Origin of the sequence: Amycolatopsis dendrobii (genome assembly GCF_014145675.1) — a bacterium.
GTDB classification, from domain to species: Bacteria; Actinomycetota; Actinomycetes; order Mycobacteriales; family Pseudonocardiaceae; genus Amycolatopsis; species Amycolatopsis dendrobii.
The window spans coordinates 1-55,816 of the sequence record NZ_JACGZW010000007.1 but is presented as its reverse complement, the minus strand read 5'-3'; the positions used below and the strand labels follow the sequence as shown (position 1 = coordinate 55,816).

Genomic DNA, 55,816 nt, shown 5'->3' with positions numbered 1-55,816 from the left:
GCCCAACGGCGGCCGGTTCGAGGCTCGCCGGGCCGGGATGGCGAAGGCCTCCGGCGACTGGCTGCTGCTGCTCGACAGCCGGGTCATCGTCGACCCGGGCAGCCTCGCGTTCCTGCGCGAGCAACTCGTCGAACACCCGGAGCGCGCGGTCTGGAACGGCCACATCCACGTCGCCTCCGAGCACAACCCCTACGCGGGCTTCATGTCCGGCCTCGTCGCCATCGGCTGGCGGCGGTACTTCGCGGACCCGAAGCTGACGTCGTTCGGCATCGAGGAGTTCGACGGCTACCCCAAGGGCACCACGTTCTTCTGCGCGCGCCGCGACCTGCTGGAGGGCTCGGCGGCCGCGTTCGCCTCGCTGTTCGACGACGTCCGGCTCGCCAGCGACGACACCCGGATGCTGCGCTGGATCGCCGAACGATCGCGGATTTTTCTGGCCCCGCAGTTCTCCGCGATCTACCACGGGCGTGATTCCTTCACAAAGTTCTACGCTCAGTCATTCTTTCGGGGGACAACCTATGTTGATTCCTACCTAAATTCACCCGGTCCAGCGAGAAACGCGTTATTTTGTTCGCTCGCTGTAGGCGCGATGGGTGCCGGACTGGCGGTGAAAAAGCCGAAGACAACGGCCGCGCTCGGCGTGGCTGGAAGCGTCGCGGCCGCCGCTGTGGTGAAGAAGTGCGGGGCCACCAACGCCGAGGCGCGCGCGGTCGGCACCCTGCTGCCGGTCTTCGCGGTCGGCTTCGGCTCGGGGGTGTTTCGCGGGCTCTACCTCGCGTTACGCGCACGGCTGCGGCGTCGATGAGCGTGACCGGAGTCGTCCGCGACACCCACCGCACCGCAGGAAAACTCGGCGGTTCGCTGATCGCGTCGATCGTCCTCGGCTACGTCCTCACCGTCGCTTGTGCGCGGCTTCTCCCACCCGACCAGTACGCCACGTTCGTCACTTTCTGGGGCCTGCTGATGGGCCTCGGCAGCGCTCTTTCCCCGCTTGAGCAGGAACTTTCCCGGCAGTCCGCGGTCGCGGCGCTCACCGGCGGCCTCGCCGGCCGGGGTGCGCTCCGGGCCGTGGCCACCGCCGCCGCGGTGGCCGCCGTGTTCGGGTTAGCGCTGTTCGTCCCGCCGGTCAACGACCGGCTTTTCCCTGGATCCGGGGAACTCGCCCTGGTCGTGCTGGCCGGCGGCGTCGCGTTCGCCTGCCAGTTCGGCATCCGCGGATTGCTGATCGGACAGCACCAGGTGAAGCATTTCGCCTGGCTGGTGGTGGCCGAACCGGCGGTTCGTGCCCTGGTCCTGGGCCTGCTGGTCATCGCGACGGCCTACCAGCTGGTGCCGTTGGCGCTGGCAGTCGCGGCGGGTTCGTTCGCCTGGCTGCTGTTCGTCCGCCAGGGCTGGCGGCTGCTCGACGTCCGCGCCGAGGGCGACGGCTGGCCGGTGACTGTCCGCCGGATGCTGATGCTGCTGCTCGGCGCCGCGCTCACCGCGAGCGTCATCACCGGATATCCCGCGCTGGTCGGCCTGCTCGCCCCGGGCGGCGACCGCGACCGGCTCGGTGCGGTCTTCGCCGCGCTGGTCATCGCGCGGTTGCCGTTGACGCTGGTAGGGCCGGTGCAATCGCTTGCGGTGCCGTTCGTCGTACGGCTTTCCGCGAGCGAGGCCGGACGGCACCGGCTGCGGCGCGTGCTGCTGCTCGGCACCTCCGCCTCGCTCGCGCTGGCCGCGTTCGGCGCGCTGGTCGGCCTGCTGCTCGGCCCGTGGGCAGTGGGGTTCGTCTACGGCGCCGGCTACCAGGTGGACGGCTGGGCGGTAGCCGGGCTCGTCTGGTCCTCGGTGCTGCTGGTGCCCATGCAGTTGCTCACCGCCGTGCTCGTCGCGCGCGCCCAGGCCAGGCGCGTGTTGATCACCTGGACGGTGGTCGCGGCCACGGCTTCGGTGCTGCTGTTGGCCGTGCCCGGAGACACCGTGTTTCGTGCAGTCGTCGCACTCGCCGCCGCGCCAATGACCGGCCTCGCGGTTGTGCTCGCATTCGTTCTCGTCAATTCGTCGGCGAGGGCAATGCGCGACTCCGATGAAACGGCGGAATAGCGCCGCAGTAGTGTGACTTGGCAGCCTCCGGCATCGGTGTGCGGCGAAGGCAAAATGGTGCTCACGGTTGGAACGCGAATCCGATGAACGTTCTTCTGGTGCTGCTCGCATTCTGGGTGCCCGGGCTCGTCTTCGGGGCTGCCGTCCGGCTGCGCGGATGGACGCTCGCCGCCACCGCGCCTCTGCTCACCTTCGGAGTCGTCGCGCTCGGCGTCCCGGTGCTCGGCGGGCTCGGCATCCGCTGGACGATGCTCGCCGTCGCGCTCTGGACGCTGGTGCTCGCGATCGCCGGCTTCGGGCTGGCGTTCGCCGTGCGCCGCCTTCGCGCACGCCGCCATCCGGACTGGACGGTCGAGGAGCTTCCGAAGCTCCCGCTGCGCGACCACGTCGTGATGGCGGCGGGCGTCGCCGCGGGCCTCGCCGTGGGCGCGGTCGCTTTCCTGCGTGGCACCAACGGGATCAACTCCGTCCAGCAGGGCTGGGACGCGCCATTCCACGGCAACCTCATCCGCTGGATCGCCGAACACGGCGACGCCCGGCCGTCCACCGTGGGCACGATCGCGAACCTGCCCAACCAGACCGACTACTTCTACCCGGACACCTACCACGCGCTGCTCTCGCTGGTGTTCGGCAAGGCCGGGCTCACCATGATGCCCACGCTGAATCTGGCCGCGCTGGCGGTGATCTTCACCGTGCCGGTCGGCGTCGCGGCACTGTGCCGGGTGTGGGGGATGCCCGCGCTGGGCGCCGCCGCGGCCGCCGCGGTCACCACGTGGTTCAGCGCGTTCCCGTACGACTCGCTGTGGCGTGGTCCGCTGTGGCCGTACGTCGCGGGCGCCGCGCTGATCCCGGCGATGCTCGTGCTCGCGCGGTACCTGCTGAAGCCGGACGGCGTGGCGGGCCCGGTCGCGCTCGGAGTCGGCGTCGCCGGACTGTGCGGCCTGCACACCAGTCTCGTATTCGTGCTCGGCGTGTACTTCCTGCTCATCCTGCTCGCGGTGCTGCTGCGCTACGAGAAGATCGAATGGCGGCGCAGCGCGCCTTCGCTGATCGCGACCGTCGGGCTGGCGATCGTGCTCGGCGTGCCTCTCGTGCTGCCGTCGCTGTACAACGCCAGTGGCGTGACGAGCGCACACTGGCCGTCGGAGGCGACCGTCGCCGGGGGCCTCGGCGAGACGCTGACCTTCTCCCCGATGTCGGAGTTCCCGCAGTGGTGGGTCGGCGTTCCCGCGTTCATCGGCATCGTGTTGATGGTGCGGCACCGGCGGATGCTGTGGCTGGTCGGCGCGTACGTCGTGTTCGGCGGCCTGTTCATGGTCACCGTGTCGCTCGATTCGAACCTCGTGCGGGCGGTCACGAGCGTCTTCTACAACGACCACTGGCGGATCGCCGCGCTCGTGCCGCTCGCCGGCGCGGTGGCCTTCGGCGAGTTCACGAACACTTTCGTCGCCTGGCTGGTGCGCAAGGCGCAGCCGCGGGTGAAGCTCAAGCCGGTCGTGCTCACCGGCGTTGCCGTGCTGCTGCTGGCTGTGGTGCTCGGTGGGCTGAGCGGAGGCGGCTACATCGGACGCAACGCGGTGCGGTTGGCAGCCAGGTACCAGGACGGGCCCACGGTGTCCACAGCGGAGGAAGCCGCGTACGACTGGCTCGCGCAGCACACAGTGCCCGGCGAACGCGTGATGAACAACAAGGCCGACGGTTCGGCGTGGATGTACGCGCTGTCCGGCGTGACGCCGGTCGAGTGGAGCTTCTACGGAGCCGGTCCGGGCACGACGGCCGCGTACCTCAGCGACCAAGTAGACCAGGTCGGCACGTCGCCGCGAGTCCGCAGGGACCTCACCGACCTGCACGTGCGCTATGTCATCCAGGGCAAGGGACTGGCCACCGTCACCGCGATCCAGTCGGCGGGCGTCGCCCGGATCGCCGAGGGCCCGATGTTCCACGTCGTCTTCCGCAATTCCGACGCGACGATTTACGAGATCGCGGGACAGTCCGGCGTCGCCGCCGCACCCGCGCCGAGCACTTCGCACGGGGAGTGAGCGCTCATGGCTGACTTGTCCGGCACGCTCGTGAACACCCGCCGCGTGCTCATCGTGATCCCGGCCTTCAACGAGCAGGACAGCGTCTCGGCAGTGCTCGCCCAGATCAAGCGGTCGCTGCCGGGCATGGACGTGCTGGTCGTCGACGACGGTTCGCTCGACCGCACCGCCGAACTCGCCCGCGAGGCGGGAGCCAGGGTGGTCCGGCTGTCGGTGAACCTCGGCGTGGGCGGCGCGATGCGCACCGGGTTCCGTTACGCCGTCTCGCGCGGCTACGACGCGGTGGTCCAGGTCGACGCCGACGGACAGCACGATCCGGCTGAGGTCGGCGCGCTGCTGCGACTGCTCGACGAGGGGGCCGACCTCGCGATCGGCTCCCGGTTCGCGGGCAAGGGCTCGTACCGGGCGGTCGGTCCGCGCAAGTGCGCGATGGCCGTCCTGTCGCTGGTGTTCAGCAAGCTGGCCGGGACCAGGCTCAGCGACGTCACGTCCGGGTTCAAGGCGATGGGGCCGCGCGCGATCCGGCTGTTCGCCGCCAGCTATCCGGCCGAATACCTCGGCGACACGATCGAGGCGCTCGTGCTGGCGATCCGGGCGAAGCTCACGATCGCGGAAACCCCGGTCCTGATGCGGGAGCGGGCGGGCGGCACACCGAGCCAATCGCCGGTGAAATCCGCCGTGTACCTGGGTCGCGCGGGGCTGGCGCTGCTGCTGGCGCTGGTCCGCCGCCGTCCGTCCGTCGATTCTTCCGACGCCGCGTAAGGAGGCCACCATGGCAGGCTGGCGCGTACTGAGCATCGTCATCGCTTGTCTCGTGCTGTTCGTCGTCATCGAGATGATGCGGCGGCGCAAGCTGCGCGAGAAGTACGCTGGCATCTGGCTCGTGGTGGCCATCGGCGTCGTGATCCTCGCGGTGGTGCCGGCGGTGGCGAACTTCGTGGCGCACCTGACGGGCGTGGAGACCCCGTCGAACTTCGTCTTCTTCCTGTCCGGAGTGGTCCTCGCGATGGTTTCGCTGCAGCTTTCGACCGAGGTCGGGCACCTGGAGGAAGAGGTGCGGACCTCGGTCGAGGAGACCGCGTTGCTGCGCTGCGAACTGGAAGACACCCAGCGCGCCCTCGAAGCACGCATCGCCGAACTGGAGAAGCGCACGACCGCGCCGGACACTGTGGACGGCCTGCCCGAAGCGAGGCCGGCACGCGTTCCCTGATCTCCGCACTGCTCGCCGCTCCGCCCCGGCTCGGCGGCGTCCGGGTGCTCGCCGTCGACGGTCCGTCCGGAGCCGGGAAATCCACTCTCGCCGCCGAGACGGTCGAAGCTCTCGGTTCGCGTGCCGCGCTGGTCAGCACGGATGCCTTCGCTACCTGGGACGATCCTGTCGCGTGGTGGCCGCAGTTGGAGGACGGCGTGCTGACGCCGCTGGCACAGGGCCTGCCCGGCGAGTATCGGCGGATGGACTGGACCTCCGGCGCTCCGCGTCCCGGCGAGCTGGTGCGCGTCGAAGTTCCCGAGGTGCTGGTGCTGGAAGGCGTGTCGAGCGGACGCCGCGCACTGCGGTCCCGGCTATCGTGGCTGTGCTGGATCGAGGGCGGCACCGAGACTGAACGGTTGTCCAGGGCAGTCGCCCGGGACGGCGAGACGGCTCGGGCCGAACTCCGCCGCTGGCAGTTGTTCGAGCGCGGCTGGTTCGCGGTGGACGGCACCCGGGAGGCCGCCGACCAGCTGGTCTGAACAACCGGAATCTCGGCTCGACATCGGTTTGCGGCAGGCGAAACGGCTATTGCGCGGAATGCGCGAGCACTGGCGACTCGAGTACATTCGGGCGCTTTCCGGGTCCTTCGCGGGCAACGCCAAAGGCCCTCCGGCGGGGTTCCGGAACATCCACGGCACCCGGAACGGACAACCCGGACCGCTAGGCCAACCGGGTGAGCAAACCGCCACTCAACGTACCAAACCGGCGGTTTTCGCTACGCTGCGCGCATAATTGCCGACACATTGCACTCAATTTGGGCCTTACGTAGCGCGATCGTAACCTCACGTGCTTAAGCGGCGGCCGAGTTCCCGCTAGTGTCACCGAACACACCGATCGCACTGGTCTTCCCGAACTGACCGCCGACGGTGCATTTCGATACACCGAACATTCCCAAGGGGTGCCAGATGCAGCAATTGCGGCTGACCCGAACATGCCGGGCAGCTCTGATCGGGCTCGCGGGCGTGCTCGCGGTCTCGCTGTCCGCGTGCGCGGAATCGAAGCGGGACGAGGCCGGAGGCGGTGGGTCCGGGGGCACCATGGTCTTCGGCAACACCGGCAACCCGAAGGTGTTCGACCCGATCTTCGCCGACGAGGGCGAGACGCTCCGGATCACCCGGCAGATGCTGGACACACTGATCCAGAACAAGCCGGGCACCGCGGACCTGGCCCCGTCGCTCGCCGAGAAGTGGACGTCGAGCAACGAAGGCAAGACCTGGACCTTCGACCTCAAGCAGGGCGTCAAGTTCAGCGACGGCACCCCGTTCGACGCCAAGGCGGTCTGCTTCAACTTCGACCGCTGGTACAACATGAAGGGCGCCACCGCCCAGAGCCAGATGATCTACTACGGCGACGTCTGGGGCGGCTTCGCGCACAACGAAGGCATCACCAAGGGCGATCCGCTCTACAAGAGCTGCGAAGCGAAGGACGACCACACCGCGGTTCTGAACCTGACCCGCGCGAAGGGCGCCTTCCCGGCCGCGTTCACCCTGCCGTCGTTCGCGATCCAGAGCCCGACCGCGCTGAAGAAGTACAACGCGGACAAGGTCACCGGCTCCGGCACCTCGATCACGTACTCCGAGTACGCCTACAAGCACCCGACCGGCACCGGCCCGTTCAAGTTCGAGAGCTGGGACCAGGGCAACGGCCAGATCACCTTGGTGCGCAACGAAACCAGCACGATGCCCGCACCGGCGAAGCTGGACAAGCTCGTGTTCAAGGTGATCCCGGACGAGAACGCCCGCAAGCAGGCGCTCAAGGCGGGCGACATCAACGGGTACGACTTCCCGGCCCCCGCCGACTACGGCCTGCTGCGCAACGACGGCGAGCAGGTGCTGATCCGCCCGTCGTTCAACGTGCTCTACCTCGGCATCAACCAAAAGGGCAACCCGCTGCTCAAGAAGCCCGAGGTCCGCAAGGCGCTGGCCTACGGCATCAACCGCGAGCAGTTCGTGCGCTCCAAGCTGGCCGAGGGTTCCGAGGTCGCGACCGAGTTCGTGCCGAAGGCGATCTCCGGCTACACCGACGACGTCACCAAGTACCCGTACGACCCGGCCAAGGCCAAGCAGCTGCTGAAGGACGCCGGCGCCGAGGGCATGACGCTGAAGTTCTACTACCCGACCGAGGTCACCCGGCCCTACATGCCGAACCCGGCCGACACCTACACCGCGATCTCCGAGGACCTGAAGGCCATCGGCATCAACGTGCAGCCGGTCGCCGAGTCCTGGAACGGCGGGTACAAGGACGACGTGCAGCAGAACGGCAAGCAGGACATCCACCTGCTCGGCTGGACCGGTGACTACAACGACGCGGGCAACTTCGTCGGCACCTTCTTCGGCCGCCCGAAGCCGGAATTCGGCCTCGAGGACACCGACATCTTCAACACGCTCGCCGCCGCGGACGCCTCGCCGGCAGGCGACGCGCACACCAAGGCCTACCAGGACGCCAACAAGAAGATCATGGACGCCCTGCCCGCCATTCCGATCGCCTACCCGACGCCGGCGATCGTGGTCGGCCCGAAGATCAAGGGCGTGGTGGCCAGCCCGCTCACTGACGAACGCTTCAACAACGTCACGATCGGCTGACGTGCTCCACTGAGCAGCCAGGCCAAGGGCAGGTGCTACCGCGCCTGCCCTTGGCCTCGTTCCCGGGCTGTACACAAAGGACTACTCGTGCTCCGTTTTCTCGTGCGTCGGCTGCTACAAGCGATCCCGACGCTGCTCATCCTGTCCATCCTGGTGTTCGCCTGGTTGCGCTCACTCCCCGGCGGGCCCGCGTCCGCTCTGCTCGGGGACAAGGCGACTCCGGAAAAACTCGCGAACCTGAACCACGTGCTCGGCCTCGACCAGCCGATTTTCGTGCAGTACTTCAAATTCCTCGGCCGCGCGGTCACCGGCGATTTCGGCAATTCGCTCGTGTCGTCGCGGCCGGTGATGTCGGAGATCGGCACGTTCCTTCCGGCCACCATTGAACTGGGCATCACCGCGATGATCATCGCCGTGGCGCTCGGGATCTCGTTCGGCTATCTCGCCGCGCGGTTCCGCGGGCAGATCGTCGACAACGTCATCATCGTGCTGACCCTGGTCGGCGTCGCGGTGCCGATCTTCTTCCTCGGCTACATGATGCAGGACCTGCTTTCCACGCCGCTCGGCTTGCCGTCGCAGGGCAGGCAGGCTCCGGGTATCGACGCCACCGTCGTCACGCATTTCGCCATTCTCGACGGAATGATGACCGGCGAATGGGACGCGGTGTGGGACGCGATCAAGCACCTCATTCTTCCCGCGCTCGCGCTCGCCACCATTCCGCTCGCGGTGATCACCCGGATCACCCGCGCTTCGGTGCTCGACGTGTTCAACGAGGACTTCATCCGCACCGCGAACTCGAAGGGCCTCACGCAGCCCGTGGTCCGCCAGCGGCACGTGCTGCGCAACGCCTTGCTGCCGGTGATCACCACGATCGGCCTGCAGACCGGCGCGCTGCTCGGCGGCGCCGTGCTGACCGAGCGAGTGTTCAACTTCCGCGGCCTCGGATTCCTTCTCGCCGAAGGGATCGACAAGCGGGACTACCCGCGGCTGCAGGCGCTGCTGCTTCTCGGGGCACTGGTCTACGTGCTCGTGAACATGCTCGTGGATATTTCCTACGGGCTCATCGACCCGAGGGTGCGTGTGCGGTGAACACTCTGCTGAACAAGAAGAAAGAGCCGATCGACAAGCTCGCCGCGGCGTCGGCGGGCGGGCGCAGCCTCGGCGCCGAGGCATTGCGCCGGATGCTGCGCAGTCCGGTGGCCATCGTCGGCGGCGTGATCATCCTGCTGTTCCTGCTGCTGGCGATTTTCGCGCCGCTGCTCGCGCCGAAGGATCCACAGGTCCGGTATTTGCAGGACAAGGTCATCCTCGGCCGCGGCATCATTCCCGGCGCACAGCCCGGTTTCCCGCTCGGCGTCGACGATTTCGGCCGCGACTTCCTGTCCCGGCTGCTGATCGGCGCACAGCAGACCCTGCTGGTCGGCGTGCTCGCCACGGTGATCGGCGTGCTCATCGGTGCGCTTATCGGCGGTCTCGCGGGTGCCTTCGGCGGTTGGGTCGACACGGTCCTCATGCGAGTGGTCGACGTGCTGCTGGCGTTTCCCTCGCTGCTGCTGGCGATATCGATCGCCTCGCTGTTCGCGAAGCCGAGCCAGTGGACGGTGATCATTGCGGTGTCGATCATCGGCGTGCCGATTTTCGCCCGGCTGCTGCGCGGTTCGATGCTCGCCCAGCGCGAGGCGGACCACGTGCTCGCGGCGACGTCGCTCGGCGTGAAGCGGACGACGGTCGTGTTCCGGCACATGCTGCCGAACTCGCTCGGCCCGGTGATCGTGCAGGCGACGCTGACCCTGGCGACCGCGATCCTGGAGGCCGCGGCGCTGTCGTTCCTCGGTCTCGGCGACCCGGACCCGACCCGCGCGGAGTGGGGTTTGATGCTGGGCAACGCTTCCCAGCACTTCCTCGACATCCGGCCCGAGCTGGCCTACTACCCGGCGATCGCGATCATCATCGTGGCGCTCGGGTTCACGCTGCTCGGCGAGTCCCTCCGCGAAGCCCTCGACCCGAAGAACCGGCGGTGACCCCGTGGCACTTCTCGAAGTCCGCGACCTGAAGGTCGTGTTCCAGCGCCGCGGCGAGCGTCCGTTCACCGCGGTCGACGGCGTGAGTTTCGACGTCGAACCCGGCCAGACGGTCGGTCTGGTCGGCGAGTCCGGCTGCGGCAAGTCGGTGACGTCGCTCGCGATCATGCGGCTGCTCGCCAAGCGCGGCAACACCGTCAGCGGTTCGGTGCGCTTCGAGGGCACCGACCTGCTGACCCTGTCCGACCGCGAAATGCGCGACCGGCGCGGCCGCGATCTCGGCATGGTGTTCCAGGATCCGCTGTCCTCGCTGAACCCGGTCATCCCGATCGGGCTGCAGATCACCGAGGTGCTGGAGCGCCACCGCGACATGCCGCGCAAGAAGGCGCGGATCGAAGCGGCGGAACTGCTCGACAAGGTCGGCATCCCCGACCCGACGCGGCGGCTTTCCGAGTACCCGCACCAGCTTTCCGGCGGGATGCGCCAGCGTGCGCTGATCGCGATCGCGCTGGCCTGCCGTCCGCGGCTGCTCATCGCCGACGAGCCGACCACCGCGCTCGACGTGACGATCCAGGCGCAGATCCTCGCGCTGCTGCGGGAACTGGTGCAGGACACCGGGACCGCGCTGGTGATGATCACGCACGATCTCGGCGTCGTCGCCGGGCTCTGCGACGAGGTCAACGTGCTCTACGGCGGCCGGATCGTGGAGCGCCAGGAACGGCATTCGCTGTTCGCGCAGCCGCGCCATCCGTATACGCACGGCCTGCTGTCCTCGATCCCGCGGCTCGACGAGGGCCGCGGCGAGAAGCTCGTGCCGATCCGCGGTTCGGTGGCCGACAACATCCCGTGGGACGGCGGCTGCGCGTTCGCGCCGCGCTGCCCGAACGCGATCCAGGCCTGCCTGGAGCATTCGCCGGAGCTCGTTCCCGACCGGAACGGCTTGCTGCGCTGCCACAACCCGGTGCAACCCGCCGTGGCGGCAGGAGGAGGAACCCGATGACGGTGGCGAACACCGACGAGGTGCTGCTCGAGGTCACCGACCTCAAGGTGCACTTCCCGATCAAGCGCGGCATCATCGTGGACCGCACGGTGGGGCACGTGTTCGCGGTCGACGGGGTCGACCTGTCGATCCGCCGCGGCGAAACCTACGGCCTGGTCGGCGAATCCGGCTGCGGCAAGTCGACGCTCGGCCGCGCGATCCTGCGGCTCAACGAGCCGACCGGCGGCAAGGTCGTGTTCGACGGCACCGATGTCGCACAGCTCAAGGGCGAGCAGTTGCGCAAGGCGCGCCGGCGGATGCAGATGGTGTTCCAGGACCCGATGTCGAGCCTGGACCCGCGTCAGTCGGTCGAGTCGATCCTCGTCGAGGGCATGCGCGCGCACGGGCTGGACAAGGACAAGGAGTCCACCGCGAAACGGCTGCGCGAACTGCTGAGCGCGGTCGGCCTTCCGGAGACCGCGCTGCGGAAGTACCCGCACGAGTTCTCCGGCGGCCAGCGCCAGCGCATCGGCATCGCGCGGGCGCTCGCGGTGGAGCCGGACCTGATCGTCGCCGACGAACCGGTGTCCGCGCTCGACGTTTCGGTGCAGGCGCAGGTGGTGAACCTGCTGGAGGATCTGCAGGACAAGCTCGGTCTCACCTACGTGGTGATCGCGCACGACCTCGCGGTGGTCCGGCACATCTCCGACCGGATCGGCGTGATGTACCTCGGCGCGCTGGTCGAGGAAACGACGTCGGAGGAGCTGTATCAGAATCCGCTGCACCCCTACACGCGCGCGCTGCTCTCGGCGATCCCGGTGCCGGACCCGGTGGTGGAGGACAGCCGCGAGCAGATCCTGCTGGCCGGCGACCTGCCTTCGCCCGCCAATCCGCCGTCGGGCTGCCGGTTTCACACGCGGTGCCCGTGGAAGCAGGAAAGCCTGTGCGGCACCGATCGCCCGCAGCTGCGCGAGATCGGCGACGGGCACCGGGTGGCCTGCCACTACGCGGAGGACATCCGCGACGGCCGGATCCAGCCGCACAAGGTCGAGGTGGAACTGGTCGACGCCGGGGCGCTGAACCCGGACCTCGGCCCGCCGGACGTCGGTTCGGCCGCCGAAATCCTCTGACCGCCGGTGAAGGGCTCCCCGAAGCAATTCGAGGAGCCCTTCACCGCGTTTTCAGGGCTGAAGGTCGACAGCGGCGCGGAACGAACCGTCCATGTGGAACGGCGTCGAGTTGTGCTCGTGCGCGATCAGCCAGTCGTTTCCGGTGCGCCGCAAGGCAAGCGTGGCGCGGAACCAGAGCGTGAACGATTCGCTCTGGCCCTGCGGCGTCGCGGTCAGTTTCGCCAGCGCCGCCACCACCGCGAGATCGCCGGACACGGTGATCTCCTCGTCGTGGTACGTATAGGAAATCGGCCCGTCGAAGGTGCTCATCCACTGCGCGACGTGCTCCGCGGAAGCGCCGGTCGTGCGCAGCGGCGGGGCGAGATCGAATTTGACCGCCTTCTCGGTGTAGCTCGCGACGACCCGCTGCGGGTCCTTCGCGTGCATCGCGGCGGTGCGCTCGGCCAGCAGGTCGCGGATCTCGTTTTCGGACATTCTGTGGTCTCCTTTTCCCGGACTCGGTGTTCGTCCGGGACGTCGAAGCCGTCCGCCCTGCTTCGACATCTGGGGTGGAAAAACTTTTCGAGGAGGCTCCCGATGAAGTATCTGGTCCTGATCTACGGCAACCCGGCGTCGCGCGCGGCGTGGGCGGGGATGACCGACGAGCAGAAGGCCGAGGGTCTGCGGGCTTACCAGCGGTTCCACGAGGAGCTGGCGGGCACCGGCGAGCGGATCGTGTCCGAGCGGCTGGCCGCGCCGGAGCTGACGAAGCAGGTCCGGGTGAGCGCGGACGGCGTGAGCACCACCGACGGGCCATTCGCCGAGATCAAGGAACAGCTCGCCGGGTTCTACCTGCTGGAATGCGATTCGGAGGCCCGCGCGCTGGAGATCGCCGCGCGGATCCCGGAGGCCCCGTACGCGACGATCGAGGTGCGGCCCGTGATGGGGCTGACCGGCGACGTGGACTTCGAGCTGTGATCGACGGCCTCCTGCGCGACCTCATCCCGCAGGTGCTGACCGCGCTCGTGCGCCGCTACGGCGATTTCGGCAAATGCGAGGACGCCGTGCAGGAGGCCCTGCTCGCCGCCGCCGTGCAGTGGCCGAAGGACGGGGTCCCGGACAATCCGAAGGCCTGGCTCATCACGACCGCTTCGCGGCGGCGGATCGAGATGTGGCGCAACGAGGCCGCGCGGATCCGCCGCGAGGAGACGGTGGCCGCACTGAAACCGCCGTCCTTCGAACTCGTGCCGCAGCAAGACGACACCCTCACCCTGCTGTTGCTCTGCTGCCATCCCGCGTTGACCCGCCCGTCGCAGGTGGCTCTCACGTTGCGTGCCGTCGGCGGCCTGACCACCGCCGAGATCGCGCGGGCGTACCTGGTCCCGGAGCCGACGATCGGCCAGCGAATCAGCCGCGCGAAGCAGAAGCTGCGCGGTGCGGATTTCGCCCTGCCGCCCCAGGACGAGCTGCCGGAACGCGTCGCCGCGGTATTGCAGGTGCTGTATCTGGTGTTCACCGAAGGCCACACCGCCAGCTCCGGCAGCGAGGTGAACCGCGTCGAACTGACCGCGGAGGCCATCCGGCTCGCCCGGCAACTGCACGCCTTGCTCCCTGACGACGGCGAGGTCGCCGGGCTGCTCGCTCTCATGCTGCTCACCGACGCCCGCCGCCCCGCCCGCACCGGCCAGGACGGCATCCCCGTGCCGCTGGTCGACCAAGACCGTTCGCTCTGGGACGCGGCCGCGATCGCCGAAGGCAGCGCCCTCATCGAACACGCGCTGGCGAACACCCCGGTCGGCCCGTACCAGCTGCAAGCCGCGATCGCCGCCGTGCACGACGAAGCCCCGACCGCTGACGACACCGACTGGCCGCAGATCCTGCTGCTGTACGACCTCCTGCGGCAGATCGCGCCCGGTCCGATGGTCACCCTCAACCGCTTGGTCGCGCTTGCCCGCGTCGAAGGCCCGGCGGTCGCGCTGGCCGAATTGGACGCGACCGAGCACCTGGACCACTACCGGGCCGACGTGGTCCGCGCCCATCTCCTCGAACTGTCCGGTGATCCGCGAGGTGCCCACGACTGCTACGTCCGCGCCGCCCAGCGCACCTTGAGCCTCCCGGAACGGGAGTACTTCGAATCGCGCGCTTTGCGTGTTATGTCGGAAAAACCCTGAAAAAACCCTGCCGGAAGGCGGACCCCACCCCCGACTCCAGGTGGACGCGGGAAAGCTTTCGACCTGGGTACCCTGCGGAGACCAGGCACGAATCACAAGGGGGTTGGCAGTGAACATCGACCACGTGCTGGAGGCGATCCCTCCGCTGTCGGTCTACCTGTTGGTGGGCTTGGTGGTGATGGTCGAAAGCCTGGGCATTCCGTTGCCGGGGGAGATCGTGCTGGTGAGCGCGGCGCTGCTGGCGTCGTCGCACAGCGGCCTGAACCCGCTGTGGATCGGCGTGCTGGCTTCGGCGGGCGCGATCATCGGCGACAGCATCGGGTACCTGATCGGCAAGAAGGGCGGCAAACGGCTGTTCGCCTGGGCCGGCCGGAAGTTTCCCAAGCATTTCGGCCCCGACCACATCGCGAGCGCCGAAAAGATGTTCCACAAACGCGGTATGTGGGCTGTGTTCTTCGGCCGGTTCGTCGCGGTGCTGCGCATCCTGGCCGGCCCGCTCGCCGGGTCGCTGAACATGCACTACCCGCGCTTCCTTGTCGCGAACGCCCTGGGCGGCATCGTCTGGGCAGGCGGGACGACGGCGCTCATCTACTACCTCGGCGTGGTCGCCGACAAGTGGCTGAAGGGCTTCCAGTGGGCAGGCCTCGGAGCGGCGCTGGTGATCGGCGTGGTGGTGACGCTGGTGCTGAAGAAGCGCATGGCCCGGCACGCGGAGGCGTCCTCGCAGGCGGAGGAGAAGAACGACGCGGTCGCCTGAACTAGCTGACGGGATTCCCCCGGCGGGTCTTCGGACGTGCCGGGGGTTTTCTGTTCCTGGGCCCGGAAATAAGCGATGCCCCGGGCGGCATGCGAAAGCAGAGGCGACCCGGGGCGTACTGCGCCATACTAGCACATCCCCTCCAGCCCGGAGGGGGCAAAAAAAGGGGGAGGGACGGCTGATGCCGGAGGAGCCGGGGTGGATCGAGGAAGGTCTGTCGACCCCGAGGTTCGCTCCGTATCTCGCGAAGGCGGAAGGCGATCTCGCCAGGGCAAGTGCGCTCTATTGGTGGAACGTGGAGGTTTCCGCGGCGTTCTACCCGGCGCTGCATTGCCTGGAGCTGGCGCTGCGGAACGGCCTGCACCGCACGCTGGCGACGGCGTTCGGCCGGGAAGACTGGTGGCGGGTCGCCCCGCTGCGCCCCGACGGCGTCGGCAAGCTGGCCGAGGCCCGGCGCAAGCTGACTGTGCGCGGACGGCCGCGGACCCCGGACGACCTCGTGGCCAACCTGTCGCTCGGGTTCTGGGTGTCCACGCTCAGCAGTGCCTACGACCGGACGCTGTGGGTCCCGCACCTGCATCGCACGTTCGCCTTCTACCGCGGCAAACGGCGTGATCTGCACACGGATTTGCGCACCGTGCTGCTGTTCCGCAACCGGATCATGCATCACGAGCCGATTCATCACCGGCATCTGTGGAAGGACCACGAGACGATTCTGCGGGTGCTCGGCTACCTGGTCCCGGAGCTGGCAGGCGAGCTGAAGGCATACGACCGGGTGCCGGAGCTGCTGCGGCAGCGTCCCGGCCGGTGACCCTCACACCGGCAGCAGCTCCTCCGGCGTGACCGCGGGCTTCCTCCGCAGCGAGCCCAGCAGCACCCCGCCGATCACCACCGCCGCCGCGACCAGGGTCAGGACCGTCGGCTCCTCGCCGAGGATGAAGAACGACGCCGTCAATCCCACCACCGGCACGAGCAGCGAGAACGGCGCGACCACGCCCGCCGGGTTGCGGCGCATCAGCGTGGTCCAGATGCCGGAGCCCACGACCGTCCCGAAGACGACGACGTACGCCAGGCCCGCGATGCCGATCAGGCCGGTCTTGGTGCCGAGCGTCGCCAGCGAATGCCAAGCCGCGCCGGGGCCTTCGAAGATGCTCGACAGCGCCAGCATCGGCAGCGGCGGCACCACCGACATCCACAGCGTCAGGTGCAACGGGTTGTCCGGCTCCGCGCGGCGCATGCTCAGGTTGCCGATCGCCCAGCTCAGCGCGGCCAGCAAGGTCAGCAGCACCGGCACCAGCGCGGCGTGGGCGGACTGCTGCCAGGCGATCGCGGTCATGCCCGCCACCGCGAGCAGGATCCCGGCCAGCTGCCGTCCGGAGACGCGTTCCCGCAGCAGCACCGCGCCCAGCAGCACGGTGAACGGCGCGGACGCCTGCAACACCAGCGATGCGAGCCCGGTCGGCATGCCCAGGTGCATCGCGACGAACAGGAACGCGAACTGCCCGGTGCCGAACCCGAGCCCGTAGCCGAGGAGGTACCGCAGCTTCACGCGCGGCCGCGGCACGAGGAAGACCGTCGGAATCGCGATCAGCAGAAACCGCAGCGCACCCGCGAACATCGGCGGGAATTGGCCGAGTGTGGCGTGGATCGCAATGAAATTGAGGCCCCACAAGACGGCGACGAACACAGCGAGCAGACGGTCCCGGATGGCCATGCCCGCCACTCTGCCTAGGCAAACCTTGAAGCACCAGCGAGAAAAACTGCACCGACTGTGTAGCTGTGCTTCACATACACTGCGCGGATGGACTTGGGCAGGCTCCGCACGCTGCGCGAATTCGCCGATCGGGGCAGCGTCACCGCCGCCGCTCGGGCGCTGCACTGCACGCCGTCGGCGATCTCCCAGCAGTTGCGCGCGTTGCAGGCGGAGGTCGGCATCGCACTCACCGAACCAGCAGGCCGCGGCCTGCGCCTCACCGACGCGGGCCGCGCACTGGTCGCCCGCGCCGACGACGTCCTGGCCGCACTGGACCGGGCCGAAGCGGAACTGGCCACCTATCGCAGCGCCCCGCGCGGACGCGTCCGGATCGCGATCTTCCAATCCGCGGGCCTGATGCTCCTGCCCGGCCTGCTGCGCCGGATCGAGCAGTACGACAACCTCGAGGTCGACGTCCGCGACGTCGACATGGTCCCGCCGCAGGTGCCCGGCCTGGTCGCCGACTACGACGTCGTTGTCGCCCACCGAGACGAGCACGCTCCCGAATTCGACACCGAACGCCTCGACGTCGTCCCGCTGCTGCGCGAACCACTGGACGTCGCCCTGCCCGTCGGACACCGCCTCGCCCGCAACCGCCGAGTCGGACTGGCCGACCTCGCCGACGAACGCTGGATCTCGGTCGACCACGGGTTCCCGGTCGACGACGTTCTGCGCTCGCTGACCGTGCGCACCGGGGTGCGGCCGCAGATCGTCCAGCGCATCAACGATTTCCGCATCACCGAACGGCTTGTCGCGGCGGGGCACGGGATCGCGTTGATGCCTCGGTACACAATGGACACTCGGCGGGGCAGTGGTTTGGTCGGTCGTCCGTTGGCCGGGATCCGGGCAGCGCGGTTGGTGGAAGTGGTGTGCCGTACGGGTGCGGCGAATCGTCCGGCGGTCGCGACTGTGATCGACGAGTTGCGTGCCGAAGTGGCTGCGCTGACGACTTAACCGGGTTCCCGGGCGGGAAGCCCTCGCAGCAAGGTATCGAGAAACAGCTCAAACCGCGGCGCGTCCGGCCCGAGGTCGAGCGGGTTTTCCCGCACTGCGAGCCAGCTGACCGTGCACGTGATGAAGATGTACCAGCTCTGCTCGGCCAGCTCCGGCGGAACACCGGCGTTGGTGAACGCGGTGACCACCTGAGAGCGCAGCCTGCCGAACGAATCCGCGTTGTGCCGGTGCGGCCTGGACAACCGGGTCGCGTAACCGGGGACCGCGAGGAATTGGTCGTGCATCGCCCACGCGACCTGGGCGAGCCATGGCCGCCAAGACCGGCGTGGCGGGCCTTCCGCCGGAAGCACCCGCTCCAGCACCACCTCGCTGATCAGATCGAACAGTGCGTCCCGATTGGCGACCCAGCGGTAGAGCGCGCCATGCGTCACGCCCAGCCGCGCGGCCAGTTCGCGCATGGTCAGCGTGTCGAGGTTCCCCGCGGACAACGCCGCGTCGACGATCCGCTCGCGGTCGAGCTGCGCGGGGCGGCCTGGCCGCGGTCGAGTCATAGCTCGGGACTCTACCGAGACAGAGTTAGTGACCAATGGTTATTAATAGGTGTACGGTCGTGGCATGGCAACCATCGAGGGCATCGTGCAGCCCGGTTTCGAACAGGTGCGGGACACGTTCGCGGCAGTCGCCGACGGAGCCGCTCAACTGGTGGCGTACCACCGCGGCGAGCGGATAGTCGACTTGTGGACCGGCGTCGACGGGGACGCCCTGCTTGGTGCCTACTCCGCGACGAAAGGCGCGGCTCACCTGGTCGTCGCGCTGCTGGTCCAGGACGGAGTGCTCGACCTCGACCAGCGGGTGCGCCACTACTGGCCGGAGTTCTCGGCCGACGTCACCCTGCGAGAACTCCTGGCGCACCGAGCCGGACTGGTCGGGGCCGACGAAGGATTCAGCCGTGCGGAACTCGCGGACGACCGGATCGTCGCGGAACGGCTTGCTCGTCAGCGTCCGTTCTGGCGGCCGGGGAGCGCGTTCGGCTACCACGCGCTGGTCATCGGCGCGCTCAGCGGCGAGGTCGTGCTGCGGGCGACCGGCCGCACCATCCAGGAACACTTCGCCGAACGGGTCCGCGATCCGTACACAGTGGACTTTTATCTCGGCCTCCCCGCCGAACTGGAGCCGCGATTCGTCAGCGCGCAGCCGATGATCCTGACCCCCGAGCGGCAGATCGCCCCGCCCGCCGCGAACAGCCTGAACGGGATCGCGTTCAACCGGCACCGTCCGGACGGCCCGGAAGTCTGGGAACTGCCGAATCTCCCGGAGGTCCGGCGGCTCGGCCCGGCCTCGTTCGGCGGCGTCGCGTCAGCTCGCGGGTTGGCCCGGATGTACGCCGCGGCGATCAGTCCGCTGGACGGAGAACCGCCGCTGCTGAAGGCGGAAACCGTCGCCGAGTTCGCGCAGATCCAGTCCGTCGGCCACGACGTGGTGTTGCATCAGCACAAGGCGTTCGGCGTCGGATTCCACGCCACCGGCGAGTACTGCCCGGAGTTGGGCCAGGGCAGCTTCGGGCACAGCGGCGCGGGCGGCCAGCAGGCGTTCGCCGACCCGCGCAACGGCATCGCGTACGGCTACACCCGCCGCCGGATCCCGTTCCCCGCCGCGGCCGCTCCGGAGAACGAACCGCTGATCAAGGCGCTGTACTCGGCGCTGCGTGCCGTCGGATCCCGAGAGTGATCGCCGTGCCCAGCACCACCGCGATGGTCAGCGACAACGCGAGGCTCAGCCCGGGCTCGGCGACCAGTTGCCCGCCGGCGTAGCCGAGGAACGCGGCATACGACGTCCACAGCAGCACCCCGATCGCGGATGCGGTCAGAAACTCAGTGAACCGCCACCGCAACGAGCCGGCCAGCAGTGCGCCGACCGTCCCGCCGGAAGGCAGCCAGCGCGCGACCACCAGGACCGGCCGCGGATGCCGTTGCAAACGTCCGTCGAGCCAGTTCAGCCCGGCGGCCAGCTTGCGCCGACGGCTCAGCCGGGCCAGCACCCGAGCCCCGCCGAACCGCCCGAGCGCGTACAACGCCTGGTCAGACAGCAGGCAGCCGAAGCTCGCGACCGCGATCACGACGGCCAGCGAGGTCCCGTGCTGCGCGGCGGCCACGCCCATGCCGAGCAGTGTCACCTCGGTGGGCAGCACCGGCACCAGCGAGACGACGAATAGCACCACCAGCCCAGCCGTCGTAGCGTCCATATCTCCATTAACCGTCACCGCAGCCCAGATGAGTCCCGATCACCGGCTCTTCACAGCAAGGCACAGCCGGGACACAGATTTCCAGAACCCGGACAGAGGATGTCAGGGTTCGGCCGCACGCTGGTGGTTCACCGAGAGAAAAGGGGACGAACGGAATGAGCGGGGAACTGGCGGGCAAGGTCGCGCTCGTGGCGGGCGGCACGCGCGGGGCGAGCCGGGCGATCGCGGTCGAGCTGGGCCGGGCCGGGGCGTACGTGTACGTCACCGGTCGAACGACGCGGGCCGGAAGGTCCGAAGTGGACCGTCCGGAGACCATTGAGGACACCCTGGAGCGGATCGAAGCCGTGGGCGGCAAAGGAACCGCGCTGCGGGTCGACCACCTGGTGAGCGACGAGGTCGCCGCGCTCGCCAAGCGGATCGACGCCGAGCACGGCGGGCTCGACATCCTGGTCGACGGCATCTGGGGCGGCGACCGTTACCTGGAGTGGGGCAAACCGGTCTGGGAGCATTCGCTGGACGCCAGCCTGCGGATGATGCGGCTGTCCCTCGACGCCCACCTGATCACCAGCCACCACCTGTTCCCGCTGGTGATCCGCCGTCCGGGCGGGCTCGTGATCGAGCTGACCGACGGCACCGCCGAGTACAACCAGAAGTACCGCGAGGGCACGTCGCTGCCGTACTACCTCGCCAAGGCGGCGATCAACGTCTTGGCGGTCGGCGAGGCGGCCGAACTGAAGGCGCACGATTGCACCGCGATCGCGTTCACACCGGGTTGGCTGCGTTCGGAAGCGATGCTGGAGATTTTCGAGGTCACCGAGGAAAACTGGCGCGACGCGACCGTCCGCGAGCCGCACTTCGTGATCTCGGAATCGCCGACCTTCTCCGGCCGCACGGTCGTCGCCCTCGCCGCTGACGCGGACCGGCACCGCTGGACCGGCCAGACCGTTTCCAGCGGACAGCTGGCGAAGGTCTACGAGATCGACGACGTGGACGGCAGCCGTCCGGACGCGTGGCGCTACATCGAGGAGGTCCAGGAACCCGGAAAGCCCGCCGACGCCAGCGGCTACCGCTGATCCTTGTTGCGATCAGCCAGCGCTTGACCGAATTCCGCGACCGCGGCGCGGATCTCCGGCGGGGTCAGCACCTCGACGCCGGGGCCGAGGGAAACCAGCTGTCCGACGGCGACTTCCTTGCCTTCCATGGCGAACTCGGCCTCGGCCCACCCGTCGTCGTCCCTCGGGCCGAGCGACACCAGCACCTCGTTCACGTGCTCCGGGCCGAAAACCCGCCGCAACGCACCCGCCGCGGAACGGTCGAGCCGAGCCGTCACCTTCAACGGCAGCGGCATCTTCTCGAACTCCGCCGACGACGCGCGCCACCAATCCGCGAGCGAGAATTCTTCCGGCCGGGCAAAGGTTTCACCGGTTTCGGCGACCGCCGTCAACCGCGAGACGCGATACGTCCGCAGGCCTTCTTCGACGCGCGCCACCAGGTACCAAACCCCGGCTTTCAGCACGAGACCCAACGGATCGAGCGTCCGCCGGGTGACCTTGTCACGGCGCCGGTAGCGCACGTCGAGCCGTTGCTGAGTCCACACCGCCTTCGCGACCGCGGGCAGTGCGGCGGCGTCGTCCGGCGAGGTGAACCAGGCCGAGGCGTCGAGATGAAACCGCTCGGCGACCGTCCTGGCCTGTTCCTGCAGCTGAGCGGGCATGCTCGCGGACACCTTCGCGTGCGCCGCGGCCACCGCGGTGCCGAGGCCGAGCCCAGCAAGTGCGTCTGGCACGTCGAGGGCCAGCAGCGCGACGGCCTCCCGGGAAGTGAGGCCGTCGAGCCGCGAACGCCAGCCGTCCACGAGCCGGATGCCGCCGTGCCGCCCTGGTTCGCTCCAAAGCGGCACGCCGGCTTCGCGCAACGCGGCGAGATCCCGCCGCATCGTCCGTTCGGTCACGCCGAGCTCGTCGGCCAGCTCCCCGACGGTGCCCGCGCGTTTGCGGTGCAGCGTGAACAGCAACGCGACCAGCCGCTCAGCCCGCACACCTACCTCCCGCCCCGCCCACCCCAATGTGGCATTGGGTGCATGCGACGCACCGAACGCCACATTGGGTGCGTGTGACGCACCCAATGTGGCATTGGGGCGCTGTCAGGCTCGGATCAGCGGTTCGCCCGGTTGACCGCGCTCACCACGGCCCGCAGCGAAGCGGTGACGATCGACGGGTCGACGCCGATGCCCCAGAACACGCGGTCCGAGATCGCGCATTCGATGTAGGACGCGGCACGCGAGTCGTCGCCGGGGCTCAGCGTGTGCTCGCTGTAGTCCAGGAGCCGCAGGTCGTAGCCCACAGTGGACAGTGCGTCGAAGAACGCGGCGATCGGCCCGTTGCCGCGGCCGGTGATCTCGTGCTCGTCGCCCTCGACCTTCACCGTGGCCTCGAGGTCGTACTCGCCGCCGCCGTTGTCGGTGACCCGCTGCTTGATCAGCTCCAGCGGGGTCTTCGACTCCAGGTACTCGGCGGAGAACGCGCGCCACATCGTGGCCGGGTCGACCTCGCCGCCCTCGGTGTCGGTGTAGGCCTGGATGACCTTCGAGAACTCCATCTGCAGCCGGCGCGGCAGGTCCAGCTGGTGCTCGGCCTTCATGATGTAGGCGACGCCGCCCTTGCCGGACTGCGAGTTCACCCGGATCACGGCCTCGTAGGTGCGGCCGACGTCCTTCGGGTCGATCGGCAGGTACGGGACCTCCCACGGGTGCTCGTCGACCGGGACGCCCTTCTTGTCCGCGGCGTCCTTCATCGCGTCGAGGCCCTTGTTGATCGCGTCCTGGTGGCTGCCGGAGAAGGCGGTGAACACCAGGTCGCCGCCCCACGGGGAGCGTTCCGGGACCGGCAGCTGGTTGCAGTACTCGACGGTCCGCTTGATCTCGTCCATGTCGGAGAAGTCGATCTGCGGGTCGATGCCCTGGCTGTAGAGGTTCATGCCCAGCGCGACCAGGTCGACGTTGCCGGTGCGCTCGCCATTGCCGAACAGGCAGCCCTCGATCCGGTCCGCGCCGGCCTGGTAGCCCAGTTCGGCGGCGGCGATGCCGGTGCCGCGGTCGTTGTGCGGGTGCAGCGACAGGATCACCGAATCGCGGCGCTCCAGGTTGCGCGACATCCACTCGATCGAGTCCGCGTACACGTTCGGGGTGGCCATCTCGACGGTCGCCGGCAGGTTCAGGATCACCGGCTTCTCCGGCGTCGGCTGCCAGATCTCGGTGACCGCGTTGCACACCTCGAGCGCGTAGGACAGCTCGGTTCCGGTGTAGGACTCGGGCGAGTACTGGAAGCGGAAGTCGGTGTCCGGCTGCTTCGCCGCCAGCTCGACGACCATTTCAGCGGCCTGCGTCGCGATCTTCTTGATGCCCTCGCGCTCCTCGCGGAACACCACACGGCGCTGCAGGATCGACGTCGAGTTGTAAATGTGGACGATCGCCCGCGGCGCACCCTCGAGCGCCTGGAAGGTGCGCTCGATCAGCTCGGGGCGGCACTGGGTCAGCACCTGGATGTGCACGTCGTCCGGGATCGCACCCTCGTCGATGATCTCGCGCACGAAGTCGAAGTCGGTCTGCGACGCGGCCGGGAAACCGACCTCGATCTCCTTGTAGCCCATGCGGACCAGCAGGTCGAAGAACTTGCGCTTGCGGGCAGGCGACATCGGGTCGATCAGCGCCTGGTTTCCGTCGCGCAGGTCGACCGCGCACCACAGCGGCGCGCGCTCGATGCGCTTGTCCGGCCAGGTGCGGTCGGGTACGTCGATGTTCTCGACGACGTCGTACCAGGGGCGGTAACGGTGGACCGGCATGGACGTGCCGCGCTGCGGGTTCCACGAGGGCTGTCCGGCGGGCGCGGGACGAGAGGGCGTGCGCAGACGGGAGTTAGTGGTACGAGGGTCGGTGCTCATCGCGGGAAAATCTCCTGACGGGATCGGTGCGGACGACCGGCACCACAAAGCCCCGCGACGAGGAGCCGGTCAGATCAGGCCCCGTCGCGGCAGCGAAGCAGGAGTTCACGCGCCACGGGGTCACTGTAACCACCCGGCGCCGCGAAAGGAAAGCCGCCCGTCGCGATCGAACTGTTACGTCGGGTGGCTGATACCTGTTACTAGCGGGTAGCGGCCCGCGAAACGACGTGCCAGACTGCCCGGCATGGGCGAGCACGCGGAACAAGCGCAGGAAACCGAGGCGAAGGCGCGTCCCCAGCGCACCCCGGTGGACTGGCGGCGCACTCGTGAGCGCGGGGTGTCCTTCCTCGCGGCACTCGTGCGCTGGGTCGGGCTGCTCTTCGCCGCGGTCTTGGTGCTGCACGTGATTTTCGTCATCGGCGAGGCCAACCAGGGCAACGGCATCGTCTCGTTCGTCCGCAGCTGGGCCGACGGCCTGTCGCTCGGCTTCAAGGACCTGTTCACGCCGAGCGACGCGAAGCTGCGAGTGCTGGTGAACTACGGCATCGCGGCGGTGTTCTGGCTGATCGTGTCGGGGATCCTGGCGAAGATCATCCGCCGGGTCGGGGGCGCGGGCGCCTGACCGGCGCTTTTCAAGGTCCTTGAACTGCGGTGCGAGCGAATTCAAGGAGACAGCCGCTTCCTTGAATTCGCCCGCTGACCGGTGTCCAGTCCGTCAGGACTGCCAGGTCACCGCTTCCTTGCCGTAGTCGGTCTCCGGAGCCAGGTCCCGATACGTGCTCGCGCTGTAGCTGGCGCCCTTCACCTCCGCGCCCGCCGGGGCCAGTGCCAGCACGCAGCTGGTGAACGACGCCCCCTTCGTGGTGAACGTCTTGTCCGCGTTCTCGCTGTCGCACTTCTCGAACTTGCCGATCACCGTCACGTGCGGACCCTTCGTGCCGTCCGCAAGCAGGCCGTTCATCAGGCCCAGCGAGGCGTACGCGAAGTCCGTGCCGGTCTCGTTCGTGACCTTGACCTGGATGTAGTACGGCGTCATCCCCTTGGCCCGGTCGCCCAGCTTGAGCGGGGCCAGGTCGGCCTCGACGCCCTTGTCGATCCCGGTCACCGTCACCCCGACCGCGCCGGTGTTGTTCTTCGACTTGAACGGCACCACGGCCTTCTCGCCGATCTTCAGCTTCGTGCCCTGCTTGGTGTATTCGGCGGAGGCGGATTCACCGGCGGGAGCGGCGGCCGAGGAGGAGGGCGCGGCCGCGGCGGACGAAGCGGGCGGAGGGGCGATCGGCGGGGCGGGGGTGTCCTCGGAAGAGCACCCGGACAGCGCGAACGCCATCGCCGTCGCGGAAACCGCCAGTGCAACCGGCATCGCTGTACGCATTTCGTCACTCCTTGAGAAGAATCCCACCGATTCAGCTGCCTGACCGGTTTGGTGTCCATCTGACCTCAATGGCGCGACGCCGGTTCCCCAGATTGCTCACAAAACGGTCACAGTGCCGGCGAGCCCCATTGGTCGCCGAAGGCGAACTCCGCGAGCGGCAGCCGTCGCCGAGGGGCCAGTTCCCGTTCGATCCGGCGCGGGTCGTCCAGTACGGACGGGTCGCCGGGGGACCCGACGGCGATCGCCACCCGGGCCACCGCGTCCTCGGGCAGGCCGAATTCCTCATGCACCTGCTCCGGCGAGAAGCCCGCCATCTGGTGTGCGATCAGGCCGAGTTCGACCGCCTGGAGGACGAGGTTCTCGGTCGCCAAACCCAGTCCGTAGTCGGCGTAGGGCACCTCGCCCTTCTCGTTCGTGGTGACCATCACGCCGATCAGCAACGCGCTCGCCCGGAACGCCCACGCCTGGTTCCCCGAGTTCAGCGTCGCGAGGATGCGGGGGAACACCGGATCGCCCCGTCGGCCGACGAGGTAGCGCGCCGGCTGGGTGTTGCCGAAAGACGGCGCCCACCTGGCGGCTTCGAGCAATGCGGTCAGCTGGGCGTCGGTGATCACGGCGGTCTCGTCGTAGGCCCGCGGGCTCCAGCGCTCGGCGATGGCCGGCGCGACGGGGACGCTCGTCTCGGCTGGTTTGCGCATGCGGCGAAGGTAGTACGGCCGGGGAGTGCTCTCCGTCACTCCGGAGGAAGGGCTTCGAGCTTTCCCCTGGCGTTAAGGAAAATTTACTTCCAAACCCTCCTGACGGGCCGTGGCGGACCACTCGATGGGGTGGCGAGCGCCGTTCGCGCCGGTAGGCTCTTCTCCAAATGAAGGGCCGTGGGCGCTCCTCGGTGCCCTCCAAGGAGTACGCCCCGGCCCGTCAAGGAGGTTCGGGCGTGGCCCTCGTGGTCCAGAAGTACGGCGGATCGTCGCTGGAAAGTGCCGACCGGATCAAGCGCGTGGCAGAACGGATCGTCGCGACCAAGAAGGCGGGCAACGACGTGGTCGTCGTGTGCTCGGCGATGGGCGACACCACTGATGAGCTGCTCGATCTGGCGCAGCAAGTGAACCCGGCACCGCCGGAGCGGGAAATGGACATGCTGCTCACCGCCGGTGAGCGCATCTCGAATTCGCTGGTCGCGATGGCCATTTCCGCGCAGGGCGCGCAAGCCTGGTCGTTCACCGGTTCGCAAGCGGGCGTGGTCACCACATCGGTGCACGGCAACGCGCGCATCATCGACGTCACTCCGAGCCGCGTCACCGAGGCGCTCGAACAGGGTTACGTCGCGCTGGTGGCCGGTTTCCAAGGCGTGGCACAGGACACCAAGGACATCACGACGCTCGGCCGAGGCGGTTCCGACACGACCGCGGTCGCGCTCGCCGCCGCGCTGAACGCGGACGTCTGCGAGATCTATTCCGATGTGGACGGTGTGTATTCGGCCGACCCCCGGATCGTGCCGGACGCCAAAAAGCTCGACACCATCCCGTACGAGGAGATGCTGGAGCTCGCGGCGAGCGGATCGAAGATCCTGCACCTGCGTTCGGTCGAGTACGCGCGCCGCTACGGCGTGCCGATCCGAGTCCGTTCTTCTTACAGCGACAAGCCGGGCACCACGGTGGCCGGATCGATCGAGGAGATCCCCGTGGAACAAGCGCTGATCACCGGTGTGGCACACGACCGCTCGGAAGCGAAGATCACCGTGACCGGCGTGCCGGACCACGCCGGCGCCGCGGGCAAGATCTTCCGGGTCGTCGCCGACGCCGAGATCGACATCGACATGGTGCTGCAGAACGTGTCCAGCACGTCCTCGGGCCGCACCGACATCACCTTCACGCTGTCGAAGGCCAACGGGGCCAAGGCGGTCAAGGAACTCGAGAAGATCAAGGCGGAGATCGGCTTCGAGTCCGTGCTGTACGACGACCATGTCGGCAAGGTGTCGCTCGTCGGCGCCGGGATGCGTTCGCACCCTGGCGTCACCGCGACCTTCTGCGAGGCGCTGGCCAACGCGGGCGTGAACATCGAAATCATCAACACCTCGGAGATCCGCATTTCGGTGCTGATCCGCGACGCGCAGCTCGACGAGGCCGTGCGCGCGATCCACGAGGCGTTCGAACTGGGCGGCGACGAGGAAGCCGTCGTCTACGCGGGGAGTGGTCGCTGATGGCGCAGGGTCTTCGCGTCGGGGTGGTCGGGGCTACCGGCCAGGTCGGCGCTGTGATGCGGAAGCTGCTCGACGAGCGGAATTTCCCGGTCGAGCAGATCCGGTACTTCGCGTCGGCCCGTTCGGCGGGGCGCACGTTGCCGTGGCGCGACGAGGAAATCACCGTCGAGGACACCGCGACCGCTGATCTGTCCGGTTTGGACATCGCGCTGTTCTCCGCTGGCGGCGCGACCTCGCGCGAGCAGGCGCCGCGGTTCGCCGAGGCGGGCGCGATCGTGGTCGACAACTCGTCGGCGTTCCGCCGCGACCCGGACGTGCCGCTGATCGTCAGCGAGGTCAACCCGGAGGCGATCAAGGACGTGCGGAAGGGGATCATCGCGAACCCCAACTGCACCACCATGGCCGCGATGCCGGTTCTCAAGCCGCTGCACGACGAAGCCGGTCTGGTGCGGATCATCGCGAGCACCTACCAGGCGGTGTCCGGCAGCGGTCTCGCCGGCGTCGACGAGCTCGCCGCGCAGGTGAACGCTGTCGCCTCGCGCGCGGCCTCGCTGACGCACGACGGTTCGGCGGTCGAATTCCCGGCCCCGGCCAAGTACGTCGCGCCGATCGCGTTCAACGTCCTGCCGATGGCCGGGTCCATTGTGGACGACGGCACGTTCGAGACGGACGAGGAACAGAAGCTGCGCAACGAAAGCCGGAAGATCCTGGGCATCCCGGAGCTGCTGGTGTCCGGCACGTGCGTCCGGGTGCCGGTGTTCACCGGGCACTCTCTGTCGATCAACGTCGAATTCGAACGGCCGCTGTCGGTCGAGCGGGCGACCGAACTGCTGTCGAACGCGCCGGGCGTGCAACTGGCGGACGTGCCGACGCCGCTACAGGCCGCGGGAATCGACCCGAGCCTGGTCGGGCGCATCCGCACCGACCCGGGCGTCCCGGACGGCCGCGGCCTCGCGTTGTTCGTCTCCGCCGACAACCTCCGCAAGGGGGCGGCGCTGAACACCGTGCAGATCGCCGAGCTGGTGGCGCAGAACCGCTGAGCGAGCTCCGCGGAAACTGCCCGGCCCCTGGTTTCAGGGGCCGGGCAGTTTTCCCTTCTTCCGCTGCCGCGGCTTGATCGGTTTCAGCCCGAACGCGACCCGGATCTCCGGCTTCTGCAAGGGGCGCAGCACAGCCTGCATCAAGAAACCCCACAGGATCAGCCCGACCGGCGCGCCCGCGGATGCCGAACTCGTGGCGAACGTCAGGATCGCGCCGAGCAGCAGCATCGCCATGAACCCGCACTCCAGCCAGATGAGCGCGAGCATGACCGCGCGCTGCCGCCTGCCCAGCAGGACAGCGCACACCACGAGCGCGCTGGTCAGCGCCGAGTTGATCACCAGGATCGTCACCGGCAAGGCCACCGCGCTCGACGTGCCGCCAAGCCCGAGCAGGTAACCGACAAAGGCCGCGAGCGCCAGGTAAAGCACGGCCTGGCCGCCGATCGCCCACCGCATCGACCGGATTCCTCGCCGCACCTCCTGCTCCGCGTTCGCGCCCGACGCGGGCATCGGCTGGTAAGGGCTGGTCGGGAACACCTCGGACACCACCTCAGATTCGGGAACCGGGCCAGGAGACCACTGGTCGTCCGGGACCGGTCCCCGCTACTTGGCGAGCCGGCAGGCCCGGTTCCGGTGAGTCCGGAATTCGTGGCTCGCTCCGTAACCGCTGTACGACCACACCCGTCCGGACGCGCTCCGGCCGAGGTGGCGGAACTGCTCCACCGCCTCGGTACCGCGCCGGAGTTCGACGAGCGCACGGGCGGCGAAGGCACGGCTGTTCGGGGTGTCCGGCGCATCCCGGCCCTCGCCGTCGAGCCACGGCAGCAGCCGGTCGAGCGCGGCTTCGACGCGCTTGTCCCGCCACGCGTCCTTGACGCCGGCGAAAGACGCTTCGAACGCCGCGGCAAGCGGCAGCCACGCCAGTTTCGGATGCTTCGCCGCGCCCTCTTCGGCGAATGTCCACATCAGATCATTGGTGCCGAACCACTTGTCGCACCAGTACTGCAGGGCACGCGCGTGCGCGTGGACGTGCAATGGATCGCGCGCCAGGACGCCGTCCCACACCGTGCGGAATTCGTCGTGACCGTACTGCCGGCCCATCGCGATCATGCACCGTGTCGCCCACGGCGTCGGGTCGTCGGGAGCGAGTTCGGCGGCGGTCTGGCTCGCTTCGTCGGCCTCGTCGAGCACGCGCTGGAATCCCCTGAATTGCTCCGCACTGACGTACTTCGCCTGCCGGGCGCTGCGGATTTGCCACGCCACATTCGTGAGTGCGTCGGCGTGGACCGCGGCGGCGTCCGCGTCGTCGGGGCGGGCCGCCCGCCAAGCCTTCAGGGCGGTGTCGTCGTCGGCCGCGACCTCGCCGAGAAGACTCACGACCGAACTGCGCCGGTCCCAGTCCTTCCCGATTCCGGCGAGCAGGTCAGCGCCCGGCTGCCAATTCCCGGCGGCGTGCGCGACTTTGGCGTCCCGAACCGGCTTCGGCAGCAGCGGCTTCGTGGTGATCTTGGCATCCGGCGGCAGGCCGAACCGTTCGACGTCCATCGGCTTGATCGGCGGGACGAGATAGCGGGCCAGGTCGCTGCTGCCGAGCGTGCGCATGTAGTCGGAAGTGGTCAAGCCGCGCTTCTTGGCGTCTTTCGCGATTCCCTTCATCATCCGGCGGTATCGCGGAACGGTGTAGAGCTTGATCAGTCCCAGCAACGGGGTTTCCTCTCAGGAATGAGTCGGGGCGAGCAACGCGCGAAGCGCAGCGGTGTCCCCGTCGACCGCCGCGCCGACGGCGGGATCCAGTTCGGTGGCATACGGTTCGGCCAGCACCAGCTTCGCCGGTCCGGACCAGGACAGTTCCCAGTGCGCCGCACCGGCTTCGGCGAGCTGTGCGTGCAGCACAATGGACAGTCGGCAGTGGACTTGATCTCGATAGAGCTCGCGCTTGGCCCGCGTCCGAGCCTCCGGCGGAGCCGTGGGATCGGCGATGTCCTCAAGGTGTCCGGCGTCGAGCAGATCGAGCAGGTCGTCGATGCTGCGGCTGCGGAGAATTCGCAGCGCTTCGGCCTGATTCGAATCGCGCACCCCGATGGCGACCAGGCTGGCCCAGTCGAGCTTCTTCTTCGAGGCCGCGCTCTCCGTGAAGCCGGTCGCCAGCACCGCGTCGAGTAGCGCCATTCCGTTGCGGAGAAGATCCGTCGCCGGCCGTTCGCCGCCGGGCGGAACGGGGACGTCCGGCGCGGCTTCCAGCAGTGCGATCCGTTCTGAAGTCGGCGGGTGGCTGTCGTACTTCGAGGCAGGCCGCGACGGCGGATTCTCCCGCAGGGAAGCAAATTCCTTCGCGCGTTTTCCATCGGCGAGCAGCAGTTGGTAGCCCTCGGCCATCCGCTCCGGGAGATACCCGGAGGACCAGGCGATCGTCGCGTAGTCGTTCAGGAAGAGCCACCACGCAGTGTCGAGCACTTCGGCCTCGCGCAACGCGGTTGTCGCTGCCGTGGTGCCCGCGACTCGCGCGGAATCGAGGTCAGCGGCGAGTTCCTGTTCCCGGCTTACCCGCATCGAGACCCGGAAGTACAGCGCGGCATACGCGCTGAAGACCGGCCGCAGCAACCAGGCCGACCGGTGGAGTCCATCCACGACTCGCCCGATCGTCTGCCGTCCGCGATAGGTCGCGCCGGCGAACCGGGTATGGCGATTGCTGTAGTGCGCCAGTTCATGCCCGAGAACGGCGCGGAGCTGGCAGACCCGCGTCCCGGCGAAAAGCTGCGCGCCGATGAACATCTGGCGCCGCACGCGCAACCCCGCCCAGTGCGTCTCCTCGTGCACCGCTGCGTTGGCCTGGGGAACCAGGCAGATCTCATCCGGTGGCCGGGTGCCGACTTCCTTGGCGAGTTCGCGGACGGCCGCCCACAGTTCGGGCTGTTCCGCGGGCGTGACAGGCACTCCCTCCGCGTCGTCGCAGGTCCGCTCGAACGTCAGCAGGGCGCTGAACAGCACATACAGCACCGGAACCACGAAGAACGCGAGCCGCCCCGCGGAAACCGGGCTACGCTGGAACGCGGCGATCTCCAGCCAGATCAGCGCCCCGGCGACGGCGAGCATCAGCACCGGGAAACCGGCCAGCAACAAGACAGCGAGCAACGCCCGCGACGAGCTCTTCATCGAAAAACGGAATCCTCCCCAAGACCGGCACCCTGGGCGAACCGGTCGTCCGAGCCCGTTATCGACGAAAGCGCCGATTTCGTTTCATCGATGCACCGGCGCCGGTAAAACCCGTTGTCGCGAGCGCCCGAGTGCCGGATGCTGAGCGGGCAAACTTCGTTCTGGGAAAGGAAAGTCATGTACACGGCAGTGGACGGCGCGCGGGTTCCGATCCGGATGTGGGCAGATCCCGCGTCGGTCGAAGACCAAGCGATGCGGCAACTGCGCAACGTCGCCAACCTGCCTTGGGTCCACGGCGTCGCGGTGATGCCGGACGTCCACTACGGCAAGGGCGCCACGGTCGGCAGCGTCATCGCGATGCGCGACGCGGTCTCCCCGGCCGCGGTCGGCGTCGACATCGGCTGCGGGATGAGCGCGGTGCGGACCTCGCTCACCGCGAGCGACCTTCCCGACGACCTCGGCAAGCTGCGCAAGCGGATCGAATCGGCGGTGCCGGTCGGGTTCGGCCTGCACAAGACGCCGGTCAACACCGCGAAGGTGCACGGCGTCGGCGGCTGGGATACGTTCTGGAAGTCGTTCGGCGACCTGCATGAAGGCGTCCAGGACCTGCGCAAGCGGGCGCACTTGCAGATCGGCAGCCTCGGCGGCGGCAACCACTTCATCGAGGTCTGCCTCGAACAGGGCGGAGCCGACGAGGGCCGCGTGTGGCTGATGCTGCATTCGGGTTCGCGCAACATCGGCAAGGAACTCGCTGAGCGGCACATGGCGATCGCGCGGAAGCTCCCGCACAACCGGGATCTGCCGGATCCCGACCTGTCGGTGTTCGTCGCGGACACGCCGGAAATGCAGGCGTACCGGCGCGACCTTTTCTGGGCACAGGATTACGCGGCGCGGAACCGGGCGACGATGGTCGCGCTGGTGAAGCTCGCGGTCGCGGAGGTAATTCCGGGAACGACGTTCGACGACGCCATATCGTGTCATCACAACTATGTCGCCGAGGAAACCTACGACGGCGTCGACCTGCTCGTCACCCGCAAGGGCGCGATCCGGGCCGGCTCCGGAGACCTCGGGATCATCCCGGGCAGCATGGGAACGGGTTCGTACATCGTGCGCGGACTGGGCAACACCGCGTCGTTCGAATCCGCGTCCCACGGCGCCGGGCGGCGGATGTCGCGGACGAAGGCCCGAAAGACCTTCACCGCCGCCGACCTCGCCGCGCAGACCTCGGGCGTGGAATGCCGGAAGGACACCGGGGTCGTCGACGAGATCCCGGCCGCGTACAAGGACATCGAGACGGTGATCAAGGCACAGACCGACCTGGTCGAGGTGGTCGCCCACCTCAAGCAGGTCGTGTGCGTGAAGGGATGAGGAAGTCCCGCGGGCGAATCGCGCTGGTGCGCCCGCGGGACCCGCTACCCTGAGGGCATGAAGAGCTGGGGGGTGGCGGTCGCCTTGGTGGCGGCCGGAACGCTGCTGGCCGGATGCGACCAGGTCGATTCGGCGGTCAATCAGACGAATTCAGCGGTGGACAAAGTCTCCACGTGCACCGAGGCGCTCGGTTTGGCGGACCTGAATCCGTTGGTGGACGGCGAAAAGCTCAAGGCCCGTGCGCAGGACAAGGAACGGCGGCTGCGCGAGCTGGCGGCCGACGTCAAGGAAGAAGACGTCAAGAACGCCCTGCTCGGCATGGCCGATTCGTACGTCCAGGTGCAGAAGGAACACCTCGAGGACGCCGGGGTGATCGCCCGGTGGACCAAACGGAACCTGGAAAAGCTCGACGGGCTGCGCAAAGCCTGCACCTGACCGCCGCCCGGCTCGCTCCTCCCGCAGAGGTCCGTGAGGGGAACCCACGTACCTCACGTCGTCGAGCTGCAGCCATTGCCAGAGCCGCACCCGAACGCGGCATCAGCTCAGCGGCGAGCCCGAACAGCAGCCGCCAGCGAAGGGGTCCGCACCGAGCTCCGGCGCAGCGACCACACCAGCCCCAGCGCGGCCAGCGCCAGCCCGCCGAATCCGGCCGCCGCGAAACCCCACGCCGGGCTCGAATGGTCGATCGCGAAGCCGACCACCGGGCTCCCCGCGGCCAGTCCGAGCCGGGTCGACGCGTCTTGCAGGCCCATCGCCTCGCCGCGGACGGCGGGCGGCGCGAGTTCGCTGACCGCCTCCGTGGTGGCGGCGAGCGTCGGGGCGCAGACCAGGTTCGTCGGGATGAGCAGCAGCATCAGCAGCCACCACGGCTGCGTCACCAGCCCGACCGGGATCACCAGCAGCGCCAGCAGCAGCATCAGCAGGCCCTGCGGCAGCGACTTCCGCACCGCGCCGTGCACGATGCCGCCGATCATCGACGCCGCGCACATCACCGCGATGACCAGGCCGGTCCAGCCGACGTCGCCGTGCGAGCGCAGCGCGGCCAGCGTCGCGACCTCCGTGCCGACCAGGCAGAACAGCGTCCCGGCGGCGATCAGCAGGGTCGCCAGCAGCCGTCCGGTCAGCCAGGACCGCAGCGGTGGCCGCACGGTGCCGGTCGGGGCTAGTTCGTCCTCGTTCCGGATCGGCGGGTTGAGCAGGAAGATCAGCAGCGCGGTGACGCCGAAGATGGTGCCGATGCCGCTCAAGGTCAGTGTCGCCGACAGTTGCGAGATCGCCGCGATCCCGGCCGCCGGGCCGATCATGAACGAGGCCTCGACCAGGATCGTGTCCAGCGAGTACGCCGCGCGCCGCTGTTCGGCGGGCACGAGCGCGGCCAGGATCTGCCGCGCGAGCGAGCCCGCGGGCACCGACAGCACGCCGGCCGGAAGCGCGCACGCCACCAGTGCCCCGTACGAAAGATGCGGGGCCGCGAACCAGAAAGCGGTGGACGACAACCCGCACACCGCGACCACCGGGCGCAGGCCGTACCGGTCGATCGTGCGCCCGATCACCGGCGCGCCGAGCGCCATGCCCAGCGTGACCGCCGCGCCGACGACACCGGCCGCGCCGTAGCCGCGGCCGAGACCGCTCACGACGTACAGCGTCAGCGTCACGCCGGTCATCGTCATGGGCACGCGTGCGAAGAACATCAGCGCCATCGACGGGCGGACCCCGGGGACGCTCAGGACGCGGCGATACGGCTGAAAAGGCACGTACCCCATGAGAGCAAGAGTTGGTACGAGCGTGCAACTTCTTTTCGTCACACCCGCTGAGCGGCGCCCGGGCACCCGTCCGGGTGTCGCGCAGGCGTTCGGCGGACCCGGAAAATGCGAGCGCGACCTGGGTGATAACTTCATCGGCAACGCCGAAAAGCATTCTCGCCGCCGATTCGCGAACAGTTTTTCATATTTCCGCGCCGACCTTGGAGTTTTCCGGTCGCGGCGGTGGGGATCCCCGGAAAAAGGGGAGCGGGCTCGAATGCGGGCGGCGGTGCGTGCGTGGGGGACCCTCCACGGTCGGACGAGCGAGATCGCGCGTCCCGACAGGGTGATGAAGGTAATCGATCACGAACTACGCCTGTGTGAGTGAGCGATGCCGCCGTTCGGGCAATCCGGCTACTATGAGTCAGATTCAGATCCGCGGTCCGTGATCGTCGGGGGACGCGCAAGCCGTCCACGTTAATCAATTGCGGGCCGGTTCCCGATTCTTGGATTCGGCACGTAAGGGTTAGAAAAACTCCCTATCCGGTGATCGGCTGGTGTTGGGCCGACACGGCGGGTATCGATTTACCCGGCAGGTCCCAGAGGCCAGGGAGGTAAAGAATGAAAGGCAAGATCGGGCGGATCATCGCTGTGGTCGCCGCGGGCAGTCTGCTGGCCGTCGGCACCTCGGGGATGGCCTCCGCGAGCCCGGCGGGCGGCAAGGGGTCCTCGGCCACTCAAGCCGTCGCCGCGCAGGTACTGCAGATGCGGGACGACCTGACCAAGGTGGCGTACGCGGGCGATGTCGCCAAGACGAGGGCGGACCTCACCCGGCTCAGCCCGGTGCTCGCCGACATCGCGGCGGGCAAGCGCTACCAGGTCCAATCCGAAACCCAGCAGCTCTCGTCGGCGGCGAAGGTCCGCGCGGACGAGTCCAACCGGCTCCTGGCCGACCCGACCGCGACGCCGCGGCAGATCCCGCCGTTGCCGATCCCGCCGCTGCCGGACCTGCCCGGACCGCTCAAGGCGGTGAGCGACCTGGTCAAGGGCCTGCTCGCCGCGGTCACCAGCCTGCTGGGCGGGCTGCTCGGCGGAGTGCCGGTGCCGCCGCTTCCGGTACCGACGCCGCCGCTGCCGGCACCGCCGGTGCCCGCCCCGGTGCCAGTGCCTGGGACCTGAACGGGCTGAACAGGAGGGGGAAAGGCCCGGAGCCTGGTGCGGTTCGCCGCGCCAGGCTCCGTTCCATGTCCGGGGTCGTGAGCGCGCACGCCGGTTCTAACCGGCATTGCCACTCACGACGACTTCGCGAGCCCCACGCGCAGCGCGCCGGCCATCTCCGCGATCGCCTCGCGGAACCGTGTCCCGACTCCGGCGAAGTTGAGGAATCCGTGGATCAGGTCGGCCTGCCTGCTGACCGCCACCGGAACGCCGGCCGCACGCAGTTTCTCCGCGTACGCCTCGCCTTCGTCGCGCAGCGGGTCGAAGCCCGCGGTCACGATGTAAGCGGGCGGGAGTCCACTGTGGTCAGACGCGAGCAGCGGCGACAGCCGCGGGTCGGCCTTGTCGACGCCCTCGGGCGCGTAATGCCCCTCGAACCACACCATCGCCTCGTCGGTGAGGAAGAGGTCTTCGCCGAAGATCTCGCGAGACCGGCGTCGCGTGGTGAAGTCGACCGCCGGGTAGATCAACAGCTGGAACGCGGGGGCCGGGCCACCGCGCCGGGTCGCCTCCAGCGCGACGACGGCGGAGAGGTTGCCGCCCGCGCTGTCGCCGCCCACCGCGATCCGGTCCGGGTCCGCGCCGAGGTCGGCCGCCTTGGCGTGCGCGTAGTCGAACGCGGCCAGCGCGTCGTCTACTGGTCCGGGGAACGGGGTTTCCGGCGCGAGCCGGTACTCGACCGACAGCACCCGGACCCCGGCGTGCTTCGCGAGGTAGCGCGCGGCGTTGTCGTGCGTGGCCCGGCTGCCGATGACCCATCCGCCGCCGTGGAAGAACACCAGCAGCGGCGACGGTTCCGGCAGGCCGGCCGGGGTGTAGAGGGTGGCGTCGAGAGACCCGTCGCCGGACGGAATGGCGACGTCGCGCGTCGCGACCGGGTCGATCCGCTTGCCGTTGACCAGGTGCTGGCTCGCTTCCAGCAGCGCGCGCGACCGCTCGACCGACCCGTTGACCAGCGAAGCGCCGGAGAGCTTCTGCAGCTTCAGCAGCAACTGGGCGTCGAGGGCGAGTTCCTGGCCGTCCAGCCGGAGCGGCGCTCCGGCGATCAGCCTGCGCACCGGGCGGGGCAGCCAGAACAACAACTGCGCGGCGGCAGCCTGGGCACGGATCTGCGGCGGAATGGCCATCGTTCCTCCTCGAACGCCGGATGAGCCGAGGCTACTTGCCAGTAGGTACGTTGGTCCAGTCGGCGTGTGACCCAAGCCTCCGTCTCAGATCCTGGTCCTCTACTTAGGTAGAGGGGTTAGCCTCAAAACGAGCCAGCGTGGCGCAGCCACTCCATTGAGAGCGGTGGTGGGGAGGAAGGTCGGAAGTGACTTCAGCGAAAAAGGTCAAGGTGCTGGGCATTGGCGGCTCGCTGCGAGAGGGCTCGCAATCCGAGCGCGCGTTGCGCATCGCGCTCGCCGCCGCCGAGGAACGCGGCGTCGTGACCGAGCTGATCCCGGGCCCCGAGCTGGTCCTCCCGTTCTACGACACCGCGATTCCGGAGCGGGACGAACGCGCGCGGAAGCTCATCGAAGGCGTGCGCCAGGCGGACGGGCTCATCGTCGTCTCGCCCGGCTACCACGGCGGGCTGTCCGGGCTGGTCAAGAACGCCCTGGACTACATCGAAGACCTCCGAGAGGACGCCCGCCCCTACCTCGACGGCCGCGCGGTGGGGCTCGCCGCCGTCGCGTACGGCTGGCAGGCCGCGGTCACCACGCTCGAACAGCTCCGCACGATCACGCACGCGCTGCGCGGCTGGTCCACCCCGTTGGGTGGTTCGATCAACTCCGCCGAGACGAAGTTCGACGAGGGCGGCGGCGCGTCGGACGAGAAGAGCGTCCGCACGTTGCGTCTCATCGGGGAGCAGGTCGCGGAGCACGCGTTGCTTCGCGCACACTGAGGTTTCGCCTCCTCGAATCCCGGTTATTCCCGGGGTGATGACTGCCATGCCGGGGCACGGTTCCGCGGATGCGGGACGTTGGACTCATTGAGACGCTGACTCCGGAGGCGTCCCGATGAGGAGGTAACACGCATGGCCGAGCCGATCTACACCGCCGTCGCGACCGCGCGAGGAGAAGGCCGCAACGGCGACGTGACGTCCTCGGACGGCGTGCTGGACGAGTCGCTGGCGATCCCCAAGGAGATGGGCGGTCCCGGCGGGGACAAAACCAATCCGGAGCAGCTGTTCGCCGCAGGGTACTCCGCGTGCTTCCTGAGCGCGCTGCAGGCCGTGGCCCGGCAGGCGAAGGTCGCGCTGCCCGCCGCGACGGTGACCGGTTCGGTGAGCGTGTTCAAGAAAGACGTCGGATTCCAGCTCGGCGTGCGGCTCGACGTTTCGCTGCCCGGTTTGGCGAAGGCCGACGCCGACCAGCTGGTCGAGCAGGCACACCAGGTCTGCCCGTATTCCAACGCGACCCGCGGCAACATCGAGGTGGAGCTGACCACCAGTGTCTGAATAGGCACCGTCTGAACCTTAAGACAGAGGAGGGACACCCGAGATGACCACTTCCCCGATCAAGAGCCCGCTTTCCGACTCCGACAAGGAGATCACCGGCAACGCGCTGCAGGCCACGCTCGCCGACCTGATCGACCTCTCGCTGATCGCGAAGCAGGCGCACTGGAACGTCGTGGGCCAGAACTTCCGCAGCGCGCATCTGCAGCTCGACGAGCTGGTGTCGACCGCACGGCAGTACGTCGACGAGGTGGCCGAGCGCGCCGCCGCGATCGGGGTTTCGCCCAACGGCAAGGCGAAAACCGTCGTGGCGACCTCCGGTGCGCCGGAGTACCCGGACAACTGGCAGTCCGTCGAGTCCACCATCGCCGCGATCGTCGACACCCTCGCGGCGCTGATCGACCGGCTCCGCAAGCGTATCGACGAGACCGACAAGAGCGACCTCGTCACGCAGGATCTGCTCATCGAGATCACCCGGGCGCTGGAAGAGGCCCACTGGATGTGGCAGGCGCAGCAAGCCTGACCCACGCCGCCTGACCGAAAGCCGCCCGCCCTTGTCGCGGGCGGCTTTCCGCATCCGGTGGTCGTCGCGGGCGCCCGGCAGTAGGTTCGCTGACATGGTGCTGCATCAGGGGAAACAAGATCGGGCAGACCGGAAGACCGGCACGAATCCGTTGTACGCCGGGAGCAATCCGGCGCTCGCCGCGGACTTCGCGATGCCGCGCGACCGGCTGCGGGACGATTCGCTGCCGCCGGACACGGCGCTGCAGCTGGTGCGCGACGAGCTGATGCTCGACGGCAACGCGCGGCTCAACCTCGCCACGTTCGTCACGACGTGGATGGAGCCGCAGGCGCGCGAGCTGATGGCCGAATGCGTCGACAAGAACATGATCGACAAGGACGAGTACCCGCAGACCGCGGAACTCGAGCGGCGTTGCGTCAACATCCTCGCCGATCTGTGGCACGCGCCAGATCCCACCAACATCATGGGCTGCTCGACCACGGGGTCGTCCGAAGCCTGCATGCTCGCCGGAATGGCGTTGAAGCGGCGCTGGTCGAAGCTGGGCCGCACCGGGAAGCCGAATCTCGTGATGGGCATCAATGTCCAGGTGTGCTGGGAAAAGTTCTGCGAGTACTGGGAAGTCGAGCCGCGCCTGGTGCCGATGGAGGGCGACCGGTACCACCTGTCCGCGGAAGAAGCGGTGAAGCTCTGCGACGAGAACACTATCGGAGTCGTCGCGATCCTCGGCTCGACCTTCGACGGCAGCTACGAGCCGGTCGCCGAGGTCGCGGCCGCCCTCGACGCACTGCAGGAGCGAACCGGCTGGGACATTCCGGTGCACGTCGACGGCGCGTCCGGCGCGATGATCGCCCCGTTCCTCGACGAGGATCTGGAATGGGACTTCCGGCTGCCGCGCGTCGCGTCGATCAACACTTCCGGGCACAAATACGGCCTCGTCTACCCCGGCGTCGGCTGGGTGGTGTGGCGCGACAAGGAGGCGCTGCCCGAGGAACTGGTGTTCAACGTCAATTACCTCGGCGGCGACATGCCGACCTTCGCGCTCAACTTCTCCCGCCCTGGCTCGGAAGTCGCCGCGCAGTACTACACCTTCGTCCGGCTGGGTCGCGAAGGTTTCCGTGCGGTACAACAAGCTTCGCGCGACGTGGCGACCTACCTGGCCGGCGAGATCTCCAAACTGGAGCCATTCGAACTGCTCACGCGTGGCGACCAGCTGCCGGTATTCGCCTTCACCACTCGCTCGGACGTCACCGCGTTCGACGTCTTCGACGTTTCCCGCCGCCTCCGCGAACGCGGCTGGCTCGTGCCCGCGTACACCTTCCCGGACAACCGCACCGACCTGGCCGTGCTGCGCGTCGTCGTCCGCAACGGCTTCACCCACGACCTGGCCGACCTGCTGCTCGCCGACCTGAAGCGCGTGCTGCCGGAGCTGAGCCGCCAGCCGTCCCCGCAGCACGACCCAGCCACGTCGACGGGATTCCACCACTGACCGCTACCAGCGAGTAACCTGGCTGGTATGGGCCTTGCCAAGGATGAACGCCAAGCGCTGAGCGACCTCTTCGAGCAGCTCGGCCCGGACGCCCCGACCCTGTGCGAGGGCTGGCAGACGCGGGATCTGGCCGCGCATCTGGTCGTGCGAGAGCATCGACCGGACGCGATGCCCGGAATCGTGGTGCCCGCGCTGGCCGGTCACACGCAGAAGGTGCAGGACGGCGTCGCGGCGCGCCCGTGGGACGACCTGGTCGCCCAGGTCCGCCGCGGCCCGTCCCGGTTCTGGCCGACGTCCATCGGCCCGGTGGACGAGGCGACGAACAGCGCTGAGTTCCTGGTGCACCACGAGGATGTCCGCCGGGCACAGCCGGAGTGGACCCCGCGTCCGGCAGACCCTTCGCGAGACGCGGCGGCCTGGAAGCTGGCGACGCGGACGGCGAAGCTGAATCTGCGCAAATCCCCGGTCGGGGTGGTGCTGCGGACCCCGGGCGGCCAGTCGGCTTCGGTGAAGTCAGGCGCGCCGGTGGTCACGGTGGTGGGCGAGCCGGTGGAACTGCTGCTGTTCGTCTTCGGGCGCGATGCGGTGCAGGTGACTTATGAGGGTGACGATGCCGCGGTAGCGCAGTTGAAGGGCGCTAAGCGCGGGCTGTGAGCCGGGCCGTCCAGGGGACCCCTGGACGGCCCGAACTTCTCAGCGCATTCCCAGCGCCCGCAAGGCGAAGTACACCTCGATGGACGTCTGTTTGATCGTCTCGGCGATCACCAGCGAGCCGTGTCCGGCGTCGTAGCGGTAGAACTCGTGGGGTGCGTCGCGCTTGGCGAGGCGGTCCAGGTAGTTCTCGATCTGCCGGATCGGGCACCGCGGGTCGTTGTCGCCGGCCAGGATCAGGACCGGGGCGGCGACCGCGTCCACGTACGTCAGCGGCGAGCACTCGCGGTACACCGCGGGCACGTCCTCCGGGGAGCCGCCGAACAGCGCGCGGTCGAACGAGCGGAGCTGTTCCATCTCGTCCTCGTAAGCCGCGACATAGTCGGCTACCGGAACGCCTGCGACGCCCGCGGCCCACCGGGTCGGCTGGGTGCCCAGCGCCAGCAGGGTCAGGTATCCGCCCCACGAAGCGCCGTTCACGACACACTTGTCCTTATCGGACAGTCCACTTTCGACGGCCCAGTCGTGGACCGCCGCGACGTCTTCCAGTTCGGTCAGGCCCGGGCGGCCTTCGATGGCGTCGCGCCACGCCGAGCCGTAGCCGGTGGAGCCGCGGTAGTTCACCTCGACCACGGCGAATCCGGCGTCCAGCCAGGTCGCGCGATAGGCGGAGAACCGGTCCTCGTCGGCCGCGTGCGGGCCGCCGTGCAGCGAAAACACCGTCGGCAGCGGGCCGTCGGGGGCATCTGCGGGCCGGGAAACCAGCGCGTGGATCCGGCCGCCGACGCCCTCGACGAACGCGTCGGTGACCGGCGACGAACGCGGTGCGCGCTCGCCCGGCGGCGTCAGCAGAACCGAATCGGTGCCGTCGGCCGCGCGGGCACGGACCGCGGCGGGTTCGGCGGCGCTGGACCACGAGTACTCGATGGTCCCGTCCGGTCGCACGCCCGCGCCGCCGATCCGGCCGGCCGGAGTGTCCACAGCGGACAGTTCGCCGGTGTCAAGGTCGTAGCGGTACAACGAACTGCGCGCCTCGTGGAAGTGCACGACGAGCAACGCGCGCGCGTCCGGATACCAGTCCGCGACGACCTCGCCGGGCAAATCGATCAGCAGTTCGGTTTCGGTGTCCGCCTGCACGTCCCACACCAGCAGTTCCTCGCGGCCGCGGCGTTCGTGCAGGACCAGCACGCGCTGGTCGCCCGGCAGCGGCGAGAACTCCAATGCCTGCAAGCCTTTTCCTTCGCCGTCCCACTTCTCCGCGACGGTCGTGAACCCGTCGGTGGACAGCACCCGCAGCGCCGGGTGCCGGGAATCCCCGTGCTCGGAATGGGAAATAGCGAGCAGGCTTTCGTCGCGCGACATCGACGCGATCCCGGCGTCGTCCGCGTGCTGGTAAAAGCGCTCGGTTACGCCGTCGATTTTCGCGAACAGTTCGCTGCCGTCGTCGGTCGAAACACCGGCCGCGATTACTCGCTGGCCGATTTCCAGACCGGCGGGGTATCCGTCGTGAATATCGGGCAGTGCTTTGACGGCCGCGGAGCTGTCGCCGTCGAACGGCTGGCTGCGCCAGGACCCGAACTCGTCGCCGTCGGTGTCGTCGAACCACCAGATGGCTGTTCCGTCGGGGGAGGGCGTGGCGTGCAGGGTGCCGTTGGGCCGGTTGGTGACGCGCCGGTGACTGTCGGTGGCCCGGTCCCACGCGTAGACCTCCCATACGCCGCTGGCGTTGGAGACGTACACGTTGGCCTCGGGTGCGTCGCGGGCCCACTCGGGCACCGAGATGCGCGGCGCGTGGAACCGCGCCAGCCAGCGCTTTTCGGCTTCGGGGTCGTCGAACAGGCGGTCCGGGACCACCGCGGGCGGATTTTGGTTGCCTGACTGCGTGCTCACCCCTCGATCCTGCCACCTTCCACCCGTACTCTGTGCGGGGTGCTGGAGGGTTACGCGCCGGGCTATGCCCAAGACGCGCTGTCGATGATGAACACGCGCACAGCGAGTGACCGCGCCGCGTTCGCCCAACAACTCTTCACCCCGGGCGCAAGAGTCCTGGACCTAGGCTGCGGTCAAGGCTCCATCACCAAGACTCTGGCACCCGCCTGTCACGTAATCGGCGTAGACATCCACCACCCCCTGCTCCCCACAGGGTCCACAGTGGACTACGTCACCGCCACCGTTTACGCCCTCCCGTTCGCCACCGCTTCGCTAGACGTCGTTTTCTCCCACGCCCTCTTCGAACACCTGACAAACCCCGCAGCAGCCCTAACGGAAATCCGCCGCGTCTTACGCCCAGGCGGCCACTTGGCAATCTCCACCTCAGACTGGAGCAGAGCAAAAATCCGCCCCAGAACCGCAAACGTAGACGCCGCCCTGCGCGGGCACTACCTCTTGCGCCGCCAAAACGGCGGAGACCCCTTCTCCGGCCGCACGATCGCCACAAAACTAGCGACCGCAGGCTTCACGAACATCACCGAACGCACTCGCTACCGCGAAGACCTGACCTACCGAGCCCTAGCCACCTACATAGAAACCCGCCTAGCCGCAGCCTTGGCACGACCCCTGACGAAGGACCACGACCAGCTGACCTCAGCAGCCCGCTCCGCCTGGTCCTGGACAAAGTCCCCCGCCATCGGCGACTTCCACCAATGCTGGCAAGAACTAACCGCCACCCGCTAACCACAACCCTCGTGCGCCGTAACGCGCAACCACCCGCCACCCAACCGCACCAATGCACTCTCGCGCCCATGCACTTTCGGGGGTCCAGGGGGCGAAGCCCCCTGGCGGGGGCCTGGGGGTCCGACCCCCAGAAGACACAACGAAGTGAGGACCTGTATCTGCGCTTTCCGCAGACACAGGCCCTCACTCACCAGTCGGGGTGGCGGGATTTGAACCCACGACCTCCTCGACCCGAACGAGGCACGCTACCAAGCTGCGCCACACCCCGAGGTACTTCTCAGCGGGTCGGGAGTAAGTCTAGCGGACGGGTTTCGCGGCTTTACGCGGGGCTGGTTTGCGGGGGTCGGAGGCCCCGGATCCGCGCGGGACCAGCGTCAACAGGCTCGCTTCCGGCGGGCAGGCGAAGCGGGCGGGGGCGTAGGGGGAGGTGCCGAGTCCGGCGGAGACGTGGAGCCACATGCGGGCTCCCCAGCGGGAGGCGCCTCGGGCGCGGCTGCGGTCGAGTTCGCAGTTGGTGATGATCGCGCCGTAGCCAGGGATGCGGAGTTGTCCGCCGTGGGTGTGGCCGGCGAGGACGAGGTCGTAGCCGTCGGTGGCGAAGGTGTCGAGGACGCGTGGTTCCGGGGAGTGCGTGACGCCGAGGCGGACGGCCGCGGTGGTGTCGGCGGGTCCGGCGATGTCGGAGTAGCGGTCGCGGTGGAGGTGCGGGTCGTCGACTCCGGCGGCGAAGACGGCCCGGCCGCCGACGTCGACCGTGCGGCGGACGTGGGTCAGGTCGACCCAGCCGTGTTCGACGAAGGCGGCGCGGAGGTCGCGCCAGGGCAGCTGGGTGCCGTGGATGCGCTTCTTCTTGCCGCGGGGCATGAGGTAGCGCGCCGGGTTTTTGGGTTTGGGCGCGTAGTAGTCGTTGCTGCCGAAGACGAACAGCCCCGGCCGGTCGAGCAGCGGTCCGAGCGCGCGAAGCACGGAGGGGACAGCGGTGCGGTGCGAGAGGTTGTCGCCGGTGTTGACGACGAGGTCGGGGTCGAGTTCGTCGAGCGCGGCGACCCAGCGTTGCTTGGCTTGGTGACCGGGAAGCATGTGCAGGTCAGAGACGTGCAGGATGGTGAACGGCGGCGTGCCGGGCGCGAGGACGGGCAACTCGGCGGTCCGCAGGGTGTAGCGGCGGCGTTCGATGCCGACGGCGTAACCGAGGGTGGCGGCCCCGAGGGCGATGGTCCCCGCGGCCAACCGCTTCGCGGTGCCCCCGGGCGGATTGGCGTTACCGAGCGTGCTCACAGGGTCGAGGATACGTGTTCGATCGGGTCGTCCGCTGTGGCCGGTGCCGGATGGCGTAGGGCGAAGGTCTCAGTGGCATTCTCTCGACATCCAGCGCCGGGCGTCGCTCGATCGAAGTGGATTGGACCAGTCCGGCAGCGATGCGGAGCCTGGCTATGGGAGCGGCGATTCTCTTCTTGCTCGCGGTGCTCGTTTTGCTGGTGGTGCTGGCGTCGTTCCCGTGGCGTCGGAGGGCGGAACCCTGGGCGCTGAGCGCGGTTGTGCTGTTTTCGCTGGGGTGGCCTGCTTACGAGTACTGGGACGGCGGCATGCCCAGCCACTGGGCGCCGCAGGTGTGGCTGATCGCGCTGGGACCCGGCTTTCTGATCGCGATCGTGCGGCTTTTCCGGATAGCGCTCAAAGGATGACGCTGAGCCCGGACAAGCGAAACGGGGCGGGAGATCGCCTCTCCCGCCCCGTTCTCACCGGATTCAGTTGGTGTACGCCGGATCCTCCGGCGGCAGCGGCACGACCGGCTGGCCCTCCATGATGTTCTTCATCGCACCGAACCACGTCTGCGCGGGTGTCTTGCCACCGAACATGTTTCCGCCGCCGCAGGTGGTCACGTTGCCGACGCCGTTGTAGCAAAGACCGCCGTTTCCGCCTTCCGGACGGAACACCATGGCCGCACCGGCCATCTGCGGCGTGCCCGCCACGAAGGTCGCCGAGCCGTTGTTCTGGGTCGTCCCCGTCTTGCCGACCAATGGCCGGTTCCAGCCGACTGCCTGCGCGGCCTTGGCGGACGTACCGCCGGGCTCCTGGTCGTCCTTGCTCATGCCGACCGCCATCGTGTTCGCCAGGCCCTCCGGCACGACCTGCTCGCACGCCGCTTCCTTGATCGGCACCGGTTTGCCGTCGCGGTCGGTCACCGATGCCAGCGGAGTCGGCGGGCACCATTTGCCGCCGCTCAGGATGGTCGCGGCGACGTTCGCCAGTTCCAGCCCGCTCGTCGGGCTGAAGCCGAGCGTGAACGCACCCGTGCCCGGGTAGCTGCCCTTGGGGCCGTAGGCCTGCGCCTGAGTCTGGTTCTTGCCCGGGTCGGTCGACTTCGGGTCGACCTTTCCGCCGCCCTGGTTGCTCGCCATCGTCTCGCGCATGCCCAGCTTCGTCGCCATGTCGATGGCGGGCCCAGTGCTGCCGAGCTTGTCCTCCAGCGCCACGAACGCGGTGTTCGGCGAGGTCGCCAGTGCTTGCTGCAACGAACCCGAATCGGGGTAGCCGTTGCCGGCGTTGCCCACGCAGTACCAGCGCGTGTTCGGCGCGCCGGTCGGCGGGCAGTGCGGCTGACTGCCGGTGAACACATGTGAGACATAGCTGCTGCCGATCGGGATGTTGCTGTAGATCCCGGCTATGTGCTGGTTCAGCACCGCAGCGGTGGTGAAGATCTTGTAGCTCGACCCCGCGCCGCCGGTGTTGAACACTCCGGACGGCAACGCATACGTCGTCTGCCCTTGATCCGCGTCGATGCCGTAGTCCCGGTTCGCCGCGAGCGCCACCACTTCGTGCCGGTCCTTGCCCGGCCGGATCAGCGAAAGCGTGTTCGCGACGTTCTTCTGGGTTTTGCTCACCTGTGTCTCAGCCGAGACCTTCGCCTCGTGGTTGGCCTTTTCGTCCAGCGTGGTCTTGATCGTGTAGCCGCCGGTGTACAGCTGGTCCTCGGACATTCCGGCCTTAAGCAGATAATCCTGGACGTACTGGCAGAAAAAGCCGTTCTCGGTCCCGGCCCCGGTGCAGTTCGACGCGGGCTTCTGCGGGGTGTCCGGCACCACGCCGAGCGGTTCCGCCTTGAACTTGTCCGCGTCCGCCTTCGCCAGTTTCTGATTGCTGACCATCCGGTCGAGCACCAGGTTGCGCCGCTTCGTCGCCTTGTCCGGGTGGTTCCACGGGTCGAGGACGATCGGGTTGTTCACGATGCCCGCGAGCAGCGCGGCCTGCGGGACGGTCAGGTTCTCCGGCGTGGTGTTGAAGTAGGCGTGCGCGGCCGCTCCGATTCCGTAGATCTGCCGGGAAAACTCGACGATGTTGAGGTAGCCCGCGAGGATCTGGTCCTTCGAGAGCTTGGTCTCGAGGTTGATCGCGATCCGGGCTTCCTTGAGCTTGCGCGAGAGCGACTGCTCCTGCGCCTTGGCCTGCCCGTTCTTGTCGTCCCGGTAGACGACGTTGATCAGGTAGTTCTTCACGTACTGCTGCGTGATCGTCGAGGCGCCCTGGGTGTCCCCGCCCGCGGTGTTGGAGACGGCGGCGCGCAGCGTCCGTCCCCAGTTCACGCCGTGGTGCTCGTAGAACGCCTTGTCCTCGGCCGACAGCAGCGCCCACTTCAGCGCCGGGTTGATCTGGTCCGGGCGGACCGGGATCCGGTACTGCTTGTACAGCGTCGCGATCGGCTTGCCGCCGGAGTCGGTGATAGTCGTCACCAGCGGCGGCGGGATGTCGGCGAGGTCGGACGACGTCTTGTCGACCGTTTCGCTCGCCTGGTTGGACACGACCCCCGCGGCGCCCACCACCGGGAACATGATCCCGGCGACCAGCACCCCTGCCAGCAGGCACAGGCCGAGGAGCTTGAAAAGACCATCCGTTTTGCGCACGAAAGCCAGGGTACTGAAGGCCCGTGTCGCCCTCGTGACCTAAGGGCCCGCGCGCCCCTGCCCGCGATCGTTAACGGGACCCCGTGTCGTGACCTTTGGTAACGGAATGCATGCTAGGTCTCGACGGAGGGAACCGAGGGACCCTACAGTCCGTCAACGTCTCACGTAGATGCCGACAGACGGAGCAGCCCGGGTGGGAGCCTGGCTGGTCCGGACGGCGGCAGCGGCACCGGGGAGGTGCCGTCACCGACGTGCGGCGCAGTGGGAAACGCTCGCGGGGGTGGGAGCGGGAGCTTCGCCTTCGCTGGTGCCATACACCAGATGAGGGAGCTGGGGGTATGCAAACCAATCAGGTTGGCTGGCGGGTCGATGCCTCGTGCCGGGACGCTGATCCCGACGGGTTGTTCGTGCGAGGCGCCGAACAGAACAGGGCGAAAGCCGTGTGCATGGGGTGCCCGGTCCGCACCGAATGCCTCGCCGAGGCGCTCGACGGCCGGATCAATTTCGGGGTCTGGGGCGGGATGACGGAACGGGAGCGGCGCGCTTTGCTGCGCCGTCGTCCGGACGTGACCAGCTGGACCGACCTGCTCGAAGCGGCCAAGCGGGACGCGCTGGCCGCCGCGGCGGGCTGAACCTGCTCGTGAGTGGCTACGCCGGTGAGAACCGGCGTAGCCACTCACGACGTCAGCTTTACTCCGATGTCGCGCAGGCCTTCGAGGTCGTGCACGTCACCGGCGAGCGCGGGCACCCGGGTCAGCGGCACTTCCGGATGCGCGCGGGTGAAGCGCGCCAGCAGCCGGTTCTCGCGCTCGGCCAGTGCGACGCGGTCGGCGTGCAGCCGCAGCACGGCCTCGGCGAGCGGCGCGTTCTGCACCGACTCCGCGGCGGTGAGCGCTTCGGTCGCGGACAGCGGAGCGAGCACTGGATGCGTGCGGTTGGCGACCAGACCGGCCAGCGGCATCGATTCGCCGGCGAGCCGCTCGACGAAGTAGGACGCCTCGCGCAGCGCGTCCGGCTCCGGCGCGGCCACCACGAGGAACGAGGTGCCCGACGACCGCAACAGCTCGGCGGTCTTGCGCGCGCGTTCGCGGAATCCGCCGAACATGCTGTCGAAGGCCTGCATGAACGCCGACGCGTCGGCGAGCAACTGGCCGCCGATGATCGTCGACACGGCCTTCGCGAACATCGAGAACCCGGCGCTGACCACCTTGCGCAGACCCCAGCCGCCCGCCTTCGCCGGGCCGGTGAGCAGCCGGATCATCCGGCCGTCGAGCGCGGTGGACAGCCGCGTCGGCGCGTCGAGGAAGTCGAGCGCGGACCGGCTCGGCGGCGTGTCGACGATGATCAGATCCCATTCGTCGGTCGCCGCGAGCTGGCCGAGCTTTTCCATCGCCATGTACTCCTGCGTGCCGGAGAACGACGTGGAAATGGTTTGGTAGAAGGGGTTCTGCAGCAGCTGCTCGGCCCGCTCGGGCCCGGCGTGCACGCGCACCATGTCGTCGAACGTGCGGCGCATGTCGAGCATCATCGCCCACAGTTCGCCCTTGGGCTCGAAGCCTTCGACCCGCACCTGCTTCGGGTGATTGCCCAGTTCGCGCAGCCCGAGCGCCTGCGCGAGCCTGCGTGCCGGGTCGATCGTGAGCACCACGGTCTGCCTGCCGCGTTCGGCTGCCCGCAGCGCGAGCGCCGCGGCGGTGGTGGTCTTGCCGACGCCGCCGGAACCGCAGCACACGATCACGCGGCTGGCCGGGTCGTCGAGGAGGGCGTCGACGTCGAGCGCCGGGTCGGCAGCCATCAGCGCACCCCCTGTTCCTGCAGCGTTTCGGCGAGTTCGTAGAGCGCGGCGACGTCGACGCCGTCGGTGAGGTCCGGCAGCTCCAGCGTCGGCAGATCGGCCTCGGCGAGCTGTTCGCGGGCCCGCTGTTCGGCGGCGACGCGGACGGCGTGCTCCACGGTTTCCTCCACGAGCGCGTCGAGCGTCGCCTCCGGCAGGTTCAGCCCGGCTGAGGCGAGGCCGGAGCGCACCCGGTCGGCGTCCACCCGGCCGTCGGCGGCCGCGGTCACCGAACGCGCGGGCAGCCGCGGCGGACGGACCCGGTTGACCAGCACGGCGCCCGGCCGCAGGTCGGCTCCGTCCAGTTCGGCCACCGCTTCGACGGTCTCGCGCACCGGCATCTCCTCCAGCAGCGTGGTGAGGTGCACGGCGGTTTCGCCGGAATGCAGCAGCCGGACGACGCCGTCGGCCTGGCCGCGGATCGGACCGGTCTTGGCGAGGTCGGTGAGAGCCTTGGTGACGTCGAGGAACTTCACCACGCGCCCGGTCGGCGGCGCGTCGACCACGACCGCGTCGTAGGTGTGGCGGCCGTCGGATTCCGTGCGCCCGACGCATTCCTTGATCTTCCCGGTGAGCAGCACGTCGCGAAGGCCCGGCGCGAGCGTGGTGGCGAACTCGATCGCCCCCATCCGGCGCAGCGTCCGCCCGGCGAAACCGAGGTTGTAGAACATCTCGAAGTATTCGAGCAGCGCCGCTTCGACGTCGATGTGCAGCGCGCGCAGTTCGCCGCCGCCGGGGACCGACGCGATCCGCTGTTCCGCGTACGGCAGCGGTTCGGTGTCGAAGAGCTGTGCGATGCCCTGCCGTCCCTCGACCTCGATCAAGAGCACCCGGCGGCCATTGCGGGCGAGCGCGAGACCCAGCGCCGCGGCGAGCGTGGTCTTGCCGGTTCCGCCCTTGCCGGTGACGAAATGCAGCCGGGCCCTGGCGAGCTCGTCGGTCCAGCCGGCGGAGGGTGTGGTCACATCCTCAACACTAAACCGGTGCTCAGCTGGCCAGCATCATGACGCTGACCGCAGCGGCGACCACCGCGACGACGATCCAGGTCACCAGGCCGGGCAGCACGGTCAGCGTGAGCACTGCCACCACGATCAGCCCGGTGAGGGTGACCGCGCCCGCGATCGCCACCTGGCCCGAATCGTTCACCCGGTCCCGCGTCTTGGCCATCACGGCCAGCGCGAGCGGCACCCCGGCCACGGCGAGCAGCACGGTCGCGACGATCCGCCAGGTCTCCACGTGCCCACGCTAGCGACCTCGTGAGCGGCGATCGCGGTTCTTGCCGTGATCGCCACTCACGAGAGCGACGATCGGATGTGAACTGACCCACACTCACCCGGCCTAGCCCGGCGCTCCCCTGGACGGGTGACGGGCTTTCGGCGGCGGCGGTCCGGAGGGGCCTTGCCCGCTTGGTTACGCTCCCGAGTCATGAGTGCGACCAAATGGGAGTACGCCACCGTCCCGCTGCTGATCCACGCTACGAAGCAGATTCTCGACCAGTGGGGCGAGGACGGCTGGGAGCTGGTGACCGTGCTGCCCAACCCGAGCGGCGAACAGCACGTCGCGTACCTGAAGCGGCCGAAGAGCTGAGGGGGCGGCGTTGACCTGGAGCGACCGGCTCGCCGAGCTCGGCATCGAACTGCCCGGAGTCGCCGCACCGCTGGCCGCGTACGTGCCGGCCGTGCGCACCGGCTCGCACGTCTACACCTCCGGCCAGCTGCCCTTCGTCGACGGCGCGCTCGCCGCGACCGGGAAGGTCGGCGGCGAGGTCAGCCCGGAGGAAGCCAAGGGCCACGCCCGCACGGCGACGCTGAACGCGCTCGCCGCGGTGCACGCCCTCGTCGGCATTGACTCTGTTGTCCGGATTGTCAAGGTGGTCGGTTTCGTCGCCTCCGCGGAGGGCTTCACCGGCCAGCCCGCGGTCGTGAACGGGGCGTCCGAGCTGCTCGGCGAGATCTTCGGCGACGCCGGGGTGCACGCCCGGTCGGCCGTCGGCGTCGCGGAGCTTCCGATCGCGTCGCCGGTGGAAGTCGAACTGATCGTGGAGGTGGAGTGATGGACCCCGACATCGAACAGTCCCTGCACGAACTGCTGCTGCGGCTCGCCGGCCGCACGCCGGACCAGTTGTTGTGGCGATTCCGCGACTGGCTCGGCGAAGGCGCGATGGGGACGCTCGCGCGGACCCTCCCGAGGTCTTTGCTCAAGCACAGGATCGATTTGGACCAGGCGGAGTACCGCCTGCTCGTGGCCGGTCTGATCCCGCACGGCGCCGACTGGCACCAGGTGAGTTCCACCCTGGGGGTAGACGACGTCACCGAGACCAGGTACACATTCACGCAGAGTGCGCCCGAATGGGTGAACTCCGTCGACTCTGTGTCCGTCTTGCTCCACGCGACGTTGCGTGGACGCGCGGATGTGGGGGAAGTACGGCAGAGCTGGCGGCGCCTCGGCGCTTCCGGCGAGGGCGGGGCGAAGCGAGTCCTGCTGGTGACGGCGACCGCGGGACAGCCCCGGCTCACCGGTGAACTGCAGCGGGTGCTGCGGGTCATGGGGGACGAGGAGCCCAGCGTCGAGGTCATCCCGCCGCGCTTCGACCTTCCCGGGTACCACCGGGCCGCGCTCGCCGAGTCCGAGCTGGTCTGCGTAGGCGCCGCGGGCGCCGGTCATCGACTTGTCGCCGCTTAACGCTCGTTGCCGCCAGGCGAGCTGGGAGGAGCAGAGCCATGGTGGAGGTTCACGACGGCCCGATGGACGGGTTCTCGGTGCCCCTGCGCCTGCATAACTTGTTGCTGGCCCTGGCGGGCCGCATCGACGACAGCGCGCTCACCGAAGCGCGGGAACTGATCGCCCGGGCCCACATCGACGAGGCGGTGGAACTCACCACCGGCACGCTGATCGCGGGCCGGATCGGGGTGAGCGAGGCCGAACAGCGCGAGCTGGCGCTGGTGCTCGAGATGAGCCGGTCGGACGCGACGCTCGCGAACGACCTGCTGGTCACCGACCACGAGCCGATGCACACGCACCGGTTCACGGGCGACAACCAGCCCGAGTTCGGTCTCGCCGAGGCGCTCGACCGGACCTTGCAGGTGCTGCCCGACGTGCGTTCCGTGCACGCGGTGTGGCGCAACACCCCGGCGGGCAGTGTGCCGGGCGCGCTGCCGCAGCGGGTCGTGCTGGTCGAGCTCGGTCCCGAGGGCAACCCGCCCGCGGTCGCGTTCCGCGTCGACACCGCGTTGCGCCGGGCGGGCATCCGCTCGGTCGTCGAGGTGAGCGGCCCGGGGATCCCGCAGTCGGATTACCACCAGGCCGCGGGTGCCGTCGCGAGCCCGGTGTGGGTCACCGGCAGCACGCATTCGGCCCCGGACTACCGGCCGGAACCGACGCCGCAGCGCAGCGCCCCGGCGCCCGCTTCGGCCCCGGTCCCCGAACCTGTCTCGGAAGCGCCGAGCCGGCACGGGCACCGTCAGCCCGAGCCGGAACCGGTCGCCGCCGCAGAGCCGGTGGTGCCGGTCGCGCCCGTGGTGCCGATCGTGCAGGCCGTGCCCGCACAGCCGGTCTCGATGCCGGAGCCGGCGGCCGAACCCGCCGCCTCTTCGGAGCGGCCGCGGACGGCCGGATCGGAGACGCGTGCCGAGCGCACGTCGGACCTGACTCCGTCCGAGGTGGCTCAGCTGCGGCGCGCGCTGGCCGAGGACCCGGAGAAGGGTCGCGAGATCGCCGCGGGCAAGCCGAGCATGCACGAGGTGGTCGAGCTGCCCGCGCTGGATCTGGACGATCCGAGCCTGTCCGAACGCGACCGCGCGCTGCTGCGCGAGCTGCACGAGGAACTGGCTGAGCGCGAGCGTGCCGAGGCCGCCCGGTTGCGGCTCAACGGCGCGTCCCGTTCCGGCGGGGACCAGCACTGGTCCTGACGCCACTGTTGTTCCGTGAAGGGCTCCTTGAGGGAATCAGATTCCCTCAAGAAGCCCTTCACGGCTTTCGGGCGACCGGACGCGGGCCGGGCTGATTCGGATTGTCGCGAGGTGACACAAGTAATCCGCGACGCGTACGGATTGCGAGGTATGTTGCCCGGGTGGAACGGCCGCGTGAATTCGTTTTCGATATCCCCGCCCGTCCCGGCATCGCGATCCGGGACAACGCGGATGGCCCGCCGGCGACCCCGAAGGACGCCGCCACGGTGATCCTGCTGCGGGACGTGTCCGACGGTGTGGAGGTCTTCCTCCAGCATCGCGTCATGGGCATGGCGTTTGCCGGCGGGATGACTGTGTTCCCTGGCGGCGGGGTTGATCCGCGGGACGCCGACGCCTCCGTGGCGTGGGCCGGGCCGCCGCCGTCGTGGTGGGCTGAGCAGTTCACCTGCGACGAAAGCCTCGCCCGAGCGCTCGTTTGTGCAGCGGTCCGGGAGACGTTCGAGGAGTCCGGTGTTCTGCTGGCCGGGACCGAGGACTCGGTGGTCGCCGACGTCGCGCCGTACCACGAAGCGCGGAAAGCCTTGGAATCACGGGAAATCTCGCTCGCCGGCTTCCTCGCCGACGCCGGTCTCACGTTGCGCGCGGACCTGCTCCACCCGTATGCGCACTGGGTCACGCCGCCGCAGGAACAGCGTCGATACGACACTCGCTTCTTCGTCGCGAAGCTGCCTGAAGGCCAGCGTGCGGACGGCGCGACCTCAGAAGCCGCAGCCGCCGGTTGGCAACCGCCCGCCGAGGCAGTCGCGGACGCGCGCGAAGGCCGTCGCACGCTGATGCCGCCGACCTGGCTGACCCTCGTCGAACTCGCCGAGTTCGCCAAGGCGGACGCGGTGCTCGCTGAGCCGCGCGAGATCGTGAAGACCGTGCCGACCCTTGTCCGGGACGGCGAGAACATCCGCGTTGTCCTCGATACTTCGGAGTCCTGAGTGACCGCTCCTGCCTATGGCGTCCTGCGCCGTGTTTCCGAAACCGCGTCGGTGCTGCTGGAGAACAATCCTTCGACGATGACGCTGGAAGGCACCAACACCTGGGTGCTGCGCGGCGGCGACGCCGCTGCCGCGGTGGTCGTCGACCCCGGCTACCACGATCTGGAGCACCTGGAAAAACTCGCCGCCGTCGGTCCGGTCGAGCTGATCCTGCTGACCCACCACCATCCGGATCACGCCGAAGGCGCACCCTGGTTCGCCTCGAAAACGGGCGCGCCCGTCCGGGCTTTCGCCCCTTCGCTCTGCATCGACGCACCCCCTTTCGCCGATGGTGACGTCATTACGGCGGGCGGCCTGGACTTCACCGTCCTGCACACCCCCGGCCACACCGACGATTCGGTGTCGCTGCTGGCCGGGGGTCAAATCCTGACCGGAGACACCATCCTCGGCCGAGGCACGACGGTCCTGCACGACCTGGGCGACTACCTGCGCTCGCTGCGCAAACTCATCGCACTCCCGGACGGCACCCCAGGCCTGCCCGGCCACGGCCCGGAGCTGCCGGATCTCCCCGCCACCGCACGGGAGTATTTGGCCCACCGGGAACAGCGCCTGGATCAGGTGCGTTCCGCCTTGGGCACGCTCGGCGAAGACGCAACGCCGCGGCAAGTGGTCGAGGTGGTTTACGCCGACGTCGACCGCGCGCTGTGGGCACCGGCCGAGGCGAGCGTGCGCGCACAACTGGAGTACCTACGGTCGTCTTCGGAGGACGGACAATGAGCAACGTCGAAGTCGAGTTCTACTGGCGCCCAGGCTGCGGCTTCTGCTCAGCCCTGCGCCGTCCCCTGCTGGAAAGCGGCCTGCCGGTCCGGGAAATCAACATCTGGGAGGAACCGGGCGCGGCCGAACGAGTCCGCGAGGTAGCGAACGGCAACGAGACGGTGCCTACGGTGATCGTGGGATCGACTGCGCTGGTGAACCCCACTTTCGACGAGGTCAAGGCCGCAGTGGCCGCGGAGACGGCTGCCTGAGGTTGTTCTGGGCGCGCTGAGCTCGGCCCTGGGTTTCCGCCCGGCGTGCAGCGGGTGCGCGCCGTACCGGCCCGGCACACCTGGATCGCTCAGGCACCCCTCGCACAGGCCCGGGTGGCGCTGCGGGCGGGGCGGCAGTGGCTTGCCCCGTCACCGCGCACTTCCGCGCGGGGCAGCCCGAGCCAGAAGGTCTGGCCGCCAACCGACAGCGACATGCTCCGGCCCGGGGCGGCGTCCGGCCCAACTCGGCACAACCACGCGCGACTTGGCTTGGCCCGGCATGGCGCAGCTGAGCATGGCGTCGCTCAATCCCGGTTGTGTCCGCCCGACCCTGTCAGTTCGGCTCAGTCCGGCCAGTTCAGCTCGGCCTGGCCAGTCCGGCCAGTTCAGCTCGGCCTGGCCAGTCCGG

General features: G+C 68.7%; 58 protein-coding genes and 1 tRNA gene (1 of these 59 cut by a window edge). 39 read left to right on the top strand and 20 right to left on the bottom strand.

The features are described from left to right. The 11 genes from H4281_RS20985 to H4281_RS20935 form a co-directional block, all read left to right on the top strand. A protein-coding gene (locus H4281_RS20985; RefSeq protein ID WP_182892656.1) for a glycosyltransferase family 2 protein crosses the window boundary here: on the top strand, positions 1–805 show its 3' portion. The gene continues 215 nt to the left of window position 1, outside the view; 805 of the gene's 1,020 nt are visible here — the last part of the coding sequence; the start codon falls outside the window, past its left edge; the stop codon is at positions 803–805. Further along, positions 802–2,085, top strand: a complete 1,284-nt coding sequence (locus tag H4281_RS20980; RefSeq protein WP_182892655.1) for a polysaccharide biosynthesis protein — start codon at positions 802–804, stop codon at positions 2,083–2,085. The genes H4281_RS20985 and H4281_RS20980 overlap by 4 nt, the downstream gene beginning before the upstream one ends. 83 nt (positions 2,086–2,168) lie before the next feature. Beyond that, positions 2,169–4,124 carry a DUF6541 family protein gene (locus H4281_RS20975; RefSeq protein WP_182892654.1) on the top strand — a complete coding sequence of 652 codons (1,956 nt, stop codon included), beginning with the start codon at positions 2,169–2,171 and terminating at the stop codon, positions 4,122–4,124. A gap of 6 nt (positions 4,125–4,130) precedes the next feature. Next, positions 4,131–4,886, top strand: coding sequence for a glycosyltransferase family 2 protein (locus tag H4281_RS20970; protein ID WP_182892653.1), 756 nt, complete (start codon positions 4,131–4,133; stop codon positions 4,884–4,886). A 10-nt stretch (positions 4,887–4,896) separates the two neighbouring features. Next, complete coding sequence (locus H4281_RS20965; RefSeq protein WP_182892652.1) at positions 4,897–5,334, top strand: DUF2304 domain-containing protein; 438 nt, start codon at positions 4,897–4,899, stop codon at positions 5,332–5,334. 44 nt (positions 5,335–5,378) lie between these two features. Further along, positions 5,379–5,855 carry a uridine kinase family protein gene (locus H4281_RS20960; protein WP_312872154.1) on the top strand — a complete coding sequence of 159 codons (477 nt, stop codon included), beginning with the start codon at positions 5,379–5,381 and terminating at the stop codon, positions 5,853–5,855. Positions 5,856–6,281: 426 nt separating this feature from the next. Then, entirely contained in the window at positions 6,282–7,958 is a 1,677-nt protein-coding gene (locus H4281_RS20955; RefSeq protein WP_182892651.1) for an ABC transporter substrate-binding protein, read from the top strand. 87 nt (positions 7,959–8,045) lie between these two features. Next, complete coding sequence (locus H4281_RS20950; RefSeq protein WP_182892650.1) at positions 8,046–9,047, top strand: ABC transporter permease; 1,002 nt, start codon at positions 8,046–8,048, stop codon at positions 9,045–9,047. After that, positions 9,044–9,979: an ABC transporter permease gene (locus H4281_RS20945; protein ID WP_182892649.1), complete on the top strand. Its 936-nt coding sequence runs from the start codon at positions 9,044–9,046 to the stop codon at positions 9,977–9,979. The genes H4281_RS20950 and H4281_RS20945 overlap by 4 nt, the downstream gene beginning before the upstream one ends. A 4-nt stretch (positions 9,980–9,983) precedes the next feature. After that, the gene (locus H4281_RS20940) at positions 9,984–10,979 is read left to right on the top strand and encodes an ABC transporter ATP-binding protein (protein WP_182892648.1); all 996 of its coding nucleotides are present in this window, start codon (positions 9,984–9,986) and stop codon (positions 10,977–10,979) included. Continuing rightward, entirely contained in the window at positions 10,976–12,088 is a 1,113-nt protein-coding gene (locus tag H4281_RS20935) for an ABC transporter ATP-binding protein (protein WP_182892647.1), read from the top strand. Before H4281_RS20940 ends, H4281_RS20935 begins: the two co-directional genes overlap by 4 nt. A gap of 51 nt (positions 12,089–12,139) precedes the next feature. Here H4281_RS20935 and H4281_RS20930 read toward each other — a convergent pair whose 3' ends face one another. Beyond that, a complete protein-coding gene (locus tag H4281_RS20930; RefSeq protein ID WP_220507590.1) occupies positions 12,140–12,562 on the bottom strand; it encodes a YybH family protein in 423 nt (140 codons plus the stop codon). A gap of 102 nt (positions 12,563–12,664) precedes the next feature. Here H4281_RS20930 and H4281_RS20925 point away from each other — a divergent pair, with 102 nt between their 5' ends. The 4 genes from H4281_RS20925 to H4281_RS20910 all read left to right on the top strand — a co-directional run bounded on the left by H4281_RS20925 (position 12,665) and on the right by H4281_RS20910 (position 15,806). After that, positions 12,665–13,045, top strand: coding sequence for a YciI family protein (locus H4281_RS20925; RefSeq protein ID WP_182892645.1), 381 nt, complete (start codon positions 12,665–12,667; stop codon positions 13,043–13,045). Continuing rightward, positions 13,042–14,238, top strand: a complete 1,197-nt coding sequence (locus tag H4281_RS20920; protein ID WP_182892644.1) for an RNA polymerase sigma factor — start codon at positions 13,042–13,044, stop codon at positions 14,236–14,238. The genes H4281_RS20925 and H4281_RS20920 overlap by 4 nt, the downstream gene beginning before the upstream one ends. Before the next feature lie 109 nt (positions 14,239–14,347). Next, the gene (locus tag H4281_RS20915) at positions 14,348–14,995 is read left to right on the top strand and encodes a DedA family protein (protein ID WP_182892643.1); all 648 of its coding nucleotides are present in this window, start codon (positions 14,348–14,350) and stop codon (positions 14,993–14,995) included. A gap of 181 nt (positions 14,996–15,176) precedes the next feature. Beyond that, positions 15,177–15,806 (top strand): Clp protease/crotonase-like domain-containing protein, encoded by a 630-nt coding sequence (locus H4281_RS20910; RefSeq protein WP_182892642.1) that lies wholly within the window; start codon positions 15,177–15,179, stop codon positions 15,804–15,806. A gap of 3 nt (positions 15,807–15,809) precedes the next feature. On the opposite strand, the gene H4281_RS20905 is transcribed toward H4281_RS20910, so the two are convergent. After that, a complete protein-coding gene (locus H4281_RS20905; protein WP_182892641.1) occupies positions 15,810–16,709 on the bottom strand; it encodes an EamA family transporter in 900 nt (299 codons plus the stop codon). Positions 16,710–16,796: 87 nt separating this feature from the next. On the opposite strand from H4281_RS20905, the gene H4281_RS20900 reads away from it, so the two are divergent. Then, on the top strand, positions 16,797–17,702 hold the full coding sequence (locus H4281_RS20900) for a LysR family transcriptional regulator (RefSeq protein ID WP_182892640.1): 906 nt from the start codon (positions 16,797–16,799) through the stop codon (positions 17,700–17,702). On the opposite strand, the gene H4281_RS20895 is transcribed toward H4281_RS20900, so the two are convergent. Continuing rightward, positions 17,699–18,253, bottom strand: a complete 555-nt coding sequence (locus tag H4281_RS20895; protein WP_182892639.1) for a TetR family transcriptional regulator — start codon at positions 18,251–18,253, stop codon at positions 17,699–17,701. The genes H4281_RS20900 and H4281_RS20895 overlap by 4 nt on opposite strands. 64 nt (positions 18,254–18,317) lie before the next feature. Here H4281_RS20895 and H4281_RS20890 point away from each other — a divergent pair, with 64 nt between their 5' ends. Continuing rightward, on the top strand, positions 18,318–19,430 hold the full coding sequence (locus H4281_RS20890; RefSeq protein ID WP_182892638.1) for a serine hydrolase domain-containing protein: 1,113 nt from the start codon (positions 18,318–18,320) through the stop codon (positions 19,428–19,430). Here H4281_RS20890 and H4281_RS20885 read toward each other — a convergent pair. Continuing rightward, on the bottom strand, positions 19,384–19,944 hold the full coding sequence (locus tag H4281_RS20885) for a DedA family protein (RefSeq protein WP_182892637.1): 561 nt from the start codon (positions 19,942–19,944) through the stop codon (positions 19,384–19,386). The two genes, H4281_RS20890 and H4281_RS20885, sit on opposite strands and share 47 nt — an antisense overlap. A gap of 155 nt (positions 19,945–20,099) precedes the next feature. On the opposite strand from H4281_RS20885, the gene H4281_RS20880 reads away from it, so the two are divergent. Then, positions 20,100–21,017, top strand: coding sequence for an SDR family oxidoreductase (locus H4281_RS20880; protein WP_182892636.1), 918 nt, complete (start codon positions 20,100–20,102; stop codon positions 21,015–21,017). On the opposite strand, the gene H4281_RS20875 is transcribed toward H4281_RS20880, so the two are convergent. Then, complete coding sequence (locus tag H4281_RS20875; protein ID WP_182892635.1) at positions 21,008–21,982, bottom strand: helix-turn-helix transcriptional regulator; 975 nt, start codon at positions 21,980–21,982, stop codon at positions 21,008–21,010. The genes H4281_RS20880 and H4281_RS20875 overlap by 10 nt on opposite strands. Before the next feature lie 116 nt (positions 21,983–22,098). Beyond that, the gene (gene leuA, locus H4281_RS20870; RefSeq protein WP_182892634.1) at positions 22,099–23,883 is read right to left on the bottom strand and encodes a 2-isopropylmalate synthase; all 1,785 of its coding nucleotides are present in this window, start codon (positions 23,881–23,883) and stop codon (positions 22,099–22,101) included. Between the two features lie 244 nt (positions 23,884–24,127). Between leuA and H4281_RS20865 the strand changes: the two genes are divergently transcribed. Further along, the gene (locus H4281_RS20865; protein WP_182892633.1) at positions 24,128–24,505 is read left to right on the top strand and encodes a hypothetical protein; all 378 of its coding nucleotides are present in this window, start codon (positions 24,128–24,130) and stop codon (positions 24,503–24,505) included. 93 nt (positions 24,506–24,598) lie between these two features. Here H4281_RS20865 and H4281_RS20860 read toward each other — a convergent pair whose 3' ends face one another. Both H4281_RS20860 and H4281_RS20855 read right to left on the bottom strand, forming a co-directional pair. Then, positions 24,599–25,258: a hypothetical protein gene (locus H4281_RS20860; protein WP_182892632.1), complete on the bottom strand. Its 660-nt coding sequence runs from the start codon at positions 25,256–25,258 to the stop codon at positions 24,599–24,601. 107 nt (positions 25,259–25,365) lie between these two features. Then, positions 25,366–25,956 carry a nitroreductase family protein gene (locus H4281_RS20855; RefSeq protein ID WP_182892631.1) on the bottom strand — a complete coding sequence of 197 codons (591 nt, stop codon included), beginning with the start codon at positions 25,954–25,956 and terminating at the stop codon, positions 25,366–25,368. 236 nt (positions 25,957–26,192) lie between these two features. Between H4281_RS20855 and H4281_RS20850 the strand changes: the two genes are divergently transcribed. Together H4281_RS20850 and H4281_RS20845 are read left to right on the top strand one after the other, a co-directional pair. Then, a complete protein-coding gene (locus H4281_RS20850) occupies positions 26,193–27,458 on the top strand; it encodes an aspartate kinase (RefSeq protein ID WP_037808437.1) in 1,266 nt (421 codons plus the stop codon). Then, the gene (locus tag H4281_RS20845; protein ID WP_037808435.1) at positions 27,458–28,498 is read left to right on the top strand and encodes an aspartate-semialdehyde dehydrogenase; all 1,041 of its coding nucleotides are present in this window, start codon (positions 27,458–27,460) and stop codon (positions 28,496–28,498) included. The genes H4281_RS20850 and H4281_RS20845 overlap by 1 nt, the downstream gene beginning before the upstream one ends. 33 nt (positions 28,499–28,531) lie before the next feature. Here H4281_RS20845 and H4281_RS20840 read toward each other — a convergent pair whose 3' ends face one another. Genes H4281_RS20840 through H4281_RS20830 form a run of 3 tightly spaced genes read right to left on the bottom strand, consistent with a single transcriptional unit; the run spans position 28,532 to position 31,651 of the window. Next, the gene (locus tag H4281_RS20840) at positions 28,532–29,044 is read right to left on the bottom strand and encodes a hypothetical protein (protein ID WP_182892630.1); all 513 of its coding nucleotides are present in this window, start codon (positions 29,042–29,044) and stop codon (positions 28,532–28,534) included. 57 nt (positions 29,045–29,101) lie between these two features. Then, a complete protein-coding gene (locus H4281_RS20835) occupies positions 29,102–30,202 on the bottom strand; it encodes a DUF4034 domain-containing protein (protein ID WP_182892629.1) in 1,101 nt (366 codons plus the stop codon). 12 nt (positions 30,203–30,214) lie between these two features. Next, entirely contained in the window at positions 30,215–31,651 is a 1,437-nt protein-coding gene (locus tag H4281_RS20830) for a M48 family metallopeptidase (RefSeq protein WP_182892628.1), read from the bottom strand. Between the two features lie 177 nt (positions 31,652–31,828). On the opposite strand from H4281_RS20830, the gene H4281_RS20825 reads away from it, so the two are divergent. Beyond that, positions 31,829–33,019 carry an RtcB family protein gene (locus H4281_RS20825; RefSeq protein WP_182892627.1) on the top strand — a complete coding sequence of 397 codons (1,191 nt, stop codon included), beginning with the start codon at positions 31,829–31,831 and terminating at the stop codon, positions 33,017–33,019. A 57-nt stretch (positions 33,020–33,076) separates the two neighbouring features. Continuing rightward, positions 33,077–33,454 (top strand): DUF8711 family protein, encoded by a 378-nt coding sequence (locus H4281_RS20820; RefSeq protein ID WP_182892626.1) that lies wholly within the window; start codon positions 33,077–33,079, stop codon positions 33,452–33,454. Positions 33,455–33,561: 107 nt separating this feature from the next. Here the strand turns inward: H4281_RS20820 and H4281_RS20815 are convergent, their stop codons facing one another. Then, positions 33,562–34,710 carry an MFS transporter gene (locus tag H4281_RS20815; RefSeq protein ID WP_376771929.1) on the bottom strand — a complete coding sequence of 383 codons (1,149 nt, stop codon included), beginning with the start codon at positions 34,708–34,710 and terminating at the stop codon, positions 33,562–33,564. Positions 34,711–35,382: 672 nt separating this feature from the next. On the opposite strand from H4281_RS20815, the gene H4281_RS20810 reads away from it, so the two are divergent. Beyond that, on the top strand, positions 35,383–35,940 hold the full coding sequence (locus H4281_RS20810) for a hypothetical protein (protein ID WP_182892625.1): 558 nt from the start codon (positions 35,383–35,385) through the stop codon (positions 35,938–35,940). Between the two features lie 113 nt (positions 35,941–36,053). On the opposite strand, the gene H4281_RS20805 is transcribed toward H4281_RS20810, so the two are convergent. Further along, complete coding sequence (locus H4281_RS20805; protein WP_182892624.1) at positions 36,054–37,106, bottom strand: alpha/beta hydrolase; 1,053 nt, start codon at positions 37,104–37,106, stop codon at positions 36,054–36,056. A gap of 185 nt (positions 37,107–37,291) precedes the next feature. Here H4281_RS20805 and H4281_RS20800 point away from each other — a divergent pair, with 185 nt between their 5' ends. The 5 genes from H4281_RS20800 (at position 37,292) to H4281_RS20780 (ending at position 41,079) form a co-directional block, all read left to right on the top strand. After that, complete coding sequence (locus H4281_RS20800) at positions 37,292–37,864, top strand: NADPH-dependent FMN reductase (protein ID WP_182892623.1); 573 nt, start codon at positions 37,292–37,294, stop codon at positions 37,862–37,864. Between the two features lie 132 nt (positions 37,865–37,996). Further along, positions 37,997–38,419, top strand: coding sequence for an organic hydroperoxide resistance protein (locus tag H4281_RS20795; RefSeq protein ID WP_182892622.1), 423 nt, complete (start codon positions 37,997–37,999; stop codon positions 38,417–38,419). A 43-nt stretch (positions 38,420–38,462) separates the two neighbouring features. After that, positions 38,463–38,939: a DNA starvation/stationary phase protection protein Dps gene (gene dps / locus H4281_RS20790; protein ID WP_182892621.1), complete on the top strand. Its 477-nt coding sequence runs from the start codon at positions 38,463–38,465 to the stop codon at positions 38,937–38,939. A 94-nt stretch (positions 38,940–39,033) separates the two neighbouring features. Further along, positions 39,034–40,425, top strand: a complete 1,392-nt coding sequence (gad, locus tag H4281_RS20785; protein ID WP_182892620.1) for a glutamate decarboxylase — start codon at positions 39,034–39,036, stop codon at positions 40,423–40,425. Positions 40,426–40,452: 27 nt separating this feature from the next. Beyond that, positions 40,453–41,079, top strand: coding sequence for a TIGR03085 family metal-binding protein (locus H4281_RS20780; protein WP_182892619.1), 627 nt, complete (start codon positions 40,453–40,455; stop codon positions 41,077–41,079). A gap of 39 nt (positions 41,080–41,118) precedes the next feature. Here H4281_RS20780 and H4281_RS20775 read toward each other — a convergent pair whose 3' ends face one another. Beyond that, entirely contained in the window at positions 41,119–42,966 is a 1,848-nt protein-coding gene (locus tag H4281_RS20775; RefSeq protein ID WP_182892618.1) for a S9 family peptidase, read from the bottom strand. 39 nt (positions 42,967–43,005) lie between these two features. Between H4281_RS20775 and H4281_RS20770 the strand changes: the two genes are divergently transcribed. Continuing rightward, positions 43,006–43,749, top strand: a complete 744-nt coding sequence (locus tag H4281_RS20770; RefSeq protein ID WP_182892617.1) for a methyltransferase domain-containing protein — start codon at positions 43,006–43,008, stop codon at positions 43,747–43,749. A 194-nt stretch (positions 43,750–43,943) separates the two neighbouring features. On the opposite strand, the gene H4281_RS20765 is transcribed toward H4281_RS20770, so the two are convergent. After that, positions 43,944–44,017: transfer RNA gene (locus H4281_RS20765), tRNA-Pro, on the bottom strand. Between the two features lie 29 nt (positions 44,018–44,046). Then, positions 44,047–44,979, bottom strand: coding sequence for a metallophosphoesterase (locus tag H4281_RS20760; protein WP_220507619.1), 933 nt, complete (start codon positions 44,977–44,979; stop codon positions 44,047–44,049). Between the two features lie 203 nt (positions 44,980–45,182). Here H4281_RS20760 and H4281_RS20755 point away from each other — a divergent pair, with 203 nt between their 5' ends. Then, positions 45,183–45,434, top strand: coding sequence for a hypothetical protein (locus H4281_RS20755; RefSeq protein WP_182892615.1), 252 nt, complete (start codon positions 45,183–45,185; stop codon positions 45,432–45,434). 63 nt (positions 45,435–45,497) lie between these two features. On the opposite strand, the gene H4281_RS20750 is transcribed toward H4281_RS20755, so the two are convergent. After that, a complete protein-coding gene (locus H4281_RS20750; RefSeq protein ID WP_182892614.1) occupies positions 45,498–47,651 on the bottom strand; it encodes a transglycosylase domain-containing protein in 2,154 nt (717 codons plus the stop codon). A 338-nt stretch (positions 47,652–47,989) separates the two neighbouring features. Here H4281_RS20750 and H4281_RS20745 point away from each other — a divergent pair, with 338 nt between their 5' ends. Beyond that, entirely contained in the window at positions 47,990–48,283 is a 294-nt protein-coding gene (locus H4281_RS20745; protein ID WP_020664154.1) for a WhiB family transcriptional regulator, read from the top strand. A 44-nt stretch (positions 48,284–48,327) separates the two neighbouring features. Here the strand turns inward: H4281_RS20745 and bagB are convergent, their stop codons facing one another. From bagB to H4281_RS20730, 3 genes are read right to left on the bottom strand one after another with little or no spacing between them, the layout of a single operon-like run. Beyond that, positions 48,328–49,446 carry an ATPase BagB gene (bagB, locus tag H4281_RS20740; protein ID WP_182892613.1) on the bottom strand — a complete coding sequence of 373 codons (1,119 nt, stop codon included), beginning with the start codon at positions 49,444–49,446 and terminating at the stop codon, positions 48,328–48,330. Continuing rightward, positions 49,446–50,450 carry an ATPase BagA gene (gene bagA / locus H4281_RS20735; protein ID WP_037808405.1) on the bottom strand — a complete coding sequence of 335 codons (1,005 nt, stop codon included), beginning with the start codon at positions 50,448–50,450 and terminating at the stop codon, positions 49,446–49,448. Before bagA ends, bagB begins: the two co-directional genes overlap by 1 nt. Before the next feature lie 22 nt (positions 50,451–50,472). Further along, entirely contained in the window at positions 50,473–50,721 is a 249-nt protein-coding gene (locus tag H4281_RS20730; RefSeq protein ID WP_182892612.1) for a hypothetical protein, read from the bottom strand. A gap of 189 nt (positions 50,722–50,910) precedes the next feature. Here H4281_RS20730 and sp36 point away from each other — a divergent pair, with 189 nt between their 5' ends. The 7 genes from sp36 (at position 50,911) to H4281_RS20695 (ending at position 55,407) form a co-directional block, all read left to right on the top strand. Beyond that, entirely contained in the window at positions 50,911–51,072 is a 162-nt protein-coding gene (gene sp36, locus H4281_RS20725) for a Sp36 family protein (RefSeq protein WP_020664158.1), read from the top strand. A gap of 10 nt (positions 51,073–51,082) precedes the next feature. Further along, a complete protein-coding gene (locus H4281_RS20720) occupies positions 51,083–51,538 on the top strand; it encodes a RidA family protein (RefSeq protein WP_116205785.1) in 456 nt (151 codons plus the stop codon). Then, positions 51,538–52,167 (top strand): hypothetical protein, encoded by a 630-nt coding sequence (locus H4281_RS20715; protein WP_037808399.1) that lies wholly within the window; start codon positions 51,538–51,540, stop codon positions 52,165–52,167. The genes H4281_RS20720 and H4281_RS20715 overlap by 1 nt, the downstream gene beginning before the upstream one ends. Positions 52,168–52,205: 38 nt before the next feature. Continuing rightward, positions 52,206–53,393 carry a hypothetical protein gene (locus H4281_RS20710; protein ID WP_043827082.1) on the top strand — a complete coding sequence of 396 codons (1,188 nt, stop codon included), beginning with the start codon at positions 52,206–52,208 and terminating at the stop codon, positions 53,391–53,393. A 161-nt stretch (positions 53,394–53,554) separates the two neighbouring features. Then, positions 53,555–54,379: an NUDIX hydrolase gene (locus H4281_RS20705; protein WP_182892611.1), complete on the top strand. Its 825-nt coding sequence runs from the start codon at positions 53,555–53,557 to the stop codon at positions 54,377–54,379. Next, positions 54,380–55,156 carry an MBL fold metallo-hydrolase gene (locus tag H4281_RS20700; RefSeq protein WP_182892610.1) on the top strand — a complete coding sequence of 259 codons (777 nt, stop codon included), beginning with the start codon at positions 54,380–54,382 and terminating at the stop codon, positions 55,154–55,156. It begins immediately after the preceding gene. Beyond that, on the top strand, positions 55,153–55,407 hold the full coding sequence (locus H4281_RS20695) for a glutaredoxin domain-containing protein (RefSeq protein ID WP_043827085.1): 255 nt from the start codon (positions 55,153–55,155) through the stop codon (positions 55,405–55,407). Before H4281_RS20700 ends, H4281_RS20695 begins: the two co-directional genes overlap by 4 nt. Positions 55,408–55,816 lie beyond the last annotated feature (409 nt).

Excerpts from the sequence above, each read along its gene's own strand:
- H4281_RS20980 (WP_182892655.1), top strand. The coding sequence starts at position 802 with ATGAGCGTGACCGGAGTCGTCCGCGACACCCACCGCACCGCAGGAAAA.
- H4281_RS20975 (WP_182892654.1), top strand. The coding sequence starts at position 2,169 with ATGAACGTTCTTCTGGTGCTGCTCGCATTCTGGGTGCCCGGGCTCGTC.
- H4281_RS20970 (WP_182892653.1), top strand. The coding sequence starts at position 4,131 with ATGGCTGACTTGTCCGGCACGCTCGTGAACACCCGCCGCGTGCTCATC.
- H4281_RS20965 (WP_182892652.1), top strand. The coding sequence starts at position 4,897 with ATGGCAGGCTGGCGCGTACTGAGCATCGTCATCGCTTGTCTCGTGCTG.
- H4281_RS20955 (WP_182892651.1), top strand. The coding sequence starts at position 6,282 with ATGCAGCAATTGCGGCTGACCCGAACATGCCGGGCAGCTCTGATCGGG.
- H4281_RS20935 (WP_182892647.1), top strand. The coding sequence starts at position 10,976 with ATGACGGTGGCGAACACCGACGAGGTGCTGCTCGAGGTCACCGACCTC.
- H4281_RS20930 (WP_220507590.1), bottom strand. The coding sequence starts at position 12,562 with ATGTCCGAAAACGAGATCCGCGACCTGCTGGCCGAGCGCACCGCCGCG.
- H4281_RS20925 (WP_182892645.1), top strand. The coding sequence starts at position 12,665 with ATGAAGTATCTGGTCCTGATCTACGGCAACCCGGCGTCGCGCGCGGCG.
- H4281_RS20910 (WP_182892642.1), top strand. The coding sequence starts at position 15,177 with ATGCCGGAGGAGCCGGGGTGGATCGAGGAAGGTCTGTCGACCCCGAGG.
- H4281_RS20905 (WP_182892641.1), bottom strand. The coding sequence starts at position 16,709 with ATGGCCATCCGGGACCGTCTGCTCGCTGTGTTCGTCGCCGTCTTGTGG.
- H4281_RS20900 (WP_182892640.1), top strand. The coding sequence starts at position 16,797 with ATGGACTTGGGCAGGCTCCGCACGCTGCGCGAATTCGCCGATCGGGGC.
- H4281_RS20895 (WP_182892639.1), bottom strand. The coding sequence starts at position 18,253 with ATGACTCGACCGCGGCCAGGCCGCCCCGCGCAGCTCGACCGCGAGCGG.
- H4281_RS20890 (WP_182892638.1), top strand. The coding sequence starts at position 18,318 with ATGGCAACCATCGAGGGCATCGTGCAGCCCGGTTTCGAACAGGTGCGG.
- H4281_RS20885 (WP_182892637.1), bottom strand. The coding sequence starts at position 19,944 with ATGGACGCTACGACGGCTGGGCTGGTGGTGCTATTCGTCGTCTCGCTG.
- H4281_RS20880 (WP_182892636.1), top strand. The coding sequence starts at position 20,100 with ATGAGCGGGGAACTGGCGGGCAAGGTCGCGCTCGTGGCGGGCGGCACG.
- leuA (WP_182892634.1), bottom strand. The coding sequence starts at position 23,883 with ATGAGCACCGACCCTCGTACCACTAACTCCCGTCTGCGCACGCCCTCT.
- H4281_RS20865 (WP_182892633.1), top strand. The coding sequence starts at position 24,128 with ATGGGCGAGCACGCGGAACAAGCGCAGGAAACCGAGGCGAAGGCGCGT.
- H4281_RS20860 (WP_182892632.1), bottom strand. The coding sequence starts at position 25,258 with ATGCGTACAGCGATGCCGGTTGCACTGGCGGTTTCCGCGACGGCGATG.
- H4281_RS20855 (WP_182892631.1), bottom strand. The coding sequence starts at position 25,956 with ATGCGCAAACCAGCCGAGACGAGCGTCCCCGTCGCGCCGGCCATCGCC.
- H4281_RS20845 (WP_037808435.1), top strand. The coding sequence starts at position 27,458 with ATGGCGCAGGGTCTTCGCGTCGGGGTGGTCGGGGCTACCGGCCAGGTC.
- H4281_RS20830 (WP_182892628.1), bottom strand. The coding sequence starts at position 31,651 with ATGAAGAGCTCGTCGCGGGCGTTGCTCGCTGTCTTGTTGCTGGCCGGT.
- H4281_RS20825 (WP_182892627.1), top strand. The coding sequence starts at position 31,829 with ATGTACACGGCAGTGGACGGCGCGCGGGTTCCGATCCGGATGTGGGCA.
- H4281_RS20820 (WP_182892626.1), top strand. The coding sequence starts at position 33,077 with ATGAAGAGCTGGGGGGTGGCGGTCGCCTTGGTGGCGGCCGGAACGCTG.
- H4281_RS20815 (WP_376771929.1), bottom strand. The coding sequence starts at position 34,710 with ATGTTCTTCGCACGCGTGCCCATGACGATGACCGGCGTGACGCTGACG.
- H4281_RS20810 (WP_182892625.1), top strand. The coding sequence starts at position 35,383 with ATGAAAGGCAAGATCGGGCGGATCATCGCTGTGGTCGCCGCGGGCAGT.
- H4281_RS20805 (WP_182892624.1), bottom strand. The coding sequence starts at position 37,106 with ATGGCCATTCCGCCGCAGATCCGTGCCCAGGCTGCCGCCGCGCAGTTG.
- H4281_RS20795 (WP_182892622.1), top strand. The coding sequence starts at position 37,997 with ATGGCCGAGCCGATCTACACCGCCGTCGCGACCGCGCGAGGAGAAGGC.
- dps (WP_182892621.1), top strand. The coding sequence starts at position 38,463 with ATGACCACTTCCCCGATCAAGAGCCCGCTTTCCGACTCCGACAAGGAG.
- gad (WP_182892620.1), top strand. The coding sequence starts at position 39,034 with ATGGTGCTGCATCAGGGGAAACAAGATCGGGCAGACCGGAAGACCGGC.
- H4281_RS20780 (WP_182892619.1), top strand. The coding sequence starts at position 40,453 with ATGGGCCTTGCCAAGGATGAACGCCAAGCGCTGAGCGACCTCTTCGAG.
- H4281_RS20755 (WP_182892615.1), top strand. The coding sequence starts at position 45,183 with ATGGGAGCGGCGATTCTCTTCTTGCTCGCGGTGCTCGTTTTGCTGGTG.
- H4281_RS20745 (WP_020664154.1), top strand. The coding sequence starts at position 47,990 with ATGCAAACCAATCAGGTTGGCTGGCGGGTCGATGCCTCGTGCCGGGAC.
- bagB (WP_182892613.1), bottom strand. The coding sequence starts at position 49,446 with ATGGCTGCCGACCCGGCGCTCGACGTCGACGCCCTCCTCGACGACCCG.
- sp36 (WP_020664158.1), top strand. The coding sequence starts at position 50,911 with ATGAGTGCGACCAAATGGGAGTACGCCACCGTCCCGCTGCTGATCCAC.
- H4281_RS20715 (WP_037808399.1), top strand. The coding sequence starts at position 51,538 with ATGGACCCCGACATCGAACAGTCCCTGCACGAACTGCTGCTGCGGCTC.
- H4281_RS20710 (WP_043827082.1), top strand. The coding sequence starts at position 52,206 with ATGGTGGAGGTTCACGACGGCCCGATGGACGGGTTCTCGGTGCCCCTG.
- H4281_RS20695 (WP_043827085.1), top strand. The coding sequence starts at position 55,153 with ATGAGCAACGTCGAAGTCGAGTTCTACTGGCGCCCAGGCTGCGGCTTC.